We start from the raw sequence: 57,671 nt of genomic DNA, 5'->3' as shown, positions 1-57,671 counted from the left end.
AGCTCTTCCGGTATCAAAAGCGGTACCTCCCAATGATTTTTGCCAAAGTAAATTACCATTGCCATCTATTTGTATCAACCAAAGATCAGCATTTCCATTAGCACTAGAAATATCACCATCTACACTTCTGGAATCTCCTACGATAAGAAATTTCCCATCACCGGTAGCTGCAATTGCGTAACCTACGTCAATCTCTGATCCTCCAAATGATTTTTCCCATAATTTGGTACCTTCTTTATTAATTTTTACGGCCCAAAAATCATAGCTTCCTTTACTACCAGTAACATCAAAATCAATACTTTCTGAAGATCCTATCATTAAAAATCCATCATCTTGAGTTTGTACTACATCATAACTACGATCATTATTGGTACCCCCAAAAAAACGTCGCCACTCTTTTTCTCCAGAAGAGTTGAGTTTAATACCCCAGAATTCTCCCACTCCGTGTTTTGAAAAACCACTTTTGTTGTCATTGCCTTCTCCACCACTAGCAGTTACATCAAGAAAACCTGTAATAAAGTATCCACCATCACGAGTTTGTACAACAGAAAAGGCTCTGTCTATTCCAGGAAATCCAAAACTCTTTTCCCATTGTATACCTCCCGAAGCATCTGTTTTTACGATCCAGTAGTCTTGTAATCCGGCATTTGCACTTACATCTTCATCGGCACTTCTGCTATATCCTACCAACGCAAATCCTCCATCGGTAGTTTGAATGATTTTTTCTCCTCTTTCATCTCCAGAGCCTCCATAAGTTTTACTCCACGAAATTTCTCCTTCTTTAGTTATTTTGAGTAACCAATAATCACTATCTGGAGCAGTTTTATCTGTAATATCTCCATCAATGCTTTGGGTATATCCAGCTATTGCATAACCCCCATCAGTAGTTTCAACTACTGATAGGGCATTATCTTCATTACTTCCTCCAAATGTTTTTACCCAGTCTATTTCACCCAAAAACCCTTCTAAAGGAGGAACGGGTGTCACATTATCTTCATCATCGCTACCACAAGCAATTAAAACTAATGTTGCAATACAGACGAGAAGTACATTGAATAAGAATTTAGAGCGATTCATTTGTTAGTATATTTTAAAGACATTATTTTTTTACAAAACGCTTGGTAATAACACCTTGTTTTTTGGTGGTGATTTGTAAAAAGTAAACTCCTGTTTTCAAATTGGAAACATCTATTGTATTTTTAACGACTCCTTTACCTACTAATTGCCCTACAAAATTTTTGATTTCAAAATTTGAAGGTTCTTTAGAAGCACTTTTGTCACCCATAAATACATTCATGATCGATCCCTGAACCGGATTTGGGAAGACCGAAAAAGATATGTTTTCTGTTGAAACCAAAGAAGAGTTAGCAGCAACACTGGTTGTAAGAGAAATATTATCAATGGCGATATCAGCTTGCCAGGTAGCCCCTGTAACTCTATTAAATCTTAGTTTTAAAGCTTCACCAATATATTGAGAAAGATCAAGATTAATGGTATTCCAGGAATTTCCTTGATTACCGGTTTTACTCCAGATGCTTGTCCATGAAGCACCATCATTTGTTGATGCTTCAACTGCTATGCTCCCCATATCAGATGCGCCAAACATATGATATGTAAATGTGAATGCAGGAGAAGCAGTACCACTTAAGTCAAAACAAGGAGATGTTAGTATTGCACGTTTACTAGGAAACCCTGTTCCATTTCCAGAAGCCTCTACATAGAGATAATATGTTCCCTGACTTGCACTTGATGGTCCTGTATTTCTTGATGGAGTTCCATTAGTATCTACTGTCCAATTGATATCATCTGATGATGATTGTGTCCACAAACCTAAAGTGTTTTCAAAACTTTCATTGTATGGGAATGAGGATACTCCACCGGCACAAACATTACCACTACCTTCGGTAATAGTAACTGTATAATCTTCTACCTCACCATATTGGAACGATTCACAGGATGTTGGGACAGAATTATATTTCATAGAGACACGCATTCTGGTCGATACTGCTGATGCACTAGATGGGATTGAAAATGTTCCACTAACAGGAGTAGTTCTCGTTGCATTCTGTGACCATACTTGTTCTCCAGAATCTACAAAATCACCATCTTGGTTAAAATCGATCCATACACTATATCCTTCACTATATACTGTACCCGACCATGTTGGAGTGATTGTAATTGTATGTGATGTGCCTTTTGCAAGACTAGTAGATATAGAGGTGTTGTCTTCATAACCACCACTGGATGCCCCGGATGTATTATTTATACTCCCAATAGATACATTACTAATATATTCATCAGAAACACTATTTCCATTAGAATTACAATAATTCACTTGAACATCTGTAGTTGTGAAATTAACAGAACCACTGTAATTAGAAGAAGTGCCGTCTTGACATTTACTTCTTACTTGTGCTTCATAAGATGTAGTGGCAGACAAACCAGTTATAGTATTAGAAGTTCCGTTTACTGCGGTTGTTGTCCAGGAAGAAGTACCTGTTTGACGATATCTTAAATCATAAGTAGCGTTGGCAACACTTGTCCAATTAATAGTAGCAGAAGTTGCATTTATATTAGAAGATCCGACACCTGTAGGAACGGTTGCCTGGCATACGGCTGGTGCACTTTTTCGTATTAAGAAAAACCCTCCTTGAATATCACTTATAACAATGTTTCCGCTATTGAAATAGGGGTATACATTCCACACACCATCCATAGTTACACTATTACTAGAGGTATAAGTATCAAAAAACCCTACCTCTGTCATGGTTTTGGTTCCAATGTTAGAAATATCTATAACCCTTATCCCTGCTCTATAATTTGCCAAGTAGAATAAATTACCTTTTACATATCCATTATGATCTGTAGCAGGTGTAGGGCCAAAATAATTAAAATGAAATTTTGGATTATCTAAATCCTGAAAATCAAAAACTATTGTTTTTGTATTAAAACCAACTCCTTGTTCATCGAGTTCATCTCCCAATATAAAATATTTCAAATCTTCTGTAAACCACCCTTGGTGAGTATATTTAACATCAGAATATTTTATGGTTGATATTGTTTTAGGATTTGATTTATTGGTAATATCGGCTATTACGATTTCAATTTCGTTGCTACCGATTAGAATTTCTTTTCCTGTATAGTCACTATCCGGACCATTATAAGTAATAACCTGGGCATCATGAGTATATGCACGTTGACCCCCTGATAAAAGTCCCCCTGCGTTAGTAGGGTTTTTAGGATCTTGAATGTTAATAAAAAGAGGTCCTCCTTTATAAGGACCAGAATTTCTTTGAGCCCCTACAACATAGGCATATCCAGAATCTTCATTGATTACAATGTTATGAGCATTTCCGAATTCTGTATACCTTTTATCTGCGGTAAAATTTTGAGGAGGATTTGCTACGTTACGCAATCTTGTAAGATCAAAAACCTGCATTCCGTGATTTGAAGCTTCACTTACTATAAAAGCATGATTTTTATACACTTTTACATCTCTCCAAGAACTATTAGAGGTAGCTGTTGGCAATTTACCAAGATAAACGGGATTAGTTGGGTTTGAAATGTTTATAAATGCGGTTCCGTTATTTAAACCAATAATTGCATATTCATTACCGTTTTGTGGATCTGTCCATCCCCAGCTATCATTACCGGCTGTGGCACTCATCTGAGATAGAGTGATGTGAGACATTAAATCGTAATCGTTACAAGGATAAGAACCTGCCAGCCCGTTTTGACAAGGGGTCTGACCATAAGAGAATACTGCTGATATTAACAGCAGAAGAGTAGTTAAATTTTTCATTGAGTTTGTGGTTTAAGAGTTTGTTTAGAAATTGAAGTTTATGTCATACGCTAATAGTTTAATTTTTAAATAATTAACTAATTTATCGATTTTATGTTTAGGTATTTGTGAATTCTATGTGTAGTTTGCATTACTTTAACATTTTTTAACATTTTTTCACATAATTATGAGTTAAAAAATGAAGAATTGTATTAAAGTGATATGTATTTTTCAATTTTAAGCAAAATCTATAAAGAGCAATTAAAGTTTTTGACTGCTATTATATTTTGGTCTATACAGAGGATAAGATTATGTTATAAAACATAATTAATTTATATTTTTACGGAGTACTCTTTCGAATCAATAAAAACCCTCCTTGGATATCACTAATCACAATATTTCCACTTTGAAAATAAGGGTATACATTCCATACCCCATTAAAATTTGCACTATCACTTGATGGGAAAGTGTCAAAAAAACCAATTTCTGTCATATTTTTATTCCCGATATCAGAAATGTCAAGTATTCTAATTCCAGCTCTATAATTTGCCAGATAAAATAGATTTCCCTTTACATATCCATTATGATCTACGGCAGCTGTAGGACCCGTATAATTCATATGAAACTTAGGGTTATCAAGATCTTCAAAATCAAAAACTATAGTTCTGGTATTAAATCCAACTCCTTGTTCATCGGTTTCGTCGCCTAATATAAAATATCTCATGTCTTCTGTAAACCATCCTTGATGAGTATACCCTACGTCTGTATATTTAATAGTTGATATCGTAACAGGATTATTTTTATCTGTAATATCTGCGATTACAACTTCTATCTCATTACTACCAATTAATATTTCTTTACCCGTATAATCGGTATCAGGTCCTTGATAGTTAATTGCTTGTGCATCGTGACTATAAGCTCTATCTCCTGTAGAAAGAAAACCTCCTGCAGCAATTGGATTTTTAGGATCTTGTATATTAATAAATACAGGACCTCCTCGATAAGTTCCGAACCTACTTGTTCCTACTGCATATGCAAATCCAGAATCTTCATTAATAACAATATTATGTGCACTTCCAAAATCGGTAAAATGCGTATCAGAAGTAAAGGTCTGAGGCGGGTTTGTTACATTTCGTAGTCTTGTAAGATCGAAAACCTGCATTCCATGATTGGTAGCCTCACTTACAATAAAAGCGTGATCTTGATAGACTTTTACATCCCTCCACGGACTATTTACAGTTGCGGTTGGTAGTTTGCCTAAATATATTGGACTATCAGGTGTAGAAATATCTATGAAAGCCGTACCATTGTCCAGCCCTATTAATGCATATTCTTTACCACTTTGCGAGTCTGTCCACCCCCAGCTATCATTGCCAGCACCCGCAGACATTTCTGTCAACGATATTCTAGTGATCAGATCATATCCGCTACAAGGGTAAAACCCACCCGCAAGACCATTTTCACAGGGGCCAGATTTAACATCATTTGTAGCAACAGGCGGATTATTAAAAACGTCATTACCATTGTCGTCACTACTACAACTTATAAAAGCTGCAAATAATAACAATTCGCATATAAAATACCTTTTCATAATGTTTTCAATTTTAATAAATGTACTAAACTTTTTTGAGTATTGTTTTAATATCCCCAAGCTACAAGACTCCTAGTGTTAAGTTTAGAGGGTTGAAAAATCAGAAGTTTTTTATGAATTGAAATCACTTTGTTACCTACCTTTGCAAAATGATTGAAGATAAGAATACACCAAAGACACAACTATCGGAATTAGGAGAGTTTGGACTGATTAATCATTTGACCAAGAATTTTGAGATCAACCAAAAAACAACTTCTCTTGGGATTGGGGATGATGCAGCAGTTTTGGATTTTAAAAATAAAAAATGCGTATTAACAACAGATTTATTGATAGAAGGAGTACATTTTGATTTGTCATATGTTCCATTAAAGCATTTAGGATATAAAGCAGTGGTGGTTAATCTTTCTGATGTTTATGCAATGAATGCAACAGCATCACAAATTACAGTTTCTATTGCAGTATCAAACAGGTTTCCTTTGGAAGCATTAGAAGAATTATACGCAGGAATTGAAACTGCAGCAAAGATTTATAATGTAGATGTAGTAGGAGGAGATACAACTTCTTCAACAACCGGTTTACTTATTAGTATTACGGCTGTTGGATATGCAAATGAAGAAGATTTGGTATATCGTGGTGGGGCCAAAGAAAATGACCTTCTGGTTGTAACTGGTGATTTGGGAGCAGCATATTTAGGGCTTCAGGTATTAGAGAGAGAGAAGCAAGTTTATGAGGTTAACCCTAATTCGCAACCAGACCTGGATCAATATGCTTACATCATTGAGAGACAACTTAAACCAGAAGCACGTAAAGACATATCAGAACTTCTTAAAGCATTAGATGTAAAACCAACAAGTATGATTGACATAAGTGATGGACTATCATCAGAAATAATACATCTTTGTTCTCAATCTAAAGTTGGAGTAAATTTATATGAGGAAAAAATCCCATTAGACCCTACAGTTATATCTACATGCGAAGAATTTAAAATGAATAGTACAACAGTAGCACTAAATGGAGGAGAAGATTATGAATTACTGTTTACAATGAAACAAGAAGATTATCCTAAAATAAAAGCAAATCCCAGTCTTACAGTTATAGGTCATATAACAGATGAGAAAAGTGGAATAGGACTAGTAACCAGAGCAAATGAAAAGATAGCCATACAGGCTCAGGGTTGGAATCCAATCGAGGAATAATTAATAATTATGAAGCTGCCTGAAATGGAGTATCACGATTAGTTCTTGCCTGTTTCTTAGCATGCACAGAGGCTAAAGCATTATTAATTTCTTTTAATTTAGGTGTCATTGCTTCTAATCGTCCTCTACTATTAGTAGTAGCTTGTTCACCACAGTGCGAACAGGTATATTCTTTAATGTGATGAGTAACATTTTTAGAAAGAAGATAGTCATGGCCAAATAGAGAGCAGTAAATTTTTGAAAAAGAAAATGCGGAGGATGGGGTAGTTTTTTTCATTATTCTTAGGGGGTTAAAAATTCATAGAAAAGGGTTATGGGTTCATTATCAATACAATAATAATCTTTTTTTTATTATTATCTGCATTTTTGTAAGAAAAAATCACCATAAATCATTGATTTTTAGTCGAAATACTCCTTTTGTAGTGTTTTTTGACTACGAAAAAGGTATTTCGTCTAAGAAATGTATAAAACTGTCTGGTTTTTAAAGAAACCAAAAATGGGTTTATTATCTTCTAAGATTTGTATTAAAAAGAGTTCAGAAACTGGTAAAGTTCTGCAACATATTCGTCCTTATTCTCCAAATATGACATATGCCCTCCATCAAAACTAACAAGATTGATATTACATTGTTTAGATTCTTTAATACTTTGATCATATAATAATATAGGATCTTTGGTTCCGGCAAATATGATTTTAGGCTTATTAAAATTGGACAAAAGAGATGTATGATCTTTTCTTACTTTCATTCCTTCTAAACCAGAGATAATTCCTTGCAAAGAAATCATTGAAGCCTGATCTTTGATTATATTTATTTTGTCGGCAAATCGCAATCGGTTTTCTTCGGCAAAAAGATTAGCAATTGCCATGCTGGTATATGCATTAGGACTATTCTTGACAATATCAATAGCTCTACTACGGTTTTGTTTTCTCTCGGCACTATCAGGAAATGAGGTAGAATTTAACAATACTAATCCTGAAACTATATCTGGAAAAAGATCTATGCATGCGAGAGCTACATATCCTCCCATAGAATGACCTACAAAAGAAGCCGTAGAGATATCTAGATGATCTAAAACAACCTTGATTGCTTGTGCCATATCCTCCATAGTATGTATATATCCGATACACTCGGTATGACCATGACCTAAAAGATCTATCGAAATGCAATGATATGTACTTGATATAAGGTCGATGGTTTCTTCCCACATAGTAGAATTTTCTAGAAACCCATGTAGAAAGATTATAGGAGTACCTTTTCCAGAGGTGTTATAATTTACTTTAATCCCTTTATATGTTACTATCATTTTGCTTTTTAATTTAAAGAGCAAAGAAACTAGAAACAATACTCTTTTAAAATGTAAATGAATATTTTTTTATGAATGTACTTAGTTTTTTAGCTATAGTTATATATTAATTTTCAGCTTGTTATTGCTTTTCTATTTACAAATACTATTACGATTATTTTGTATGCTTATTATGGTTTCATTATTATTGCTTTTTAAAGGGACATAAATACCTAACTAAATGAGATTTAATAAAGAAACTTTTGTTGCAGGATTTGCATTATTTTCAATGTTCTTTGGTGCAGGAAACTTGATGCTTCCTCCACTTTTGGGGTATAAAGCGGGTGATGCATGGTTTCTGGTTATTATGGGTTTTGCTATTTCGGCAGTAGTTATTCCTTTGTTAGGAATTTTTGCACATGCTCGCTTACAAGGAACTATGCTTGATTTTGCAAAGAAAGTATCTCCTACATTTAGTCTTATTTATTGTATACTGGTTTATTTGATCTCGATCACATTGCCTTCTCCAAGAACAGCATCTGTTACTCATGAGATGGCAATTCAACCATTTTTTGGCACAAATGCCTGGTTGACCAGTACTATTTATTTTGCGTTAGTATTGCTTTTTGTACTTAATCGATCTAAGATTCTTAGTTTATTAGGCAAATTTCTTTCTCCTATTATATTTATCGTCGTACTTAGTATTATTTGTATTAGTATTTTTTCAATGCAAACTCCTGCGATTAATCCTTCAGAATTTCAAACTCCTTTTATTAAAGGGTTGCTAGAAGGATATCAAACATTTGATGCAATAGGAGCCGTTGTTGTAGGTGGCGTTATTATTGTTTCTCTAAAAATTAAAGGAGAAAATAATTTTGATAGAAATCGAAAACTGATCATTGGATCAGGTATTTTGGCGGGAGTAGGTCTTTTTGTTATTTATGCAGGGATGATTTATAGCGGTGCATTATTTGGTGCTGATTTTGACACTGATATTTCCCGAACAGATTTATTATCAGGGATGAGTTTAAAAACTCTGGGCAATATTGGTAAAGTATTTTTAAGTATTCTAGTTGGATTAGCTTGTTTTACTACAGCTGTAGGTATTGTAACAGGTACGGCAGATTTTATAAAAGGTATTTATAATGGATCTCAAAAAGCATATTTTATTACTGCAATTGTAGCCTGTATTTTGGGTGTTTTAATGGGACAGTTTGATGTACACTATATCATCAATGTGGCTATACCGGCACTTATGTTTATTTACCCTATAACCATCATTTTGATTCTATTAAATGTTTTACCCAATAGATTCACTTCTTCATTAGTATTTAGAACTGTTGTTATTGTAACTATTTTATTTAGTATTCCTGATTTTTTAGGGTCTATTGGAATGCAGGACTATGTTGCTCCGCTTATAAAAGTCCTTCCTTTAGGTGTATATAGCTTAGCTTGGTTATTACCAGCATTGGTAGCACTAGTTGTTATGAATATCTTTTCAAAAACAAAGTGATTTTTATAAACATAAAAATTAAAGGTTTTTAGGGGTAAATTCCCCTTTTGTATTGTATTAGTTTTTGTTACATTCGCGCCAGAAAACAAATTTTAATAATTTTATATAAAGGGAATCTATGGGAAAAATAACTACTCTTATACTTATTACATTACTTTTATTTTCTTGTGCTAATGATGATGACTATGTACCTATAGCATCAGGTTTGGATAAAGACTTAAAAACTCTTTTAACCAATATTTCTGAAGACAAAGGTCTTGCTTATTTTATTTTACCACAAAGTGATGATTATCTTAAAATACCTCAAGATCCTCTAAATCCAATTACTAAGGAAAAAGTTGAATTAGGAAAGTTATTATTGCATGAAACAGCTCTTGGCGGAAACCCAAAAATAGATGAGATGAAAGCGACATATTCTTGTGCCTCTTGTCATCAAGTTGCTGCGGGATTTAGCTCAGGATTAAGACAAGGTATTGGAGAATGTGGTATAGGTTTTGGAACCAATGGTAATGGTAGATTAATAAATACTAATGTTCCTATTGATTCTGTTGACATCCAACCACTTCGTTCACCTACTCTTTTAAACGTGGCGTACCAAGATGTAATGTTATGGAATGGACAATTTGGAGGTACAGGAACTAATGCAGGAACAGAAAGTAATTGGACAAATATTCAAGAGAATTTTTTAGGATTTCAAGGCATAGAAGTTCAAGCAATAAAAGGTCAGGGAGTACATAGACTATTGATTGATGAGGCTTTTGTAAATACACTTGGATATAAGGAAATGTTTGATAAGGCTTTTGGTGATATTATAGAGAGCCAGCGATATACTACTAAGAATGCAGGTTTGGCCATGGCTGCTTATGAAAGAACATTACTTGCCAATAAATCGCCTTGGCAAGAGTGGTTAAAAGGAGACTATGATGCTATGAGTGATGCAGAAAAGAAAGGAGCAATTTCGTTTTTTGGTAACGGAAAATGTTATCAATGTCATACTGGTCCAGCATTAAATGATAAGAGTTTTCATGCTTTTGGGATGGGGGACTTTGATAATTCTAATAAAGCATTGGTGCTAGATAGTGCAGGTTTTGAAAATGTAAAGAAAGGAAGGGGAGGTTTTACTAAAAATCCAAATGATAACTATAAATTTAAAACACCAACTCTTTATAATATAACTGATAATGGTTTTTATGGTCACGGAGGAACATTTACATCGGTAAGAGATGTTGTGGTATATAAAAATAAAGGAATCCCGCAATCAACAGAAGTAACAGATGAAAACCTGGCAACTCAATTTGGTACTATTGATTTGACAGATCAGGAAATAGATAACCTCACGGCTTTTATAGAAACTAGTTTACGGGATACTGATCTTAATCGGTATGTGCCTGAAACGTTGAAATCGGGATTATGCTTTCCGGTTAATGATGTACAATCTCAACAGGATTTAGGATGTAACTAAATATAGAATAATCGTTTTTGATCAGACTTAATTTAATGTAGCAATCCACCAGGTGTTACCAAATGGATCTTGAAAACCGGCTCCTCTGGCTCCATAATCTTCTTCTATAGGTTCCATCAAGGATTTGGCTCCTGCATCTATTGCTTCATAATATGTTTGATCAGTATCTTTTACATAAACATACATGCACCCGGGGTGTGCAGGATTATGTTGTGAAGCTTCTGTAAGAAGAATAGTGGTATCACCGATCCTAATTTCTGAGTGCTGTATTCTGTTATCAACATCCAGGCTTCGTATCATTTCCTGTGCCTGAAAGATTTTTCGAATGAAATCAATAAAATCTTCAGCTTTTTCTACTACTATATATGGCATAGCTTGCTGGTGACCAGCAGTGATTTTCATTCGTTGCATAATATATAAAAGAGAGTTTTTGTATTCAACGAAGGAAGTATAGAAAATATTCTATAGATGAGTAGAAATATCAACGAGAAGACTGATTAGACTTACTATTTTTTTGCTTTTCTAACTTTTTAATAAAATATGAAGGATAAATCCCTGTCTTTTTATAGAATGCTTTAGAAAATGCTTCAGAATTATTAAAACCAATTTCTTGTGCAATGGCTTGCACTGTATATTTTCTAAATATCGAATCATCGTTTAATTTATCGATTACAAAATCGATTCGTAAATCATTGATATAATTACTGAAACTTTTTTCTTTAAAAGTATTAACCACTTTAGAAAGATAACTAGAGTTTGATCCAAAGCTTTTGGCAAGATCTTTTGAGGTTAGAGGTCTTAAAAACTCTTTTTTTTCTTCAAATTGCTGTAGCTTGTTAAGTAGTTTGTCTAGGGTCTTTTTGTTAATTGATGAGGGACTTGGATCATCATTAGATTGATTTTTTTTTTGGTTTTGATCAGAAATTTGATGCAAGAGTTTTAAAAACCTCTTTTTGTAAAGCTGTTGTCGATAGTAATAGTAACCAATACCAATTAGGCTTAATAACAGAAATATTAATATGATAATATTTTGAGAAGATATCCTATTGTTTTCTTTTTCTAATGAAGCTATGATTTTCTGTTTTTGCTCAAGGAGTTCCTGAGTATCAAATTCTCTTAATATTTTATCACTAACAATCCTGTAGTTCTTTGTTAAAATACTATCTGCACTTAATAATTTATTTATGTACAGTAATTGGTTGGTGTGGTCATCAATAGATTTGTAATAATCAACCAGTTCTATATAGGCTGATCTACTTTCGGGTAAAAAATAATTTAAAGTTTTAGATATAGAATCTATTTTTTTGAAGTAATTAATAGACTTTGAGATTTCACCTAAGCTTTTATTAGAATTTCCTAAATATAGATACGCATTAATTAAATCGGTAGTACTTTCATAACCTCTTTCAGGATTAATAATTTTGGGTAATACTGTTTTAATTTTCTTTACCGAAGTACTATATTCTTGGTCGTGATAATCTAAAACACCATCATTTAAGTCGAATAAAAATCCAACGGGTTTACCTTTAGAAAACTTAGCTCCTTCTTTATTTAAAATTTTTGCAGAATCTATTTGATTATTTAATCTATATACAGAGACGAGTTCTGTTAGCGTCAATAGATAAGAAATAGTGTCTCGTTTCGTTTTGTTTTTGATGCTTTTTTCATACGTTATACATTCTATAAATAATCTTTTGGCCTCGTCATATTTTCCTAGTTTCCTTTTTAAATTTGCAATATTATGCTTTAGAAGATATATATATGGTGCATTATTGTTTTTTCTAGAGTGGTCTAATGCTGTTAAGTAGTCCTTAAAACTATTATTAAGGTCACCAAACTCTCCAAAGGAAATTGCTCTTTTATTATAGAAAACCTCTGGATGGTTCTTTTTAACTATATTTTTGCCAAAAAAAACAGCACTATCTAGAGCTTCTATTTTTCTATTTTTCGAATCATTATACAATAGACTTTTATATACATAAGACCACGCTATGCGACTGCTGTCTTTGCTGTTTTTTCCTTTGTTAAAATATGCCTGGGCATATAATCTTGCTTTTGACTTATTACTATCTAAATTTGTATGAAAGTCTTCACTAAGCTGTTTGTATGTTTTTTGCATCAAGGAATCAGGAACCTGAAAAGATTGCCCATAGCTTATAAACGAGATAGAAAAAATGACAATGCTGCTAAGTAGTTTTAAATACATACCATACCATTTAGAATTTTAATTAAGAGTCAAAAGTATTTAAATATTGATATCAAAGTCAATAAAAGAAATACGGTTTTTATCAATTACGAGAAACTCTTAATTAGTTTATATAACAAGATGAGAGATTTTTTACTAGCGATTATAAGATTTTATGCGAATTTTAGATTTAGTTCGGTTGTTTAAAAAAGAAGACTATCAATCAATTTTGGTATATTTTTCTTTGCAAGGCTCCATGCATTGAGTCGGATAATCGATGATCAACTTAGAATCGTTTATTTCAAAATTTATTTTAGATTCTGAAGATGTACAAGCCATGATAAGCTGAGTATGATTCATATCATACGTTCCAGACATTCCAATAGTCTTATCATTGTCTAATGGGCAGTAAGATACGTTTGTTTTTAAGGTGCCATCATTAAAGAATTCGATAACTTTTTCTTGGTTCGTTTTTTGAAAGGCACCTTTTCCATTTCCTGGATCGACCAGTACATGTGTTAGCTTCCATTTACCAACTAATGGCGATTTGTTTTTTTTAGTGCAGGCATTGCAAAGCGTAATGACGAAAAAACATAGAAGAAGCTTTTTCATAGTAGAACTGGTTTTAGAGTTATTCTCAACTAAACTATAAAAAATAAGAGAAACTACCTTACGGCTTTACCGCCATTTTTTTTCGTGTTTTCAGGGGGTAATATAAGCCCCATACAGATAATGTATGTACAGAGCTTATAGATGATTTTGTTGAGGTCTAATTATTCATTAATTCTTCAATTTCTTCAGCTTCGATAGGAATATTAGCCATTAGGTTAGAAGGCTCTCCTTTTTCCTGGATCACTACATCATCCTCAATACGAATTCCAAAACCTTCATCAGGAATATAAATTCCTGGCTCAACAGTAAATACCATATTAGCTTTCATAGGGTCAGTAAGGATACCATAATCATGAGTATCTAATCCTATATGGTGAGAGGTGCCGTGCATAAAGTATTTTTTGTATGCAGGCCATTCTGGATCTTCCTTTTGCACATCGACCTTATCTATAAGACCTAAACCTAATAATTCAGATGTCATAATTTTACCAACTTCAACATGATAATCGGCCCAAACAGTTCCTGGAACCAACATTTTGGTAGCTTCATTTTTAACTCTAAGTACAGCGTCATAAACATCTCGTTGACGTTTAGAATATTTTCCCGATACCGGAATTGTACGTGACAAATCACTAGAGTAATTGGCATATTCTGCAGCAACATCCATAAGGATTAAATCTCCTGCTTTACAGGGTTGGTTATTTTCTATATAATGAAGTACATTGGCATTATTTCCGCTTGCGATTATAGGAGTATAGGCAAAACCTTTGGATCTGTTATTGATAAATTCGTGCAATAATTCGGCTTCAATATTATACTCCCAAACATCTGGTTTTACAAAGCTTAAAAGTCTTCGAAATCCTTTTTCGGTAATATTACAAGCTGTTTGCATAAGATCAATTTCTATAGGATCTTTTATTGCACGCAATCGTTGTAAAATAGGATTGCTTTTTGCTACGGTATGTGCTGGATATTTTGCTTTCCACCATTTGGTAAAACGATCTTCACGAGTTTCTGTTTCTACACTAGATCTGTAATGTTCGTTAGTGTTTACATACACGGTTTCACATTGTGTCATGAGTTCAAAGAAAATTTTCTCTAAATCCTGAAGCCAATATACGGTTCTGACTCCAGAAACATCAAAAGCTCGTTCTTTGGTTAATTTTTCACCTTCCCAAATTGCAATATGTTCATTGGTTTCTTTTAGAAATAAAATCTCACGATGTTTCTCCATAGGAGCATCGGGAAAAAGTAATAATACACTTTCTTCCTGATCAACACCACTTAGGTAAAAAATATCTCTATGCTGCTCAAAAGGCATAGTACTATCGGCACTAATTGGATATATATCATTACTATTAAATATAGCAATGCTATTGGGTTTCATTTGTGCTGTAAAGTTTTTACGATTTTTGATAAAGAGATTTCTATCGATCTGGTTATATTTCATTGTATGATATGTTGTTTAATTACAAACCTCATAAGCCCTCTAGACCAAACGAGGATTAAGAATACTGATTTTCTTCAAAAATATGATTATTATTTGCGTAATAAAAAAAGGAACTCAAAATCTTATGAGTTCCTTTTTAAATATTTAATTTACCTTAACTTTTTTTGCTAATATGAATGTATTTTTATTTGCTTATTGCATTTTTGATTAAACCTATTATAGCCATTAATACACCACCACCAACTCCACCACCAGCAATGCTTCCTAATATTCCGGACAAATCCATTCCGCCAGAAGTACCGATTCCCAGATAACTTAACAAATATCCACCTAAACCTCCTCCGAGTATTCCCAGAATTGAATTTCCTACTTTACCCAAAGATGCATTTTTTAATAATGAGCCTGCGATGTTTCCTCCCACGGCCCCGCTGATTAATTGAATAATTAACGGTAAATACTCTTCCATGATTGTGTGTTTTATTGATTAGTACTTAATAAATTAACTAAAAAATTACGAGAAACGCAAAAAATAGATACTATCCTTTGCGTTTTATAACTATTGTTTTATGGCAAATGATTGTTAAACAATATCTAAAAATTTTGAGTTTGTTATAACAATATCTACTTTCAACGCACTAAACACCCATCAAAATGAAAATATTTACATCATCATTATTTTTCCTATTTCTTTCTTCTTTTATTTTTTCTCAACAACCCGCTACTAATGCAGAATTAGTACAGAAAGGATTGCTGAACAAAAAGCAAATGGAAAAGTCTTCTTTAGTAAAACATGTACCTTTTAAAAATATTGGCCCAACTGTAATGAGTGGTCGTGTAGTTGATGTTGATATAAACCCAGAAAATACTACAGAGTTTTATGTAGGATATGCTTCTGGAGGGTTGTGGCATACAGTAAATAATGGAACTATTTTTGAACCTGTTCTGGATTCGGCAGAGACAATTAATGTAGGTGATATTGCAGTAGACTGGAAAAATAATATTATTTGGGTAGGAACCGGTGAAAATAATTCGTCTAGGTCATCCTATGCAGGAATAGGAATTCTAAAATCTACAGATAATGGTAAGACATGGAAAAATGTAGGACTACTCGATTCACATCATATAGGTAGAATCGTTATTAACCCTAATAATCCAGATGAGGTAGTCGTGGGAGTAACAGGGCACTTATATTCTTCTAATCAAGAACGTGGAGTCTATAAAACAACAGATGGAGGGACTACCTGGAAAAAAACGTTGTTTATTAACGATCGAACGGGTATCATTGATTTGGCATATGCGCCTGGCAACTATAATATTATGTACGCAGCTGCATGGGATAAAGATCGTAAAGCCTGGAATTTTGAAGGTAATGGATTAGGGTCAGGGATTTATAAAAGTATTGATGCTGGAACTACCTGGAATAAAATATCTATAGAAGGAAGTGGTTTTCCTACAGGAGAAGGAGTAGGTCGAATTGGCCTTGCCGTTTTTGATGAAAACACAATATATGCTGTACATGATAGCCAGTATAGAAGAAAGGAAAACGATACCAAAAAAAGCGGTACCGGATTAACCAAAGAGGATTTTAAAACGATGTCATCAGAAGCTTTTTTAAAACTGGAAAATAAAAAGCTAAATGCATTTTTAAAAACTAATGGGTTTCAAGAAAAATATAGAGCAGATAATGTAAAGCAACTTGTGCGTGGAGGTACAGTAAAACCAATAGACCTCTCGAAATACCTCGAAAACGCTAATGCAATGTTATTTGATACTCCGGTTATAGGAGCAGAAGTATACAGAAGCAATGATGGCGGGAAATCTTGGACAAAAACCCATAAAGACTATATAGATGATCTATTTTATAGTTATGGATATTACTTTGCTCAAATACAGGTAAACCCAGCTAATAAGGATCATATATATATTTCTGGAGTCCCTATTTTGAAATCTAAAGATGCCGGAAAAACATTTACCAATATTAATGGACAAAACGTTCATGCCGATCATCATTCATTGTGGATCAATCCTAAAAACCCTATGCACTTGATAAATGGTAATGATGGGGGACTAAATATCTCTTACGATGATGGAGAAAACTGGATAAAAGCAAATCAACCTAGTGTGGGACAGTTTTATGCAATTAATATTGATCATGAGAAACCATATAATGTATATGGCGGATTGCAAGATAATGGAGTTTGGGTAGGAGCGCATAATGCTAAAGAAGATGATTCCTGGCATCAAAATGGTCATTACCCCTGGGAAAGTATTATGGGAGGTGATGGTATGCAGGTGCAGATTGATGATCGGGATGCAAATATTGTATATACTGGATTTCAGTTTGGTAATTATTTTAGAATACATCGTGCAAAAAACAAACAAACCTATATTCAACCTAAGCATGAGCTAGGAGAATCTCCTTATCGATTTAATTGGCAAACACCAATTTTACTGTCGCCACACAATCAAGACATTTTATATTTAGGAGGTAATAAGTTAATGCGCTCTATGAACCAGGGTGATGACTGGACTACTATATCTAACGATTTAACGAATGGTGGTAAAAAAGGAAATGTAGCTTATGGAACATTATCTACTATTGCCGAATCGATATTTCAATTTGGACTGATCTACACAGGTAGTGATGATGGATTAGTATATGTAACTAAAAATTCTGGAGGAAGTTGGAGTAAGATTTCGGAATCTTTTCCTAAAGATCTTTGGGTGTCAAGAGTGATTGCTTCTTCTCATAAAAAGGGAAGAGTATATGTAACATTAAATGGATATCGATGGGATGATTTTAAACCTTATATCTATGTAAGTGAAAACTATGGACAGAGTTGGAAGAATATAGGAAACGGTTTACCTGTATCTGCAATAAATGTGATTAAAGAAGATCCTAAAAATGAAAACGTAGTATATATAGGAACAGATAATGGAGCTTATGTTTCATTAGATAAAGGAGCAAGCTGGCAAGTTTTTTCTAATGGATTGCCTAATGTGGCGGTTCATGATATTGTAATCCAACCAGAGGCTAATGACTTGTTATTAGGAACACATGGTAGAAGTATATACAAAACAAATATAGAAGAAGTGCAGCTTCTTGATGATAATGTAATAAATAAAGGACTTTATGTTTTTGACACACCTGCAATGCAGTGGTCAGATCGATGGGGTGTTTCTTGGAGTAAATGGTCTACACCATATGAACCGACAACTACCATTAAATTTTATTCTGGAAAACCAGGAGGTTTTTCTATTAAAATTACTACCGAAGAAGGAAAAGTACTTCAGGAATTTTCTACAAAAGCTGATAAAGGGCTTAACTATGTAGAATATGATCTTACGATCACAGAAAAAGGGAAAAATATACTTGAAAAAGAATTTCCTGATGAAGAAGTTTCGAAAAGAAAAAATGGAAAATATTACCTTCCTACAGGAAGATATTCAGTAGAAGTTTCTGCTGGAAAGCAAAAAGCAAAAACTATATGGAAAATTAAATAAAAAAAGATTCTTAATAGCTTACACTTTTACTGTATAAACCCCATCAGAATATTTTGATGGGGTTTAAGCAATTCAAACATTTATGATATAAAACAAATCACATTTTCTTTAATATCCTTTATTGGGTACCATATTAGAGTTTGCATTTAACTCGGCTAAAGGAATAGGAAAGGCATAATTATAGCTACCGTATACTGGCCCTTGAGAAACTACATTTAGTTTTGGGATATCTTGCTTTGTACGAGCCAAATCATCAAATCTAAACCCTTCAAAACATAATTCTTTTCTTCTCTCTAAAAGAATATTTTCTTTGGTAGCCTCTGTATATAAGTTAGCATCTCTATTATCAGGAATCATATTTAACCAGATTAAAGCATCGCCCGTGGCTCCTGTTTCTAGTAATGCTTCTGCATAAATTAAAATGATTTCTTCATATCTTATTAAACTAATATTATCATCAAAAGATTGAGAAGGATATTTACCAATATTTCTCAATTTATCTCCGTCAATATCAATCATACTGGTAGTTCTTCTAATATCTCCAGCATCAAAAATAGAAGTAAAATCATCATATGCTACAATATCACCATACCCAAATCGGTAGATATTTGCCAAACCGTTTATGCCTTGATTGTCATCTTTGTCATAAGCTAGTTCAAAGATCGAGTTAGGCTCATTATCCTTAGACCAACTCTCTACATATGAAGCAGAATCTAATATTGTAAATTGCCCCGAGTCAATTACAGCTTTAGCTGCATCTTTGGCTATACCATATTCTTCAAAATATAAGGCTACTCTTGCCTTAACTGCATTAGCAGCATAAGTGGTTATGTAGGTAGATGTACCATTAAGAGTTTCAGACATTAAAGATGATGCTTTGTCAAGATCAGCAAGAATTAAATTTTTTACTTCCCCTACAGTTTTTCTACTTGGAAGAAGATCATCATCGTCTTTAAATTTATCAATATAAGGAACTCCTAAAGCACTTAGCCCTCCGTTATCCACATGTTGTTGACCATATAAACGTAATAAATCAAAATGACCTAAAGCCCTTATGACATAAGCCTGACCTTTAGTATGATTGATTTGATCTTCATCTCCTTCAACCCCTTCGACATTAATAGCGATATTGGCTGTGGATATCGCAGTATAGATTACTGACCAGGTATTTAAAGTGTAGCCGTCTGATTCTAACATGTTCATATCGCTAACACTAATAAAACGACCTGATTTACCAGTAGAATACGCATTATCTGATCTTGCTTCTCCATATACGATGATATCTCTTCCATAATAGGTAGATTGAGTCATCCAACTATAGGTGCCATTTAGAAGATTAGATAAATCTTCTATGGTACTAATATTACCTTCTAAGTTTTGATTTTGAAGTAAAGTAGGCTCTAAATCATCATTACTACAAGAAGATATTGATGCTATAAATAAAGCACTACATACGAGGTATACTATTTTTTTCTTCATGATTTAAAATTTTAGGTTAACACCAAATACAAATGATTTTACAGGAGGTGTAGTTAATCTGGTAAATCCATCAGTTCTTACTTCCGGATCGTGTTTTAATCGATCATCTTTTACCCAGGTAAATAGGTTAGTACCTCTTAGAGTAAATGTGATTCCGTCAATACCTATAGTATCTAGTGTATTGTTAGTAAGATTGTATCCTAGTACCAACTCTCTTAATCGGATGAAATCTCCATCATATAAAAATCTTGTTGATGTAGAAGAAGCTTGGTTTCCTGCTGCTGTATTAGATTGTAATGCAGGGTAATCTGTAATATCACCTGGTTGTTTCCAGCTTTGTAAGAGTTCTTCGGTACCATTAAAATATAGGGTACTGTTTAATCCGTTACTTTTGGTATAATATGACCAGCTTTCGTATACTTTGTTACCACCTGTAAAGTACAAGTTAGCATCCATAAAGAACCCTTTGTAATCAATATGTGTTCCAAAACCACCACTATAGGTTGGTATAGCACTTGCTCCCTGATATGCTACTTCTGCATCACTATACGTATTGGTTGTTTCACCATCTACTCCATTAATAAACCATAAAGGATCACCATTTTCGGGATCTACACCTGCCCATTTTCTCATATACCATTCACCAATCGGATGTCCTACTTCTGTTCTCTTGGTTCCTGAAGTAAGTAGAATATCTTCTCCATTAGCGTCTTTAGCCAATTTTGTTACTTCATTATCTACTGTGGCAAAATTTCCGAAAACACTCCAGTTAAAATCATCAGTACTAATGATATCATAATTTAGTTCTATTTCAATCCCTTTATTTATTACTTCTCCTATGTTTCTGTTAATAGATGAGAACCCTGTAGTACGAGATAGCCCTACACTTTGTAAAATATCAAAGGTCTTTTTATTGTAATAGGCAACAGATCCCGATATTTTATCATTAAAAAGGCCAAAGTCGATTCCTATATCTAGTGTGTTATTTTTTTCCCAGGATAAAGCATCGTTACCATATCCTATGGGATATATTCCTGGATTAGCATTATAATCTGCATTATAGGCTAATAATGACTGATAGCTGTTAATTGCTACACCTGCACTACCACTGGTCCCGTAAGAAGCTCTTAATCTCAGGTTATTAAATATAGCATTATCATATAAGAATTCTTCTGAGGTGATATTCCATGCTGCACCTACAGACCAGAAGTCACCAAATCGTTGCTCTGGTGAAAAACGAGAAGAAGCCTCTTTTCGATATGTAGCATCAAAAATATAAGTATCATCATAATTATAATTTAACATCCCCAAGTAAGAAAGGTTTTTCCAATCGGCAAAAGAAGTGCTTGCTGAAAAATTAGTACTAGCTTCTGCTATATAGGTCAATCCTTCTTTTGCAAATTTTTCTCCCTGAGCACTGATAAGATCATTTTTATTCTTTTGAAATTCTTGTAATACGGTAATATCAAAATTATGTTTGTCTATGCTGGTTTTATAATTTAAAGAATTTTGAGTGACCCAGTTAAAATTACGAGCGGTCGCAGCGGCAGAAACACCTCCTTCTTCGACACCTCCACCATGGACTCTATTGGCAAAACGTTTGTAATTAGCCAGAGTATAATCGATACTAAAATTGGTTTTAAATTTTAAACCATCAAGAATTTTCCATTCTAAAGACGAGCTATTCATTGCACGAGTAACGTCATTATTAATGATATCATTCTCAATTAAATAAAGATAATTGAAGTAGTTGGTAGTGCTTCCAAAATCAGTAAGATTCAGGGTTCCATCAGCATTATATGGTGGTAGTGTTGGCGGCACAAAAAATTGAACAGAAAGTCCACTGGCATAAAACGCTCCTTGCTCAAATAACCCATCTTGATTTAAATTAGAAACACTAATATTATTTGTAAATTTTAGTGTTTTAGTCATGTCCTTGGTAAAATTGAACTTAGCTGTGATTCGTTCGTATTCGGTTCCTTTAACAATACCTTCAGTTTTATTATATCCTAAAGATGTGTAGAATGTGGATGTTTCACTTCCTCCTGTGGCAGAAAAATCATAAGTCATCAAAGTTGGATTTGGAGTTTTGATTTCTTCCTGCCAGTTTGCTTCGGGTCTTCCATTTGCGTTCCAATCGGTATATGAGGTACCCCAGAATCCAGGGAATCGTTCATAAATGTCTTTGGCTTCTGATCTGTCTATACTATACGTTTCTCCATATGTATTAAACACAGCATCATAAAAAAGTTCTTCCCGCTGTGCAGCAGTTAACACTTTAGATCCTTCTACAGCTTGCTTCTGATATCCATAAGTAGAGGTAAAATTAAATGTCGTCTTTCTATTTTTTTTACCATTCTTTGTAGTAATTACGATAACCCCATTGGATCCTCTTGCCCCGTAAGCTGCAGTTGCAGAAGCGTCCTTAAGAACAGTAATACTTTCTACATCTCTACTATTAATACTGGATAGAGAACTCAAAGAACTGGCAGAACTGCTACCAGAAGTATTATAATTAACCATAGGCACACCATCGATTACAAAAAGTGGGGCATTTGATGAAGTAATAGAACCTACTCCCCGAATTCTGATTTGTTGTGTCGATCCGGGTGTTCCCGAAGAAGAAGCTATATTTAAACCAGCTACTTTACCTTGCAATGCTTGATCTACAGTTACTACTGGTACATCATTAATTTCATTGGCAACGACTTGTACAGTACTACCGGTAATTTCATTTTTACCTCTTGTAGTGTACCCAAGTACAACGATTTCTTCAAGCTCCTGAGTATCAGATACCATTTCAATATTGATAGTGTCTGATATGGTATCGATTATTCTCTCCTCTGTTTTCATTCCGATATAAGAAAACATTAATACCTCACCAGCCTTGGCATTAATGATATAGTTTCCATCAAAATCAGTTTGCGCTCCCTGGTTTGATCCTTTGATGATTACTGCTACCCCAGGTAGTGGTATACCACTATCATCTGTTACTTTTCCTTTTATTTCTCTTTCTTGCAGAACATCACCAATTTTATTTATTTTGTGAGTATTTCCATATGCACTAAACAGCCCCACAGATAAACATAACATAAAAATTGTTGTGGTTGTAAATAATTGATTTTTAATAATTTCTGCTGAATTCAAAAAATATGTATTGATTTTTTTATTCATAATTCGTTTTTCTAAAAATTGATTTTTTTGTTCTTTTCCCCTTGTTTGAGAAGATTACTCTAATACTTCGTAGAGTCTGATTTTATTCCATAAAGTGTTGTTTTAAATTTGTATTAATATTAATTACATGCTCTGTTTTTTGGTATAGGTTGAGCTTGACACATCTATTGATATAGATGTATCTACCGTTATATTATATTTTTTAGTAATGCTGTTAAGTACTTGTTTTCCCTATATTCAGTCTAACATCATCAAAAAGAATTAAATGTTGATATTTCAAATTTTGTAGATAAATTTTGATAATTATTTAACAAGACTGTTTTATTTTTCATAAAATGAAAACAATTCGAATGGCATTATGTTTTATCATCAAAAACAGAATATTATTCAGGAAGAAAAGAGCACTAAAAGTGGATAATTCTAAATTTAGTAGGGGTTTTTATGATAAATTAACAAGAAACCTTATCATATTAATATAATTTTATAATAAACCGCAAAAATAACCTAAAATAAAGGGTGGGGTCTGTACGTTATTAGACGTTATAGATATTGTAGTAGGAATACATTTATGTAATCAATGAAAATAAACCCATACAATATTATTTTGCTTATAGGGTGTCTGGGCATTGTAGTTTTTGCAGTCCTTAAATTATGCTGTTGCAAAAAAAAAGAAAAGACATTTAGATTTTTTTATTATTTCTTGATTACTGCCAACTTGGTAATTATTCAAATACTACTAATAGATTTTAGAATTACAAAATTATATCCCTGGATTCTTATACTGTATACTCCATTCGAATTTTTATCTCCCGTTTTTTTTACAGCATTTACGTGCTACTATCTTGAAAAAGAAGAAATATATAATAGATATCGGCACTATCTTTTGATTCCGTTTACGGTATTTTTTGTTGTATATTCATTAATAAAGATTAATATTCTGATAGATTATTCTATTTTTTCAAAAAGTACAGTTTCCTTTCTTCTTAATGAAGTAGATGAAAATTTTACTGTTATTTTTTGTTTTCTACTCTCGATATGGAATTATCGTATAATACAGAAATATGAGAATTCTTTGGGAAGATTATCTTTTGTTTATGTTAGGAAAAAAACAAAATGGATAAAGAATATTTTTGTTGTACTAGTACTCCTATCCGTATTATGGATGCTTACTATTACTTTGTTTTTTATTAAAGAAGAAATAACCGGCCATTCTGCATATTACCCGATTTGGATGTTATACATGATATTTTGTTATGTCTTTCTGTTTTTGGGGATGAAACATTTAAAGAAAGTATCTGGTAGCGTTAATAATTTAGAAGATCCAATACAGAAAAAGATTACTAATTTTCAACTATCAGGACTAGGTCATATTTTCTCAGAAAGAGAACTTCAATTAGTACACTCTAATCCCATATCTATTACGGGGATATTAAGTTATTTTGCTACTTCTTTGTTTGATAAAAATAAGAGAGATGATGTTCTATCAGATATTGTAGAGAATTGTATTTCTCAATTACAACTGCAGGAATGCAGTATCTATATGATATGTAAAGAAAATAAAATATTAATTCCTAAAGCAACATACAGTAACAAGAACAGTTGTGAAATCACAAAAAGAAAAAAACAAACACCTATCCCAATTGGAGAAGGAATCTTAGGTAAAGTAGTGCGGTTGGGGAAATATCAATGTATAGAAAATTTAAGTGGAATTATTGGTGATAAGAAGAAGGATATAGCAAGAAAATCAAAGCTTTCTGTTCCTATATTTGTAAGAGAGAAAGTGGTAGGAGTTTTAGATGCCGAACATGATGGGAAAGCATATTTTAAATCACATCATATCGCATTATTTTTATTGATAGCTAAATTAACAGAAATAAAACTTTCTCAAATCAATACCAGTACCAATACGGTAGTACTTAGCAATATTACAAATGATAATGCCTATTTTAAAGAGCTGGATTTTTTAATGAAAGAAGAAAAAATTTATGTCGATCCTAATTTAGGTTTAGAAAATATTTCAAAAAGATTACAAATAAGCAGTAACTATCTATCCCAATTGATCAATAAACTAGGAGGCTGCAATTTTTCTGACTATATAAATAGCTATAGAGTCGAGGAAGTAAAATCCAAACTAAATGATCCTGATTATGATAACTATACCGTACTTGGTATTGCTATGGAATGTGGATTTAATTCGAAGTCACCTTTTTATTCTGCTTTTAAAAAACACACAGGGGTCTCTCCCAAAGAATATAGACAACAGCAACAAATTGTGTCCTGATTTCTTGAAATTCAAACTTTAAGGACACTTATATTTTTTAATGTTATTAGAATTGCATCTCACTTGTATTTTATACAGTTGAGTTTGTGTATGAGGTGAGTAGGTTTTAAACCCTTAAAATATACTCACCTTTTTCAAATATTTAAAAAACTAACTAACATGAAAAATCTTATCCCTACAAGAATCGGACTAATCGAATACATTTCGCTTTTGGCATTTGCAACATTCTCTTGTGAGAGAGTTAATAATGAAACACTACAGGAAAATAAAAATGAAGAATTAGCGATCTTTACATTCTCTAATGGCAATACGCTACAATTAATTGAAAGTGATGAAGAAGGAGCCCCGGTTATCTTAGCTATCGAATCTGGGTCAAATAAAAATATAGAATTCATAGATTTTGACTCTAATTCTATATTAGATATATATCTCAAGTTAACTCCTGATGATTCTCCTCTCCCTAAAATAATTGCAGACATCTCAAAAGACAAAGACCATTTGCATCATAGAAGTGTTGTTAAGGATTTTGATACGGCACTAAATTTTAGTGTTGAAAAAATACCTGAAACACTTAAAATGAAGAGTAATAATAAAGCAGATTTTTGTGATAATATTCCTGAGAGCTATAATTATTGTTATAACCGAGAAAAAAGTAAAGTGTCTAATATTACATCTAGTAGTCGATGTAAAACAATGGAAAATTATACCTCTGTGTTTAAAGAATCATACAATGAAGGGAAGTATATGGAAGTAAGACATAGATATAGAAAAGCATCTGGAGGATGGGTGACACACACCAAAGGGAAATACAAGGTATATCCCGGAAGGTGGAAAAGATTAGCAATACCGGGAAAAATGAAAAGATACAGAAGAGCAGCACGTAGTGGGGTTAATGAATCAACTGGCCTTGGAACAGAATATTTGTATTGGAAAGGGTATACTGATTTTCGAAACTCGAAATAAAATTGTTAGCACAGGAATTATGATTTTATAATGAGAATTTTATTAGCTAGTAATTCAGCAGTTTGAAATGATGGTTTGGTAGGCAGCAGGTAGAAACTTTTGATTCTCTTGCTGCTTTTTTATCAAAATGGATATGATCCGAACCCTCAAAGCACATTTAATTTTCTAAAACATTCTTGCAAGAGTAGACATAAACCCGGGTGTCTTAAAAAGGTTCGGGTAATTTTTATCACATAAATCTTTTTAAACAAATTTTATGAAACGTATTAAACTCATACAAGCTTTATGCATTATTTGCATCTTACTCTTTACTTCTTCATGTGAAAATGAAGCAGAGTCTACACAAGAGGTTCTACTGGAAACTAACGATGGAGAATTTGCTGTCTTTACCTTTGCCAATGGCAACAAACTACAACTCATCAAAGGTGATGAAGAAGGCGATCCTATCATCATTGCTATGGAATCAGGGCCTGAAAATAATAAAACATTCATTGATTTTGATACGCATTCTATGTTAGATATATATCTAGGACTTACTTCTGAAGAATATCCCATTCCCCAGATATTAATGGATCTGTCTAAATCTGCTAAAAATCAGAAATTATTAGAAAAAAGGAAGGTGGTATATACTTTGAATACTCCTGTTACTATAGAAATGACAAAAATTCCTGAATCATTGTTACAAAAACACCCAGCTAATCGTGGTTTTTGTGATGATGTGAGTGCAGATTTTTGTCACCCAGGTGAATGGATGAGGAGAAATGAAGTGACATCTTCGAGTAGAAAAAGAATAGTGCAAATTTTTTCACAAGTTTTCTCTGATACTAATAGTAAAACAAAAGGGATGAATGTTCAATCTAGATATAAAAATTCGTCCGGGAGTTGGAGGATTATTTTTAAAACAGCTCATACAATAAAAAGAGGATATTGGAAAAGAATAACATATCCTGGAGTATCGAAAAGAATAAGAAAAGTAATCCGTAGACCTCACAATGATGACTATCCTATTCATTGGCGGGGTTGGGTTGACTATAGAAACTGATATGGTTATAGACTGAAGGGCTAAATTAATACACCCTCAAACTATGTTTTCCCATTTTTATAGTTTGAGGGTTTTTATTCTTTATTAGTATTCTACAATGATTATATAACCTTGTTTAACCCCATCCAAAATTAGTTGGGCAAGTAATAATGGTAAATATCGGTTTATAGAATATTGGACATCTTGTATGTACCTGACTTTTTATTGGACCTTCATTTCCACCTTGGATAGATGACAAATTTTCCAATTTTGTAACATTCAATTTTTTGAGATGTAATTTTTTTCCCTTTGCTTTTCTCATAATTTTTAGTTTTTAAAGATTATTATACACATACCTTTTCTACCAGCATCAGAACATTACTGATACAATTTTTTATCAAAAATCACTCAAAGTGACGATAAAAAATGCCTAACAGTATAAAAGGATATGTAAGTTACTTTTTTTGAATTCCAAGAATAAATATAGGGTAAAAAATAGCATAAACCTTATAAATGAGAGAGTTATTAGTCGAAATTCACAGAATTTCGATAAATTACATAGTATCTAAGTCATGTAGCTTCTTAATAAAATAAGAAGTTTTGATACCGGTACTCTTTTTAAAGGCAGATGAAAAAGATTCAGCGGTATTAAACCCCATTTCTTCTGCAATACCCTGTATAGTATAGTGTTTAAGAGTTTTGTTTTCTTTTAACTGGGTTACTGCATGTGCAATCCTAAGATCGTTGATATAATTGGCAAAATTCTTTTGTTTATGATGATTAATGACTTTTGATAAATACTTTGTATTGGTTTTAATGTCTTTGGCCAAAGAGGTAGTGCTAATATTCTTTTTTAGATAATGATGATTTTGTTCAAATAGGACCAGCTTATTAAGAATTTCTTCAACGATATCATCAGCCACCCCAATATCACTATCACTTTGCTGTTTCCTCTGTATAGTTTGGGCTAACTTGTCTTCAGCAATCAATTGTTCAAATTTTTCCTGATAGGTTTTTCTCTTTTGGTATTGACGATATAAAAAAGCAATGGCAACAAGAGTAAGTAATGAGAGAAAAACTACTAAAAGGTTTAGGTTTTTATTATTCCCTTTTAGTTCATTGATTAGGGTTTCTTTTTCTTTTAATAATAAGGGAGTATCAAATTCTTTGAATAAGCGCGAGGATACAAAAGAAGCTTCCTGGTTAACGATGCTATCAAATTGTAGTAGTTTGTTGATATATTCGAGTTGTTTTTCCTTTTTATGATTCGTCTTATAAAAGTTTATCATAAACTCATAGCTTTCCCGAATTTCCAGGGGAGTAATTTTTTCTTTTTGCAGGATAGAATCTACAGTAAGAAAGTGTTTTTTAGCTGCTATGGCGTCTTGTTTTAGAAGCTGTAGTTTTCCCAAATAAAACTCACCCAAAATATATGCTTTTCTGTTTTCAGATCGGGTTTTATCAAGGATAGGTATACCCTTAGCAATGCTATCATAAGCGTTCTTAAATTTCTCTTTATAGAAGAGATTGATACCCTCATTAATGATAACCCTGCCATAAAACCTATTATAATAATGCTCCGGTTTTTGAGATCGTTTAATTGCTTTATAATGATACACTGAAGCAGAATCCAGAAGGTTATTATAGCGATAAGATTCTGCTAGAGGGATTATAGAATTTAAATATCGAACCGTATCAGTAGCATGTTTTGTAATAATATGAGTAAAGTTTTCTTTAAAAAGAGGTAAGGCCTCCTGATGCTTTCCTATTTCGGTTTTAATACAAGCAATATTATGTTCGGTAATAGAAATATATTCGGTACTATTTTCTTTTTCGGCTAATGCTAATGCTTGTAAATAATTATCTAATGCTAAAGTATACTGACCATTATTTAAATAATATCCTCCTTTAAAAGAATATCCTTTAATTGTGATATTACCTTCTAAATTTTTACTTAAAGCTATAGAGCGATCAATTAATCTTATTTTTTCCGATTCTTCTTCAGCATAATAAAACAACCAACTATAGGCTTTAGCCATTTCTAGAGTATTGTTTTCTGAAATGGCTTTCTTTAAATAAGTATATAAATAAGTTTTTGAAATTAGAGTATCTCTATAGGTTTTCATATGGATTTTATAGATACTATCATAATCCAAGGTTTTTAAAGAATCGGGAATTACAAAATCTTCTTCCTGCCCCGTAGTAATTTGTATACAGTACAGTAAAAAAACAATAGTTATCCTTTTATAAAAGAAAGTGAAAAAGAGATATGTCTTTTTTGTGCTCAAGGGGTTTTATCGATTTATTTAGCTATAAAGATACTATTTTCTGGTTTTATAAGGTTTTAAAACAAAATCGGCATAAGTAGTTGATAATAAGCAAATTGCATACGTGAATTAATCTCGAAATTCTCAGAATATCGAGATATTTCGTTTGTTTTCAAAGGTGTTGTCAGTATATATTTGAATTGGACAAAAAAATCAATCATCATGAATATCAAGAAATATATAGGTGATAAAATAGCAATAAAGGTTTCAGCAATTTTAATATGTGGGATTGTATTTCTCTTTATGGCCATGTGTTATAAGATGCTAAGTACAGATGTTTTCTTATTTAATACAAGGCATATGTTTACAATGCTGATTGTATTAAATATAGTATTACTTATCATGGTATTTACTTTTTTCTTTTCGAGTATAGTCCTAAAGAATTTTTCTAATTTCTATTTTAGGATACCTCTTTTTTTTAATCAAGTATTTGCCGTAGCGTATAATGGTGTATTTACTACTACAAAACAGTTAACACCAGAGTTTGATAAAGTAAAGAGTAAAAAAGATTTGATACGAAGTTCAATTTCAAATTTTGGTATACATGGACAGGATCAGATTTTTTCTGAAAAAGAACATATAAAACATCAAAATACATCAAATGAAACAATAGGAATACTAAGCTATTTTGCATCATCACTATTTGAAAAAAATAAGCTCGAAGAAGTATTGTGGGATATCGTAGAGAATTGCATTTCGCAACTAGAACTAGAGGATTGTGTGATCTATATGTTGGATACCCAAAATAAGGTTTTGATACAAAAAGCAGCATTTGGTCATAAAAATAATGGAGAAAGAAAAGTCATAAGCCCTATCCAAATCCCATTAGGAGAAGGTATTGTTGGTAGAGTGGCACAATCAGGAATATTTGAGTATGTGTCCGATGTGACTAATGATCCTGGGTATATCATAGACGATGATCATAGAATGTCTGAATTGTCTATTCCTATTTTTATCGATGATGAGGTAGTAGGAGTTCTGGATTCTGAGCATTCTCAAAAAGATTTTTTTAGCAACAATCATGTGTTTTTGTTTCATTTAATTGCCAGGCTAACTGGAAAAAAACTAAAACAAATTCACATAAAAAACGAATCCCACATTACAAATGATAATGTGTATTTTAAGGAACTTGATTTTTTAATGAAAGAAGCCAAAATATATCGAGATCAAAATCTGGGATTAGATAGTATGGCCAAAAAACTAAACATAAGTGGTAATTACCTGTCACAACTAGTTAATAAATTGAGCGAGCATAATTTTACCGATTATGTAAATAGATATAGAGTAGAGGATGCAAAATCTAAATTAAGAAACCCTAATTTTATAAACTACACCATTATAGCGATCGCTTTGGAATCTGGGTTTAATTCGAAATCTACTTTTTACAGTGCTTTTAAAAAACTAACTGGTATCTCGCCAAAAGAATACAGGAAAATCCCCTAAAAAAAACGTCCGGATTCTTTGAAATTCAAACTTTCTGGACATTCGTACACTTCACCCTAATTAATTTTATCACCCTAAGTATTATACGATTGCAAACATGGTATTTGCTTAAGCTGTTTGCTATTTCATGGCAAGCTAAATAATGATAATATATTTCATAAATAGATCACAAAAAAAGATAAACAGATGAAAAAACAACCGTTTTTGTATAGTTTAATTATCCTTTGCTTATCAATAGTAGGATGTAATAACGACGACGATAAAGTTATACCACCTGCGTCTGTCGAGAATCAGGTACCAGGAGATTTTACAATACAGGTTAGTCAGATAACCGATAATAGTGCATTACTAGAATGGACTGCGGCAGTTGACCCAGATGATGATAAAGTGACATATTCTGTATTTCTGGGAGATAACGAAGTACAGTCAAATCTGGAAACGACAGAGTTCCTTTTAGAAGGTCTTATAGCTGAAACTAATTATAATGGTAAAGTAGTAGCTTCTGATGGTAATGAGAATGAATCAGAAAATACTTTTACTTTTATAACAGAGGGAGGTGAGATCATCAATGAAGAAGTTTCTATAGCATGGCAGAAATCCCTTGGAGGAACATTTGATGATGAAGCATATGAGATAGAACAAACAAGTGATGGCGGATACATAATAGGAGGTTCATCAGAATCTACAGATGGGGATGTTGGAGGAAATAAAGGAGGTAAAGATTGCTGGATTATAAAGTTGGATAGCCTTGGAAATATAGAATGGGAAACAAACTTGGGAGGATCAAATAATGAGACCATCCATGGGATACAACAAACTATGGATGGAGGTTACATCGTTGGAGCATTTTCTACATCAAGTGATGGTGATGTTGGAGGTAATAATGGAATGCGGGATTTTTGGATTGTAAAACTAAATGCCTCAGGAAATCTGGTGTGGGAAACTAACTTGGGAGGTACTAGTGATGATATTTTAGAATCTATTCAACAAACATCAGATGGAGGTTATGTAGCAGTTGGTTTTTCATTGTCAGGTAATGGAAATGTTACAGGAAATAATGGTAAAGCTGATGCCTGGATTGTAAGACTTGATGAAACTGGAAATTTAGTATGGGAGACTAATCTTGGAGGACCTGAGAACGATTTTATGGGTTCTATAGATCAAACGATTGATTTGGGATTCATTGTAGCGGGGTATACAACAACAGAAAATAAAAGAGATTTGTGGATTGCAAAATTAGATGATACAGGGAATTTAGATTGGCAAAAAACGTTAGGAGGATCTGAAAATGAAGAAGCCGTTTCGGTAGAACAAACCATAGATAGCGGTTATATTATTGGAGGATATTCTACATCTGTAGATGGTGATGTAGGAGAAAATAAAGGATCTGCAGATGCCTGGATTATAAAGCTTAATGTTACTGGAGACTTACTTTGGGAGAAAACACTCGGTGGTTCTGGTTCTGATGGAGTAGGTGAAATTAAGGAAGTAGGAGGAGGATACATAGCTGTTGGTAGTACAAATTCATTAGATGGAGACTTGACTTCTAATAATGGGGCGAGAGATTTTTGGATTTTAAGATTAGATACATTTGGTAATATCATTTGGCAAGAGAGTTTAGGAGGACCTGGGGATGATTATGGATTTTCGATACAACAAACTGCGGATAATGGATATATCGTTGCAGGAACATGGTATACAAATATTATGGGGGCTGGCGAAGGTACAACAGGCGATTTCAATTATTGGATTATAAAACTAGAATAAACAGGTATACTCATATAACAATAGTAACGTAATGATTAGGTTTTTTTGTCCAATTGCTTTTCATTACCCTGGATCCTCATTAGCTAACCTAACAACAGTAATGAGGATCCTTTTTTTGAACATGGTATAATTAAAAAACAAGAATACTTATATTTAAGAAATGAAACGCACCAGACTCACAATCATAGTTTTTTTTATAGGTTTTTTTACCGTTTTCCCATGCTTTTGGGATTATGATACTATTGAAATGGAAAGACAACAATTTCCTAGTATAATCGAATTGATTTCAGGAAAATTCCTTCGACACTCATCAGAGTTTCATTATTGGAGAATAAAAGATCGAGAAGAAAAACTTGAAAAATTCCCAGATAGCCTTGGTCTTTTAGATGACCTTGCTGTTTCATATTCAAAAATAGGGGATGATAAAAAGGCAATCAAAGTTATTCTCAAAAAAGAGCGGATCAAGCCTGGAGAATATAAAACATATGCTAATTTAGGTACATTTTATCTACATGATGGCCAATTTAAAAAAGGAATAGAATACATCGATAAAGCTGTAGCAATTAATCCTGAGGCGCATTTTGGTAGAGAAATATATCAACGACATGTTGCAGAGTATGTCTTCGGTAAAATGAAAAACGGCAAGATTCCGTTACCCATATCTTCCAAATTTAGAAGGTGTCTCGATTGTCCTCCCAAACCAGAGCTTGAGCATAATTTTTATACATTTCTTTTAAATAAATATAAAGAGAAAAAGGAAAGCTCAATAAGAAAATTACCTCCAAAAGAATTAGAAAATGCCATTATCGGTATTATGGGCATGATGAAATTTGGAAATTATGATTCCCCTGTTTTATTAGAAGTTTTAGGAGACTTACTAATGGGAACAGGTTGGAAAGAAGGCGCAAGGCAACTCGCAGCACGAGCGTATTTTAAAGCAGCTTATAGTATTGAAGACGATATAGTAAAAGAAGTGTATAAGAAAAAAATCGTATTTACTCTTTTTCATCAGTATACAAAAAGACGAGGAAAAAAATTTACTTTATATGAGTTAGAAGAATTGCTAATAGAAGAAATTAATGAAGGAAATAGATTTTATCAAAAAATACGTGATGATGAAATGACATGGATACGATCAGGAATAAATCCAGAACATGAGTTTACAACAAAATACTACAAAGAACCCAAAATCGGAGTAAGAATTCAACAGGGAAAAGGAAATCAGTTGGATCTTGACAGAAAATATGCCAGAGATACTACAATTGGAAAAATTATAGATTATAGGCCTATTCCAAAACAAAACGTTCTACTAGATAGTACATTCAAAAAACACATCGATAGCCTGTTTAAAAAAGAATTAGTAAAAGAAGAAAGGGTAATTGAGACTGCTAATGATTCACAAAAAAAGGGAAAAAGTGAAGAGACCGATTATTGGATGATTGTATGGTTAATATTAGGTTGTATTGGAGTTGGGATTTGGATATTGAAAAGGAGAACACCAAATAGATAGAAAAACAGATTAGCTAAGGATAAAACCAAAATCGCAATAGAGATTTTGACAAATTTGCTAAGGTGTATCAGGATAAATTTATGAATTTGGAGATGTACCATGATACTTTTGATTTGTTTTGCAAATCTATAAAAAAAGATAATGCAGAAGTTTTAGAACTTGGCTTCGGCCCTGGGAATATTACAAAATACATCCTTCAAAAACGTCCGGATTTCAACATATTTATCAAAAGAAGACGCTTTACAATTTTGGATGAAAGACGAAAAACACATCCCCAATACGAAGGTACTACTACAAAGGATCTGATTATTATTGCAAAAAAAGAGTTGCTTTTTTCAATTTAAAAAGCAAGTATCAGAGTTTCTACTCAAACCTAGACATTTTACTTTCTTCAATTTAGCATGAAGTGTTTTTTGGTAAACCTCTTAAAATATGTCCGAATTCTTTGAAATTCAAATTTCTTGGACACTTAGATGAACACCTCTACCTACTTTTGATTACATAATATTGAAAATAATTGCTATGAAAAATACATTTAGGATGTATGGGGATATAAATAATAACTCTGGAAACTAGTATTGAATAAGAGTTATTATGAAAAGTATGTTGTTTTTGATTCTTGTTTTGTTATGTATTGCGTGCACAGATGATGATGTTTTGTTAGATCCTACTCCACCATCTTTTATGGTTACACCATTAGCAATTGATCAGGTGGATTCATTTATCGCATTTGGTGAGTCACTAACACCCACTCAACAAAACCCTGCAATTGAATATTTTACTAAGCAATCAAATATACAGGTTAGATCGGTTTCAGATGGAATTGTAGAAGATATCAGAATGAATTCAAATATTGATGATTTTGAAATATGGATAAAACCAAATGATAATTCTACATGGCTTATCATACAGGATCATGTAGTAGATGTTAATGTTTCTTTAGGTGACCGAGTGAATGCAGGTCAAATATTGGGAAGAATAGGTTTGGGAAACAGAACTGAACTTCAAATCAACAGAATCAATGATAAGAATAATATAGCCCATTGTCCATTAAACTTTGGCACTCAGAACTTTGTTATACAGCATACTAGTTTTTTTGAGAATTGGTGTGTTGTAGAAACCGTAATTCCCTGATAAAATATTATTGTCAATACCTCTAAAAGCTCGGCTAATAATCATTAGTAATACAATTAATCTAAACGAATTTTTCATGTTTCATAGGGATAGAGGAATAAGGCTGTTAAGTATCGTATTAATATATTTTATAAGCCTACCTCTTTTATTTGGGCAACAAAATTATAATGCCGATCAGATACCTAAAAAATTCAATATTAATCTTGCGTATGGAATAGCTTACGGAATACAAGGTGTATCCATACCTCCTTTTACCTATAAATTGTCTGCTGGTGTAGAGTATGCCATAGGAAAAACATCAGTATATGCTTTACCTGGATTAACAGGAGGAATTGCTCCTGTAGTATTTTTTCATTTTGAAGCGGGAATAAACTATCGGTTTATGACTATTGATTATAGTACAAATTCTTATAAGACACAAGATGATGAAGTGGTAAGAAAGTTTAGTAATGAAAATATTAATTTGGGAATTCGAATCAAGCTAAACAAAAAGAAAAAAGGTGATGTATTATTATGGATAAAAGTGGGTAAAAGTATTTCTGAAAAAGGATATAATGACGAATTCCCGCCAATATGGGATGGATATAATGCAGAGTTAAGAATTGTATATAAGGTTTTCAAATTATTTAAAAAATTAAGAAATGGGAGTAAAATTCGAAGCTTCAAAAAAGTACGATTCAAGCAAGATTGAATTAATTCATAACATCAAAACTGCCATTGACAAATCTAAGTTTGAGATAGAAAATATTGATAAAGAAAATAGAACCATCTATGCAAAGTCATCATTAAATATTTGGTCTTGGTTTGAAAAAATAAGCATAAGAATCGAAGAAAATAGAAATGTAACGATGACAAGTGAATGTTATCTTTCAACCCAAATAGTTGATTGGGGAAAAAATAAAAGAAATGTAAAAACATTTTTTAGACACTTGGGATAATATGATAGGAAAGAACTCCCAGAAAAACGAATGATACTCATATTTTGACAAAACCTATTTAAGATGTCCGAATTCATTGAAATTCAAACTTTTCGGATATTCAAAACTCTTGCTCTCACTAGGTTTGTACTCTAAAATTTTAAAAATAACAAAAAATGAAAGTAATCAAAGATTTAGTGAAATTGAGTTTGGTACTACTATTATCTGTATCTATATTCTCCTGTTCTGATGGAGAAGATGGTGCCATAGGTCCAGCAGGATCAGAGGGACCAGCCGGAACACAAGGAGATCAAGGAACACAGGGTAATCCGGGGGATTCAGGAGATCCAGGAACCGCAAATGTGATGTATTCAGATTGGATAGATACTGAAATTCCTGTTTTGGTAGCTAGCCCGAATACGGTATTTGATATTGAAGCTCCAGAAATTACTACCGAACATTTAGATAGAGCAGTTATTTTAGTTTTTGGACAACGACGAGTAGCTGACGGAGCAACGGGGGCAATTTTATCCACCAACTTTCAATTGCCTGTTACTTTTATTTCCAATGGTATTTACCGTGCACAGATTCTATCTCCGTCGGCTTCAGATAAAGGGGTTGCAGTTGTAAGAATTCGCCTAGATACTAATGATGGTACAAATATAGATACAGGTAACTATCTTCAGCGTTATCGTTACGTAATTATACCTGGTGGACAACTTATCAAATCTGCTTCTGCAAAATCTACGGTGGATTATACTACAATGTCTTACAAAGAAATTACCGAGCTTTTTAATATACAATAATTCCCCTAGAACGTTCATCTTTAAACAAATCTCAAGACAATGTCTTGAGGTTTTGTGAAATTTTGAAATTTGTATTCCCCTTTATAGAAAGATATTATAGTAATCATTTTGTTATAAATTATTAAAAGAAAAAGAGTATGATAATCTATGGAAGTAAAGCAGTTCATATAAAATCTGAACAATCCAAAACATCCATTTGTCCAAGTTGTGGAACTCAAGGTTCTCTGACGTTACAGGTATTCAGAAGACATGCTCATATTTTCTGGATTCCTTTATTTCCAATTGGTAAAAAAGGAATGTCTCAGTGTCAGCATTGTAAAAATGTTCTTGAAACTAAGGAGATGTCAGAATCAATTAGAAGGGAGTACAATAACTTGAAAAATAAAGCTAAAGGGCCTATATGGCAATTTTCAGGATTGGGTATTATTGCAGTTTTGATTGCTTGGAGTAGTTATGCTAGTGGTGAAGATAAAAAGCTAGAGTTGGAGTATATAGCATCTCCTATAAATGGCGACATATATGAATACAAAATTGAAACAAGTAGCTATTCTACATTAAAAGTAATTAGTGTCTCGAAGGATAGTGTATTTGTATCTCCAAATGAATATGAAATAAGTAAAAAGAGTAGAATATATAGAATTAATAAACCCGAAAACTATTCTGAATTGTCCTATGGAATATCAAAGAGCAAGCTAAAAGAGATGTATCATTCCGGAGAAATTTTTGATATAAATAGATAACGATTTACCACTTAGGATATTTTGGAGCAAATTTTAACTATAAAACAGAGCTATAATTTAAAAACGTAACCTGATTTGATAACAAGAATAACATAAAATAAATAGCTCAGGGCATTTTAAGCATGTCAAAAAGGAGAAACAATATTTCTACTTTTTATTTGATGCATTAACTGTTTCAAGTGATTGGCGTATTGTTGGGATCGTATTTCTAAAGAAAAAAGAGTCTGTTCCTAAGAAGTAAAATGTCCGAATATTTTGAATATCAAATATATGGGACATTTAAAAAGCAACCTATATCTACATTTGTCATATAACTTTTAAAATTTAAACAATGAAAGCGATGAAAAAAATAATTAGATAGTTAATGATTGAAAGGTTTTTATTAAAACAGAATAAAACAAATTGAAATGAAAAAACATGTATATATAATATTGGCATTTTTGTCTTTGATAGTGCTATCATGCGACACCGATGACAATCAGATAGAAGAAGTAGAAGCTACATCTACAAAGATGCTATCTCTAACAAAGAAAAAACTGAAATCTACATTAGTTACCAAAAAACCCTCTTTTGGTGGTCGTGCTAATCATACCTCATTAATATTTGATAAAAAGATGTGGGTAATAGCGGGCAATGGACCAGGTATTTATTATAACGATGCATGGTCTAGTAGTGATGGAGTCAACTGGATTGCAGCTACAAAAAATGCAGCTTTTTCAGAGAGAACAAATCATGCTACAACAGTTTCTAATGGCAAAATGTGGATAACAGGCGGTAATTTTGTTAATGAAATGAATGATGTTTGGTATAGTACAGATGGCAAGACTTGGAAAGAAGCTATCAGTAATGCTTCTTTTTCACCACGATCCGGGCATGCTATGGTAGATCTAAATGGAAGAATGTTTGTGATTGGAGGTCATGAAAATGATGTTGAAAAAGGAGATGTTTGGGTGAGCAGTGATGGAGTTAAATGGAATTTAGCGACTAATCTGGCACCTTTTGGAGAACGAAGGGATCATGCGGCCGTAGTGTATGATAATAAGATCTGGGTTATTGGTGGCTATGATATCAATAATAATTTTCTAAATGATGTGTGGTATTCTCCAAATGGTTTTCAATGGTTTCTTGCTACATCAAATGCAGATTTCCTTCCAAGAAGAAGTCACTCATTAACTGTTAACGAAAAAGGAATGTGGTTAACGGCAGGAACCAGAAATAATGATTTTAAATATTTTAATGATGTGTGGTTTAGTAACGATGGTGTAACCTGGGCACAAATAAAAGTATCCAAAAACTTTCCAGAAAGAACAGAACATACATCTGTACACTACGATAAAAAATTATGGGTCATTAATGGATACGGTTTGGATCAAGGAAACTATTATGATTTTTATACCGATATCTGGTCTTTTGAATAAAAAAAGAAGAAAGAATGAGAATACTAAAATATACAAAAATTTTGTGCTTCGATTTAGACGAATGTACGCATCAAATTTATAAAAATGAGAACATGAAGAAATTAATTATAGGATTATTACTATGTACAGCTCCAATTTTTGGACAGCAACAAAATAATACAATAACAGTAAGAGGCGAGGCTTCTAAAAAAGTTGATATCAAGGAGTATATTGTTAATATAGAATTTAAAGATCTTGTAGCTGATGGATATCAAAATATAGAAGCCAAAAGCAGATCTCAAATTATCGAAGAATACAAAAATAAAATAAAAGAGATAGGTATAGATTTTAAAGAGTTTAAGCAAAATAAATTGTACGGAATCACTGCTTTAACGTATCGTACAACTTCGTATTATACTTATACAACTACATCTTTTGGAGAAGTAGAAAAGATGTTTGGACAACAAATGAAAGGTGTAACAATTACTTGGGTAGAAATATTTGCCGAGGAAAATACCAATACAGATCTTGCAGCATTGGATAAAATGGCAATACAAGATGCGATGAATAGAGCCAAGATAACAGCCACTAGTATCAATAAAAAGATTGGAGCCATCCAAAAAATAGAAACTTCCAGTAATAAATCATATTTATATTTTAATACAGCTAAACCTAACGAACTACATAAACATTATGTACAAGTAACTTTTGTTTTGGAGTAGTTCTTTTAAAAAAAATCAGACATGAAAAAATTTGTAGTACTTGTCTTTTTTGGATTTATAACAGGTATAGGACATGGACAACATTGCGCAAATGATATGACAACTCTAATTATTATTGATGTAAGATTCGATAATAAAATAGTAGATGATCTAAAAGTAACATTAGTTGATTCTTTAGGAAACAGATATTCTCGTGGGGTTCCTAATCCGATGTTAATGCAATCTCCATCACCTGATTTTTTTGATGAAATAAACTATCCTGAAGTTGTTTATCCTGTTTCTAATGTAGTCCTGAATTTTTGGAAGAATAATCGTTTTTATATGTTGTATAAATACGGTCTTAAACTTGAAGGGCTTTTTATCAAAATTGAGAAGCCTTTAGATATGAATAATAATTATAATTTTGAAACTACTATACACCGAATTCCAAAAGGGGCAAAGTATAGTTTTTGTACAGAAGGGCCTTTTTCTAAAGGAGTAAAGTATGAATATAAAGATGGTATTATAGAGTATGCTAAAACATTCGAACTATCTCCTCCTCCTCCAATTATACATTTGAACTAAATAAAGCCTAATCACAAAACCGGTTTCTAAGATGATTCAAAAAGACTAAAAATTCATATCATAGGGAGGATTTGTCAACCAATAAAGATTCTATTATTGGGTATTATAAAGATAGGATTTTTAATAACCGTCAAAGGATAACGAATCGTCAAACTTTTACAAAAAAAAAGATAGCACAGCATTGCTAGATGATAATTTGATTAAAACGGTAAAATCAGATGCTAAAAACTTAGATATGACCAGAACTTATCGAAGTATAATTGAAAACCTGTATTAGTTGAATTTAAAAAGATCAAGAAAATGAAAAAATCAATATGTATTTGCTTTGTGTTGTTTTTTGGGCTATTAATTAGTTGTTCAAAAGATGATACTATAGAAAATAATGATAGTGATACCACAGGAAGTGATACTCCTCCTGCTCCGATTGATCCAGTGAGTACTGATGATATAATTCATTATGTAACCCCTACAGGATCTGGTGCCTTAGATGGAACAAGTTGGGAAAACGCTTATCCAGGAACCTCATTACAAGATGCTATAGATGTCTCAGAAACTGGTGATGAGGTTTGGGTAGCAACAGGAGTATATGTTACAACCCCAACTACGGATAGAACAATATCATTTAATATGAAAAATGGTATAGCGATTTATGGAAGCTTTGCAGGCACCGAGACAATGCTTTCTGAGCGAAATTTGACTAATGGGATTACTAGTATATTAAGCGGCGAAATTGGTATTGTAGGAGCGGTCGATAATAGCTATACTGTAATTTATAACGAACAACTGGATGATACAGCAGTTATAGATGGATTTGAAATTAAGGGCGGTAATGACGACCGCCAACCAACATCTGGTGGAAACGGACTAGGTGGTGGTATTTACAATCATGGATATGGCTCAGGCGGATTTTGTAGCCCTATCATACGAAACTGCTTATTTACTCAAAATACAGCATCTTTTGGTGCGGGAGCCTTCAATAATGGTTATAATGGAGGACATACAGAACCCACTTATATAAATTGTATTTTTTATCAAAATCATGCATTAAATGAAGCAGGAGGTATGGATAGCTACGGAGTTCGAGGAAATGCGAGTCCTACAGTTATTAATTCAATTTTTTATGAAAACACTTCTGCCTCAAATGTAGGAGCCATGTATGCCTGGGGAGGTGGTCCGGGAGGAAATTGTAATCCACAATTGATTAATTGTGTATTTGTCAATAACAGAGCTCTTAATGGATATGGAGGAGCTTTTATAGCAGATAATTTAGATGAAAACGGAACCACATCTTCTGGTTCATGCACAGTAACCTTACAGAATTGTATTGTCTGGGGTAACACCGCTACAGAAATAAGTCCACAATTTTATGTGCGAGGGCAAGGAGCACAGGTTTTAGCAACCTATTCTGATATAGATCTAATTGGACAAACTTCTCCGCACATAATTGCGGGTGCAACAACGGGAAATATTAATGCCAATCCATTATTTTCGAATATCGATATTGGTCCGGGAAGTGATGGAATTTGGAGAACTAATGATGATGGGTTGAAGTTACAAAGTCTATCACCATGTATTGACACAGGAAATAATGCCGGAGTGATCTCTACTGATATACTGCTTAATAATAGGATTTTCAATGCTACAGTCGATATTGGAGCTTACGAATTTGAATGAGTAGTCTTTAAATTGACAAAGAATGATCCCATAAAAATAAATGTATAAAAAAGTAAAAAATTATAACACTAAAAAACAATGGGTAAAAAGATGTTTTGGGTCTTTGGCTCTTCCTATGATTGTGGTGTCTATGATGATGGTGTTTCCGCAAAGTGATTTTGAAAAGTTGGTAAGACAAACAAATTATGACTTATCGCAATATCATAAATTACAAGAATATAAAGAGTATTATGCTCTTAATGATGTTGGGCTAACAAACAAAGAGATTCATAAAATTAAGAATTCATATCATAGAGAAGACTTGTCAGCCGATAAAGATTCTATTATAGCATATTCTATCATTAGGTATTATAAAGATCGAATTATCGATAACCTTCAAAAGATAATAAATCACCAAACATTTACAAAGAAAGATATCATGGCATTGCTAGATGATGATTTGATTAAAATGGTAAAATCAGAGGACAATAAATTATTTCATTTTTCATTTGACGCAAAGGTATTTGGGGTATTATTTAGAGAACAAGTTTCTATACTGTACTATGACGATTCTGATTGGAGTGAACATCAAAGTATTCGTGTCGATAAAGAGAAGAAAACCCTGTATGAATTCTATCCAAACAGCTATAATACCATAGATACAATTAATACTGGTACAGGAGTCAAATATGTACTAATTGGGCATGATAAGGTACGAGGGAATAACTTTATGGATCATATTAGTCTTTATGTTTATGATAAGGGCAAACTTGTTAATAAATTCAATCATTCTTTGGCTCATGAAGGGGATGAATATACAATCAAGTATGACAAGATAAATCATGTTATAGATGTCTTATATATACCAAATAGAAAATATGCTGCATCAACAGATTGTTATTGTGATGATGAAGACGCTATTAAATCATATGGAAAAGAAAATAAAGTCCAAAGATGTGCCTATTCCTTTAAATTTAATGGAGATACATTTGAATTCGTTAATTAATCCGCAGACATACTAAAATGAAAATGATTAATTTGGTTAAAGAATTAAACGGAAAAAAGAAAACTAGAACAAGATTTGTTTGATTATAAAAAAACCAGAGTACACAACGAGAAGTTATCATATATTTAGAATGAAATCAATATTCATTGCATTAATACTAATAGGTGTTCTATTTGGTTGTAAATCAAAAGGTGATAAAGAGAAATTAGTTAAACTAGAATTACAGGAATTAAATATTAGAATTTGGGTTCCGAAGGAACACTCTCTATTTAAGGGAGAGAATTATGTTAATGTAATTTTAAATCCGGATAAAAGATATAATAAAGGTTTTACTATCAAAAAAATGAATTTGGATATCCCAAAAAAACAATATTCAAAATATGCAGAATTGGAAAACGGGATCAGTATATTTTATGAAACTTTTGTTGCCGATAATCCAGGAAGCAGTGGAGGCAAAGAATATGATCTGAAAGGTTTTTTTGAGTTTAGAAATGAAATGTTTCTAGTTACATCTTCAGAATTAAAAGAATATGGAGAAGCTAATGCCGAATTTTGTTTGGTATATATATCCTCTATAGAAGAGTTAAAATAACATGTATGAGATCAGTATATAAGATTATAGTTTTATGCTTTGTTCTTGTTTCTTGTGTGAATTCACATAAAAACAATACGCTTACAAGTATAGAAACAGAAAGCGCAGAAGATAGAATAGCAATGCTGAAAAGAGAAATAGTAAGCAAATCAGAGTTTTATGATGCCGAATTTTTATTGTTTAATGTAAATGGGTTTACTAACTCTAGAATAACAAGCATTCCTGGACCATCATCTTGGGATTATCAGTTTGCAATAAAAGTAGAACAGTTAGAAGTTAAGCACTGGATCGCAGATTTTACTAAAATTGACGCTAAAGAATATACTTCTGATTGGACTAATAGTTTAGTTATCCATAGAAAGCAAAACTGGGAAATAAAATCAACACCAGAAGTCTATAAAAGAGAAGAAAGTAATACGTTTATCATAATATATCAAAAAGAGGGAATAGTATTTAAACGTATTCTAGGAGAGTAAAAACGAATTAAATTTAAGAATAAAAATGTACCATATAGTGACAAAAGTGATAGTAGTTTTTGGTTTTCTTTTTTGTAGTACAAGTTATGCACAGAAAAAAGAAATAGATATAAAAAAGGATCAATCGACACCTAAAGTATCCGATACGCTTAAGGTTGGATATACATACTGGTGGCCACAATCAGGACCTTTTATTGGTAATTGTGGTGATAGATATGCATTCGTTTTTTTAGGCACTATTCAACATATTGATAAACCAGTCGAGGATGATGATAGAGCGTATACTTCTCAAAAAGGAATTATAAAAATTGATAAAGTATTAACTTCAAGAGGTCTTAAGAAGAATACGTATAGTAAACAGAAATTCTTTGTTTCAGATTACTTCTATAAGCAAGATGTAAAAAAAGATGATCAGGTATTGGTATTCTGTTATGAGTATGAAGATAATTATAGCATTCCGGGAGGAAAGTCGATGTTAAAAATAGAAGATAGTAATGATCCTATTTTACTATCCGTTAAAAGATATATTCAGTCTGGTCAAAATGCATTAGAGCTAAAAAAGGATGTGACTTTATGGAAAAACTATGGTTTAGAGGCAGAGGTAAAACAGGTTATTGAATGTAGAGAAATGAGAGGTAAAGATTGAAGAACCTAAAGAGTTTTTACTACATCAATTATCATACATCATACATCAACATAAATATCTAAATTATATAGAAAAAGTATAGTATTTAAAGTACTCTAAGTGTTTTTAGAGTAAAAACACAGTCAAACCCCTTAAAAAATGTCCGAATTCTTTGAATTTCAAACTTTTCGGATAGTACATATTCTTACCCATACTAGGTTTGTGCCATTAACTTTTAAAAATTATAAAAATGAAAGCAATAACAAATTTAGTAAAGGGAATGATGATAGTGATGGTATCGCTATTGGTCTTTTCATGTTCTGATGGGGAAGATGGAGCAATTGGACCTGCGGGTCAGGATGGAATTAACGGAGTTGATGGTACTAATGGAACAGACGGTAATGATGGTGGAGATGGCACCGATGGCCAAAATGGTGAAGATGGGCAGCCAGGAACAGCCAATGTCATTTATTCTGATTGGATTCCTGCTGATTTTCCAGGAGGAGGAGCTACTGATAAAAGTATGTTATTATTAAGTAGTCTAACTGCATTCGATAAAGATACTGATGCCATTTTGGTGTATGGTCGTAATCCAGCCAATGCCTTGTTTTTTAATGTATATAAACTTCCTTATTTTAATATAGATAATGAAGAATTTTATAATATGGTATTGGGCGAAGGATTTGGTTTCGAATCTTTGCGGGTTGAGGCCAGAACAACCGATGGACTTTTAAAAGCGTTTGGGTTTTTTGATGATTTTAGATATGTAATTATACCTGGAGGAGTTGCAACAAACCCTACTTCTTCCGCTACAAAATCTGCAAAAGACTATTCATCTATGTCCTATGATGAAATCATAACTTTATTTAATATCCCAGAATAATCTTTATAACCAATCATTAATTTGAATTATGTATAGTGAGCAATGCCCTTGTATTGCTCACTTTTTTATATGAATAAATTCTGAAAATTTGAATGATATAAATAATGCTGAGATATGATTTATCATTTGTGCTCTATTTTTTTAGTCTAAATTAGTAGTCCTAAATTCTTTTTTATGACACTTACTATGAGTATTCCAGCCTTGTTATTTCCTGCAATATCACTAACTATGTTAGCCTATAATGCGAGATATTTGGCTATTGCAGCATTGATACGGCAATTACATAAGGAATATTTGACTTCACGATCAAAAAACATCGTATTACAGATCAAAAATTTAAGAAAACGATTATGGTTGATTAGAAATATGCAAGCCATAGCTATTGCTAGCTTTCTCACCAGTGTAATTACCATGTTTTTATTGTATGTAGAAAAGATATCTTGGGCCAATATAGTATTTGGTATTAGTCTTTTTTTACTTATGATTTCACTTTTTTTATCATTTATAGAAGTTCAAATCTCTACCAAAGCACTTGCTATTAGGCTTAATAGAATCGAAGAGGATACGTAAGAAATCCTTATCTTGTTATGATAAATAGTACCGAATGCTTCAAAATGAACTTTTTAATAATGTAATTCAAGATTTCAATGCTGGATATTGGGAGCTGTATGATGATCCAGAAAGAGAAGTTTGGTCAGAAAAGTTTTATGATAGTTTAGGATATACAAAAGATGAATTTGAGTCAAAAATAGATTATTTTTTAGAACACTTGATACATCAGGAGGATATTGAGTTATTTAGAGATAATTTTTTTAGCTATCGACGTAATGCTGTAAATTTTAAGCAGCATATAAAAATTCTCGATAAAAAAGGAAATTATAAGCTATATAGATGTGCAACTAATGATGAGTTACCAGTAAATATAAAATCTAAGATTAACCTTATCTTTTTTATTGAAATCAAACTAGAACCTGAGCAGGATATTACAAAAGATAATTTCTACTATAAAGAAACTGCCCAAATGACAGCTACGGGGAGTTGGTATGTAGATTTTGAGGAAAGGAAAAGTTTCTGGGATTTTGAAACCAGAAGAATTTTAGAATATGCCGATGACTATATTCCTTCTCTTAAGGATTCTGCCAACTACTACGCAGAGGATTCGAGGCAACAAGCAGCAGATTTGTTTTTTAATTGTGCGATGGTGGGTACACCTTTTAATACCGAAATAAAGATGGTAACCGCTAACAATAGAGTGTTTTGGGTGCGAGCTATAGGAAAACCGGTATATAATGAAAATAAAGAAATAGTTGGGATTAGAGGTGTTTTTCAGGACATAGATGAAATCAAAAGGAAAGAATTAAGTCTGCAAAAGTCAATGGATATTATCGCATCTCAGAATTCTAGACTTTTCAATTTTGCTCATATCGTATCTCACAATCTTAGGTCGCATACCAGTAACCTGTCTTTATTAGTACAATTGATTGAAGATATAGATAACCCCGAGGAAAAGATTGGATTGATCAAAGAAATTAAACAGATATCATATAGTCTAAATACAACTATTGAACACCTTAATGAGATTGTAGCGATACATACAAATAAGGATCAGGAAAAAAAACCCGTCAAATTTCAGGATGCTTTTAATTTGGTTAAAAGTGGAATAGGACAAATGATTTCTATGAGTAAGACTAAAATCAAGACAGATTTTAGTGAATTAAATACGATTAATTATATTTCTGCGTATTTAGAGAGTATCCTATTAAACTTAATAACAAATGCTATAAAATATAAACATAAGGACAGAGACCCGGTAGTAGAAATCAAAAGCTATTCTATAGGTAGTAAAGAGTGCTTAAAAGTCACAGATAATGGTCGCGGAATTGATATGAAACTGTTCAAGGATAAAATATTTGGTATGTATAAAACATTTCATTACAATAAGGATGCGGTAGGAATCGGGTTGTTTTTAACAAAAAATCAGGTAGAATCATTAGATGGAAAAATTACTGTAGAGAGCGAAGTAGATAAAGGAACAACTTTTATAATTGAATTTTAAAAATAAATAACCCCACAGATCATGAGTCATAAAATAGGATTAGCTTGTATTATTGATGACGACAATATGTATGTAAATCTTGTAAAAAGGATTGTAGAAGCAAAAAACCTTTGTAAAAACTTAATGGTATTTCAAAATGGTAAGGATGCTCTTAATTATTTTGAGGCTATTTTGACTAATTTAAATAAAAGAACAATTCCCGAAATAATATTTCTTGATTTAAATATGCCAGTAATGGACGGATGGGAGTTTTTGGACAACTTCACTAAAATCAAAAACAAACTCGGAAAAACAATTACACTATACATTGTAAGTTCCTCAATTAATCCAGTGGATATAGAAAGGGCAAAAAGCATTAATACAGTAAAAGATTATCTTATAAAACCAGTTACAATAGAAGACTTAGAGACTATCTTTTTAAAACAAACTTTATAAAAAAAGCTTCACGTATAGAGAAGCTTTTTTTTAAAATATTCTATTAAAGGAATTTCTTAGATTTGCGAAACCCTAAGCGTATTTACCATTCCTTTTGCGGTGATAGGCATTGCTGCGAGATTAATCAACATATCTCCCTGCTCTACAAACCCACGTTCCAGTGCAATTTTATTAATATCTTCTACAGTTTCGTCGGTACTTACAAATCTATCATAGAAAAAAGCCTTAACTCCCCATAAAAGACTAAATTGAGATAAGATTCTATGATTACTGGTAAAGACCAAAATATGAGCATCTGGTCTCCAAGCAGAGATTTGAAATGCTGTATAGCCACTATTAGTAAGAGTACAGATTGCTTTTGCCTCAATTTCATTAGCCATTGTTGCAGCGTGGTAACAAATAGATTTTGTAATAAATCTATTTGTTCTGATGTGAGGAGGGTTTTGAGGAACCGTTATTAAATCAGAATTTTCTACACTTTTAATGATATTAGACATAGTTTCAATCACCTGTACAGGATATTTCCCTACAGAAGTTTCTCCTGATAGCATAACGGCATCAGCTCCATCCATTACAGAATTGGCTACATCATTTACCTCGGCACGTGTTGGCGTAAGGCTATCGATCATTGTTTCCATCATCTGTGTAGCAATAATGACAGGTATTCTTGCAGTTTTAGCTTTGAGCACTAAATTTTTCTGAATTAACGGTACTTCCTGAGCAGGAATTTCTACTCCAAGATCTCCTCTTGCCACCATCAATCCATCGCAATAAGCTACAATCTTATCAATATTTTCTACTCCTTCGGGCTTCTCTATTTTAGCAATAATTGGAATTTTATGCTCACTATGTTCCTTTATGAGATCTTGTAATTCTATTAAATCCTGGGCATGTCGCACAAAAGATAATGCCATCCAGTCAACTCCTTGTTCGCATGCAAAAATTGCATCTTTTATATCTTTTTCCGTTAGTGCCGGTAAAGAAATGCTAGTATTAGGAAGGTTCACTCCTTTTTTAGATTTTAGAGGACCTCCTTGTATTACTTTGGTCTTAACCGTATCTTTTTTGTTAGAAGAGATAACTTCAAAAATTAATTTACCATCGTCTAATAATATTCTTTCGCCTGCTTTTACATCTTTTGGGAAACTTTCATAATTCATATAGACCTCTTTAGAGGTGCCTTCAAAAGGTTTACCGGTTACAAAACTGATTATATCACCATCATTAGCAATAATATCTCTTTTCATAACACCTACACGCAATTTAGGGCCTTGTAAGTCTCCAAGTATAGATGCATTGTAGCCATGTTCTTTACTTAGTTTTCGTATAATCTTTATGCGCTCTTTCACATCACTATAATCAGCATGAGAGAAATTTATTCTGAAAACATTTACACCTGCTTCCAACATTTTTTTTAATATCTCTTCACTACTGGTCGCGGGTCCAAGAGTAGCGACTATTTTAGTTCTTTTACGTTTTGGCATTATTCGAATATTAGGTTGTTCTTTGATTTAAGTGTAGCATATTCTAAAGGATATGCTGTTATAATTTGTGAAATGGTAAGCATGTCTATAAGTAAAGATTTACTTGAAAAATTTGATGCTTCAGTTTCAATTTTTAGAAAATAATCTACATTTTTTAATTCTGGAATTAAATATTTTGTGGTATATGTATTCTCTATAGTTGTAAATAGCCCTTCAGAAATCTTATTTTCTGATTTTATTTGGGATTGAAATTTATTTCCTATAAGACTATATGTGCTATATTGAAAATGATCATCATACTGGTACAAAGGAAAATTTGCAGTGAGATCATTATACTCAAAATTAATATCTTCTTTTTTTCTATAGAGCTTTAAATTCAGGTTTTTATTCAATAAAAAAGCCAACCGATATGAAGCTAATGAACAATGAATGGCAATGAGTTCATAATCATCATCGGCAAAGGCATCTAATACTAACCGTTGAACAGCCACTTTGATTTTTTTGTTTCCGATTTAACGCGAAATATACAAATAAATTAACCTAACAAGTTTAATTAGAGATAAAGTTATTTTACGAAAACGATTGAGTTAGTATCTTTTAACTATAAAAAAAATAGTTTTTCTAAGATGTGTATATTTTGCCTAATTTGATAAGAAAAATTCTAATGCTATTTAGATGTTTATTTTAGATTGAAATGCAAAATAAGCTCTTTTTGAAGCTTTTTCTTCTGCTTTCTTTTTTGAAGTAGCTCTCGCTTTTGCGACTACTTTGTCATCTATCCATAATTTTACGGCAAAATGTTTCATTTCATCCTTACCGGTATCTTCATATACTTCGTAGCTAAATACTTTTTTCTCTTTTTGACACCATTCTATCAATAAGCTTTTATAACTAATGATTTGTCCTTCGAGGCTTTCGATATCAACATATGGATCGATTACAGCTTCTTTAATAAATCGTTCACAATATACAAAGCCACGATCCAGGTAAATGGCACCTATTAGTGCTTCAAAAAGATTTCCATGTATATTTATTCCAAATTGAGATTTAGGAATATTGGTACGTACCAATTCAATTAGTTTAAGATCTTTACCTAGTTCATTAAGGTGTTTTCTGCTTACTACTTTGGCTCTCATTTTGGTCAAATACCCTTCATTGCCTTCTGGTACTTCTTTAAATAAGTGCGCCGCAATAACACTACTTAACATAGCATCACCTAGAAACTCTAGCCTTTCAAAATTAACAGCATTTCCTTTATTGTCTTTTAAATTTAAAGACCTGTGCGTAAATGCTTTTTCATAAGGCTTAATGTTTTTGGGCTTAAAATTTAGTATTTTTTGAATTTTGGAAAAAAAATTCCCGTTCTTTTCAGAGCGGGAATTTAGTATGTTTCGAATAACATTCATTTATTCGTTCAGTTTTTTAAATAACACACAAGCATTATGACCTCCGAAACCAAAAGTATTACTCATTGCGTATGTGATTTCACGTTTTTGAGCTTTGTTTAATGTCAAATTCAATGAAGAATCTATGTTTTCATCCACAGTAGTGTGATTGATAGTAGGAGGTACTATACTTTTTTGCATAGCCAAAATAGAAGAAATAGCTTCTATAGCTCCAGCTGCACCAAGTAAGTGTCCTGTCATAGATTTCGTTGAATTGATATTGATGTTAGGTGCATGATCTCCAAAAACCTTGGTAATAGCTTTCAATTCTGCAACATCTCCTAATGGAGTGGATGTTCCATGAGTGTTTATAGCGTCTACCTGTTCTGGTGATATACCTGCATCTTTTAAACAATTAAGCATCACGCGTTCTACACCTATTCCATCTGGATGCGGAGCTGTCATGTGATATGCATCACTAGACATTCCACCACCAACGACTTCGGCATAGATTTTAGCACCTCGTGCTTTTGCATGTTCATATTCTTCAAGAATAAGAGCTCCACTACCTTCTCCAAGAACGAAACCATCTCTGGTTGCGTCAAATGGTCTGGAGGCAGTTTCCGGGCTTTCATTTCTTGTAGACAAAGCGTGCATCGCATTAAATCCTCCCATACCAGCTATAGTAACAGCAGCTTCACTTCCTCCTGTAATGATAATGTCACAATGGCCCAAACGAATATAGTTTAGCGCATCGATCATTGCATTTGCAGAAGAAGCACAAGCAGAAACTGTGGTATAGTTAGGTCCCATAAAACCATTTCGGATAGAAATATGACCAGGAGCAATATCGGCGATCATTTTCGGGATAAAGAAAGGATTGAAACGAGGTGTTCCATTTCCATTGGCATAGCCAATTACTTCTTCCTGAAAAGTTTCTATTCCGCCAATTCCTGCACCCCAGATCACACCAACTCTAAATTTATCAACCTTTTCTAGGTCAATAGCGGCATCTTTTATAGCTTCTTCAGAAGATACAATAGCATACTGCGCAAATTTATCAAGTTTTCGTGCTTCTTTTCTATCAAAATAGTCTGTGGGAGAATAATTTTTGACTTCGCAAGCAAATTTAGTCTTGAAATTTTCGGTATCGAAATAAGTAATGGGAGCACAACCGCTTTTTCCATTTACTAATCCATCCCAATATTCATCAATATTGTTACCTATAGGTGTTAATGCACCTAGTCCTGTGACTACAACTCGCTTAAGATTCATATTTTGTCGTGAAGTTATTACTTTGCGTCTTCAATATAAGATATTGCTTGACCTACTGTTGCGATGTTTTCAGCTTGATCGTCTGGAATCTGAATATCGAACTCTTTTTCGAATTCCATAATCAATTCTACAGTGTCTAATGAATCAGCGCCTAAATCGTTTGTGAAACTAGCTTCATTTACAACTTCGTTTTCGTCTACTCCTAATTTGTCAACGATTATCGCTTTTACTCTTGATGCAATGTCTGACATAATGTTTAATTTTAATTTTTTAATTAGGTGGCAAAAATAAAAAACTTTATTTTAAAACCCCACAATCCCATAAAAATGTATTTGTATTTTATCAAATATAGCGAAGTATTGCCTTTTTGCTGCCTAAAATTGAATAATAATTATTTTTTTTGTGCTCTCTAATTAACAACTTTATCATACTATCTATGAAGCGTATTATAATTTTTGCTTCCGGCTCAGGTACCAATGCCGAAAATATAATTAAGTACTTCCACGAGCGAAAAATTGCCGAGGTTACACATGTGTTCTCTAACAACCTGCGTGCCAAAGTATTAAAAAGAGCTCACGCCCTGAAAGTAAAGGCGTTACACTTTGACAAAGAGTCATTTTATGACACAAATGAGGTGCTTAATATCTTAAAAGATGCCAAACCTGACATTATTGTACTAGCTGGGTTCTTATGGATTTTCCCTAAAAAAATCATCGAGACCTTCCCTGATAAAGTGATAAATGTTCATCCTGCATTATTACCAAAATATGGTGGAAAAGGAATGTATGGGCACCATGTACATGAAGCTGTAATTAGAAATAAAGAAAAAGAAAGTGGTATTACAATCCATTATGTAAACGAACATTATGACGAGGGAGCGATAGTTTTTCAGGCTAAAACATCAATTTCTGAAGGAGATTCTGCCGATGATGTAGCACAGGCAATCCATAAATTAGAATATAAATATTTTCCAATCGTTATAGAAGAACTGCTTTTTGATAATAAAAAAAGTAATGAGTAGTGATGCTTATTAGTTAGAAACGAAAGGAATATTGTATATACTATTAATTTAATTGTTTATTATAGCGTTCGAGCGGGCTATACGTTACAATTCCTCTCCCGAGTACTCGGGATGCGGTATTTTCACTACTATCCCTAACGCAAAAAACCGCTTAAAAAGAAAAATTTCTATCAACCAACAACGATCAATTAATAAGAATGGCTAAGAAAGAAAAATTTTATGTGGTTTGGGAAGGACACAAGCCTGGGATTTACACCAAGTGGGATGATTGTAAAGCGGCTGTTAAGGGGTATGCCGGCGCAAAGTATAAATCTTTTGATTCTTTTGATATTGCAAAAAAAGCATATAATGGAGATTATGAGGACTATAAAGGAAAGAGTAAACCTAAAAAAACACTTACTGCAGCACAATTATCAAAAATAGGAGAACCTAATTTATATTCAATAGCGGTAGATGCTGCTTCTAGTGGTAATCCTGGTAAGATGGAATACCGGGGAGTAGATACCCAAACCGAAAAACAGCTTTTTCACCAGGGGCCTTTTAGACAAGGAACAAATAATATAGGAGAGTTTTTGGCACTTGTGCATGGTCTAGCATATCTTAAAAAGAAAAATAGTGATCGTATTATTTATTCTGATTCTAAGATAGCAATAGGATGGGTAAAACAAAAGACATGTAGAACAAAGCTAAAACGAACTGCAAAAAACAAAGAAGTCTTTGATTTGGTAGATCGAGCAACACAATGGCTCAAAGAAAATACATATATGACTACAATTGTAAAATGGGAAACCAAAGCATGGGGAGAAATACCTGCAGATTTTGGTAGAAAATAGTTTTAAAAAGATTTTTAGGATAATAATGTATATGCAAAATGCTCCGGTATTCTTCCGGAGCATTTTTATATAAATAAGATTTTTTAATCTAATGTATCGAACAAACTAGGTTTGTGGTTACCTTTTCTTTTAGTTACCACATGCACCAAGATTATTCCATGATGTTGCAGTTCTTTGGTATAAAGTTCCTTGATATGTTACTTTATCTCCAACAGAATAAGAAGCATTACTATTATATGCTGCTACACCAGCACAAATATCAGTACTAGGAGCGCTATCACAAGCTCCAAGGTTATTCCATGAAGTAGCAGTTTTTTGGTATAAATCTCCATTATATGTTACTTTATCTCCAGTAGAATAAGAAGTATTACTATTATATGCTGCTACACCATCACAGTTACCACCACCAGTATTAGAACCAGGATATATAGTAGCTATAAAAGATTTATCTGTTGCAGATAATTGAGAATTACTTCCTACGGAAACACCATCTGTAGTATGTGCTGCAGGAATAGGGTAATGCATTATTGATAATGGATCGTATGCACTGTAGTTAGAAATATTTGCTTCATAACGTCTGAATAGGTTGTTATCTACCTGTGCTCTACTCCAGTTGTTTGGTGGTCCAGCATAGTATGCATAAACTGCCTCTTTATCCCAGTTAATTCCAGCTACAGGATTTTGATGTTCGTGAATTAAACCAAGAGCATGTCCAAATTCGTGAATTGTAGTTCTTCTAAACTCTGTATCAGAAGTGTTGTTGTTAAACCATCCAAAATGCATACTATGTGCATGGTCATTAGAATCAGTTCCTAAATAAGACCAAGATCCACCATCGTTTGCAAATTGACCTTCTTTAAAACCAATTTTGATGTTAGCACTGCTGTTTGAAGAAACCCATTCAAATTTAATATTCGCATGACTTTCCCACGCTACAGCATATTGCTTAACTTTGGATTGTACAAAATTATTACCATTTAAGAATTTCACTCGAATAGTTTGACCGGCTTGCCATTCTTTTGCTTTAACACTGGCAGCTTTTGAATCATTCTCGTTAGTATTCCATTTTTCGACACATACATGAGCAGCTTTTGCATCTGCATGTTGATTTGTTTCGATAATGTCTTCAGAATCTTTTTCGCAATTGAAGAATAAAACCGAAAGCGATGTAACTAAAACGAGTTTAGCTAAATTTAATTTTTTCATAATTAATTATAAGTTTGAGTTTGTATTGGGTAAATAACGTTATTTTTTTAAGATTATTTTAGCATTTTTTAATTTTTTTTTTGGATATTATAGTTTTTTCTAAATTTTAGCGCCAAAAAATTATCATTTTCATAAATTAATAAGCATAAATCGAAATTATTTTCAATAGAATAGAATGTAGAGGTTAAATTCTGATTTAAAGCATGTTGTGGTTGAAATTGAAAAGACCAAAATCATATAGCAATTTGTAAAAGGAGTATTACGTGCTTACCATTTCTGTAATGAGTAATAAAATTTAGATTTCTTGATTTAAATTTATCAAACAGCAAGTAAAATTATAAAGAAAAATACTTGTAGATTCTGATAGAAAATAACCTTTGTATTAATCTTCTTGGTACTTAAAAGTAAAACGTATATTTGCAAAAAATTATTACGCTAGTTGTATGAGTAAATTACTTATTGTAGGTTCTATTGCCTTTGATGCTATTGAAACGCCTTTTGGTAAAACAGATAAGATATTAGGAGGAGCAGCGCCTTATATTGCGCTTTCTGCCTCAAATTTCAATGTTTCTTCAGCAGTTGTCTCTGTAGTTGGAGAAGATTTCCCTTTGGATTATCTTTCTCTCCTTCAGGAAAAAAATATTGACACGTCTGCTGTAGAAATCGTAAAAGGAGGAAAGACTTTTTTCTGGAGTGGTCGATATCATAATGATTTAAATTCAAGAGATACATTAGATACACAACTTAATGTACTTGCTGATTTTAATCCTGTGGTTCCTGATGATTACAAAGGTGCTGACATTGTGATGCTAGGAAATCTAAACCCGTTAGTACAACTTGGTGTTTTAGAACAACTTACTACTACCCCAAAACTTACGATATTAGATACTATGAATTTTTGGATGGAAGATGCTTTTTTAGGAGATCTTCTAAAAGTGATTTCAAAAGTAGATGTAATTACTATCAATGATGAAGAGGCTAGACAATTAAGCGGAGAATATTCTTTGGTAAAAGCAGCCAGAGCAATCGAAAAGATGGGTCCAAAGTATGTTGTGATTAAAAAAGGAGAACATGGAGCTTTATTATTTCATAAAGAACAGATTTTCTTTGCTCCTGCACTACCATTAGAAGAAGTTTTTGATCCTACCGGTGCTGGAGATACATTTGCAGGAGGTTTCTCGGGATATCTAACCAAGACAGATGATATTTCATTTGAGAATATGAAAAAAGCAATTATTCATGCTTCAAACCTCGCATCTTTTTGTGTAGAGAAATTTGGTACAGAGCGAATGGAAAATTTAAATCGCGATGAGGTCCAGAAGCGACTTCAGCAGTTTAGAGAGTTAACACAATTCGAGATAGAATTGTCTTGATATAAAGTATAGCCCTAAAGCAATTGTTTGGGGCTTTTTTAATTATGATTAACACAACAACATTTAGAATTTTGGAATACAATGAGTGATGCGTTAAAACACGAATGCGGTATAGCATTTATCAGACTACTAAAACCATTAGAGTATTATAAAGAAAAATACGGTAGTGCATTTTATGGAGTAAATAAAATGTATCTAATGATGGAAAAACAACATAATCGCGGTCAAGATGGTGCTGGATTTGCAAGTATTAAATTAGACACGGCTCCTGGTGAACGATACATAAGCAGGGTTCGATCTAGTGAATCACAGCCAATACAAGATATTTTTTCTCAGATTAATGATAGAATTAATAAAGAATTGGTGGATCATCCAGAATATGCTGATGATGTCGAACTACAGAAAAAGAATATTCCTTATATAGGAGAAGTACTTCTGGGACATGTGCGTTACGGGACATTTGGCAAGAATAGTGTAGAGAGTGTTCATCCTTTTTTAAGACAGAACAATTGGATGCATCGTAATCTTATTGTAGCAGGTAACTTC

52 protein-coding genes (2 of these 52 only partly in view) are annotated in these 57,671 nt (G+C 32.7%); 32 read left to right on the top strand and 20 right to left on the bottom strand.

The genetic code is table 11. The features are described 5' to 3' along the window. The 3 genes from Z054_RS0102660 to Z054_RS0102650 form a co-directional block, all read right to left on the bottom strand. A protein-coding gene (locus Z054_RS0102660) for a hypothetical protein (RefSeq protein ID WP_024768555.1) crosses the window boundary here: on the bottom strand, positions 1-1,077 show its 5' portion. The gene continues 288 nt to the left of window position 1, outside the view; 1,077 of the gene's 1,365 nt are visible here — the first part of the coding sequence; the start codon lies at positions 1,075-1,077; its stop codon lies beyond the left edge, outside the window. A 22-nt stretch (positions 1,078-1,099) separates the two neighbouring features. Further along, complete coding sequence (locus tag Z054_RS32610; RefSeq protein WP_024768554.1) at positions 1,100-3,802, bottom strand: choice-of-anchor B family protein; 2,703 nt, start codon at positions 3,800-3,802, stop codon at positions 1,100-1,102. Between the two features lie 319 nt (positions 3,803-4,121). Continuing rightward, positions 4,122-5,372, bottom strand: coding sequence for a choice-of-anchor B family protein (locus tag Z054_RS0102650; protein ID WP_024768553.1), 1,251 nt, complete (start codon positions 5,370-5,372; stop codon positions 4,122-4,124). Positions 5,373-5,521: 149 nt separating this feature from the next. Between Z054_RS0102650 and thiL the strand changes: the two genes are divergently transcribed. Next, positions 5,522-6,568, top strand: a complete 1,047-nt coding sequence (gene thiL / locus Z054_RS0102645) for a thiamine-phosphate kinase (RefSeq protein WP_024768552.1) — start codon at positions 5,522-5,524, stop codon at positions 6,566-6,568. 7 nt (positions 6,569-6,575) lie between these two features. Here thiL and Z054_RS0102640 read toward each other — a convergent pair whose 3' ends face one another. Both Z054_RS0102640 and Z054_RS0102635 read right to left on the bottom strand, forming a co-directional pair. Then, on the bottom strand, positions 6,576-6,845 hold the full coding sequence (locus Z054_RS0102640; protein WP_024768551.1) for a hypothetical protein: 270 nt from the start codon (positions 6,843-6,845) through the stop codon (positions 6,576-6,578). Positions 6,846-7,092: 247 nt separating this feature from the next. Continuing rightward, positions 7,093-7,872: an alpha/beta fold hydrolase gene (locus Z054_RS0102635; protein WP_024768550.1), complete on the bottom strand. Its 780-nt coding sequence runs from the start codon at positions 7,870-7,872 to the stop codon at positions 7,093-7,095. A 220-nt stretch (positions 7,873-8,092) separates the two neighbouring features. Between Z054_RS0102635 and brnQ the strand changes: the two genes are divergently transcribed. Next, positions 8,093-9,364, top strand: a complete 1,272-nt coding sequence (gene brnQ, locus Z054_RS0102630; protein ID WP_024768549.1) for a branched-chain amino acid transport system II carrier protein — start codon at positions 8,093-8,095, stop codon at positions 9,362-9,364. A gap of 118 nt (positions 9,365-9,482) precedes the next feature. Beyond that, on the top strand, positions 9,483-10,826 hold the full coding sequence (locus tag Z054_RS0102625; protein ID WP_024768548.1) for a cytochrome-c peroxidase: 1,344 nt from the start codon (positions 9,483-9,485) through the stop codon (positions 10,824-10,826). 27 nt (positions 10,827-10,853) lie between these two features. Here Z054_RS0102625 and Z054_RS0102620 read toward each other — a convergent pair whose 3' ends face one another. From Z054_RS0102620 to Z054_RS0102600, 5 genes are all read right to left on the bottom strand, one after another. Further along, positions 10,854-11,237, bottom strand: a complete 384-nt coding sequence (locus Z054_RS0102620; protein ID WP_024768547.1) for a VOC family protein — start codon at positions 11,235-11,237, stop codon at positions 10,854-10,856. A gap of 70 nt (positions 11,238-11,307) precedes the next feature. Further along, positions 11,308-13,032, bottom strand: a complete 1,725-nt coding sequence (locus Z054_RS0102615) for an AraC family transcriptional regulator (RefSeq protein ID WP_024768546.1) — start codon at positions 13,030-13,032, stop codon at positions 11,308-11,310. A gap of 198 nt (positions 13,033-13,230) precedes the next feature. Beyond that, entirely contained in the window at positions 13,231-13,623 is a 393-nt protein-coding gene (locus Z054_RS0102610) for a lipocalin family protein (protein ID WP_024768545.1), read from the bottom strand. Positions 13,624-13,780: 157 nt separating this feature from the next. Further along, positions 13,781-15,073: an aminopeptidase P family protein gene (locus Z054_RS0102605; RefSeq protein WP_024768544.1), complete on the bottom strand. Its 1,293-nt coding sequence runs from the start codon at positions 15,071-15,073 to the stop codon at positions 13,781-13,783. A gap of 184 nt (positions 15,074-15,257) precedes the next feature. After that, entirely contained in the window at positions 15,258-15,539 is a 282-nt protein-coding gene (locus tag Z054_RS0102600; RefSeq protein ID WP_024768543.1) for a hypothetical protein, read from the bottom strand. 185 nt (positions 15,540-15,724) lie between these two features. Between Z054_RS0102600 and Z054_RS0102595 the strand changes: the two genes are divergently transcribed. After that, the gene (locus Z054_RS0102595) at positions 15,725-18,577 is read left to right on the top strand and encodes a VPS10 domain-containing protein (protein WP_051473648.1); all 2,853 of its coding nucleotides are present in this window, start codon (positions 15,725-15,727) and stop codon (positions 18,575-18,577) included. A gap of 108 nt (positions 18,578-18,685) precedes the next feature. Here the strand turns inward: Z054_RS0102595 and Z054_RS0102590 are convergent, their stop codons facing one another. Together Z054_RS0102590 and Z054_RS0102585 are read right to left on the bottom strand one after the other, a co-directional pair. Further along, positions 18,686-20,056 carry a RagB/SusD family nutrient uptake outer membrane protein gene (locus Z054_RS0102590; protein WP_024768541.1) on the bottom strand — a complete coding sequence of 457 codons (1,371 nt, stop codon included), beginning with the start codon at positions 20,054-20,056 and terminating at the stop codon, positions 18,686-18,688. Positions 20,057-20,059: 3 nt separating this feature from the next. Then, the gene (locus Z054_RS0102585) at positions 20,060-23,230 is read right to left on the bottom strand and encodes a SusC/RagA family TonB-linked outer membrane protein (RefSeq protein WP_024768540.1); all 3,171 of its coding nucleotides are present in this window, start codon (positions 23,228-23,230) and stop codon (positions 20,060-20,062) included. A gap of 577 nt (positions 23,231-23,807) precedes the next feature. Between Z054_RS0102585 and Z054_RS29840 the strand changes: the two genes are divergently transcribed. The 3 genes from Z054_RS29840 (at position 23,808) to Z054_RS0102570 (ending at position 27,516) form a co-directional block, all read left to right on the top strand. Next, positions 23,808-25,511 carry a helix-turn-helix domain-containing protein gene (locus Z054_RS29840; protein ID WP_024768539.1) on the top strand — a complete coding sequence of 568 codons (1,704 nt, stop codon included), beginning with the start codon at positions 23,808-23,810 and terminating at the stop codon, positions 25,509-25,511. A gap of 159 nt (positions 25,512-25,670) precedes the next feature. Beyond that, entirely contained in the window at positions 25,671-26,474 is an 804-nt protein-coding gene (locus tag Z054_RS0102575) for a hypothetical protein (protein ID WP_024768538.1), read from the top strand. A gap of 256 nt (positions 26,475-26,730) precedes the next feature. Then, entirely contained in the window at positions 26,731-27,516 is a 786-nt protein-coding gene (locus Z054_RS0102570; protein ID WP_024768537.1) for a hypothetical protein, read from the top strand. Between the two features lie 115 nt (positions 27,517-27,631). On the opposite strand, the gene Z054_RS0102565 is transcribed toward Z054_RS0102570, so the two are convergent. Both Z054_RS0102565 and Z054_RS0102560 read right to left on the bottom strand, forming a co-directional pair. Further along, complete coding sequence (locus tag Z054_RS0102565; protein WP_024768536.1) at positions 27,632-27,817, bottom strand: hypothetical protein; 186 nt, start codon at positions 27,815-27,817, stop codon at positions 27,632-27,634. Positions 27,818-28,049: 232 nt separating this feature from the next. Further along, a complete protein-coding gene (locus Z054_RS0102560; protein WP_024768535.1) occupies positions 28,050-29,783 on the bottom strand; it encodes an AraC family transcriptional regulator in 1,734 nt (577 codons plus the stop codon). A gap of 201 nt (positions 29,784-29,984) precedes the next feature. On the opposite strand from Z054_RS0102560, the gene Z054_RS29835 reads away from it, so the two are divergent. The 21 genes from Z054_RS29835 to Z054_RS0102455 all read left to right on the top strand — a co-directional run bounded on the left by Z054_RS29835 (position 29,985) and on the right by Z054_RS0102455 (position 48,548). Then, positions 29,985-31,265: a helix-turn-helix domain-containing protein gene (locus tag Z054_RS29835; protein WP_024768534.1), complete on the top strand. Its 1,281-nt coding sequence runs from the start codon at positions 29,985-29,987 to the stop codon at positions 31,263-31,265. Between the two features lie 186 nt (positions 31,266-31,451). Further along, a complete protein-coding gene (locus tag Z054_RS27770) occupies positions 31,452-33,032 on the top strand; it encodes a fibronectin type III domain-containing protein (protein ID WP_024768533.1) in 1,581 nt (526 codons plus the stop codon). A gap of 160 nt (positions 33,033-33,192) precedes the next feature. Continuing rightward, positions 33,193-34,542 carry a tetratricopeptide repeat protein gene (locus Z054_RS27765; RefSeq protein WP_024768532.1) on the top strand — a complete coding sequence of 450 codons (1,350 nt, stop codon included), beginning with the start codon at positions 33,193-33,195 and terminating at the stop codon, positions 34,540-34,542. An 80-nt stretch (positions 34,543-34,622) separates the two neighbouring features. Beyond that, complete coding sequence (locus Z054_RS0102540) at positions 34,623-34,886, top strand: hypothetical protein (protein WP_024768531.1); 264 nt, start codon at positions 34,623-34,625, stop codon at positions 34,884-34,886. A 250-nt stretch (positions 34,887-35,136) separates the two neighbouring features. Then, positions 35,137-35,676: a peptidoglycan DD-metalloendopeptidase family protein gene (locus Z054_RS0102535; protein ID WP_024768530.1), complete on the top strand. Its 540-nt coding sequence runs from the start codon at positions 35,137-35,139 to the stop codon at positions 35,674-35,676. Between the two features lie 76 nt (positions 35,677-35,752). Continuing rightward, positions 35,753-36,367: a hypothetical protein gene (locus Z054_RS0102530; protein WP_024768529.1), complete on the top strand. Its 615-nt coding sequence runs from the start codon at positions 35,753-35,755 to the stop codon at positions 36,365-36,367. Continuing rightward, positions 36,318-36,614, top strand: coding sequence for a DUF1499 domain-containing protein (locus Z054_RS0102525; RefSeq protein WP_024768528.1), 297 nt, complete (start codon positions 36,318-36,320; stop codon positions 36,612-36,614). Before Z054_RS0102530 ends, Z054_RS0102525 begins: the two co-directional genes overlap by 50 nt. Before the next feature lie 155 nt (positions 36,615-36,769). Next, positions 36,770-37,399 (top strand): collagen-like triple helix repeat-containing protein, encoded by a 630-nt coding sequence (locus tag Z054_RS29830; RefSeq protein WP_024768527.1) that lies wholly within the window; start codon positions 36,770-36,772, stop codon positions 37,397-37,399. Positions 37,400-37,536: 137 nt separating this feature from the next. Further along, positions 37,537-38,139 (top strand): zinc ribbon domain-containing protein, encoded by a 603-nt coding sequence (locus Z054_RS0102515; RefSeq protein WP_024768526.1) that lies wholly within the window; start codon positions 37,537-37,539, stop codon positions 38,137-38,139. 407 nt (positions 38,140-38,546) lie between these two features. After that, a complete protein-coding gene (locus Z054_RS0102510; protein WP_024768525.1) occupies positions 38,547-39,557 on the top strand; it encodes a Kelch repeat-containing protein in 1,011 nt (336 codons plus the stop codon). A gap of 92 nt (positions 39,558-39,649) precedes the next feature. Next, the gene (locus tag Z054_RS0102505; protein ID WP_161635234.1) at positions 39,650-40,258 is read left to right on the top strand and encodes an SIMPL domain-containing protein; all 609 of its coding nucleotides are present in this window, start codon (positions 39,650-39,652) and stop codon (positions 40,256-40,258) included. Positions 40,259-40,279: 21 nt separating this feature from the next. Continuing rightward, the gene (locus Z054_RS0102500) at positions 40,280-40,822 is read left to right on the top strand and encodes a hypothetical protein (protein WP_024768523.1); all 543 of its coding nucleotides are present in this window, start codon (positions 40,280-40,282) and stop codon (positions 40,820-40,822) included. Positions 40,823-41,122: 300 nt separating this feature from the next. Beyond that, on the top strand, positions 41,123-42,496 hold the full coding sequence (locus Z054_RS32210; RefSeq protein WP_174412243.1) for a choice-of-anchor Q domain-containing protein: 1,374 nt from the start codon (positions 41,123-41,125) through the stop codon (positions 42,494-42,496). Positions 42,497-42,536: 40 nt separating this feature from the next. Next, positions 42,537-43,481: a hypothetical protein gene (locus Z054_RS0102490; protein WP_024768521.1), complete on the top strand. Its 945-nt coding sequence runs from the start codon at positions 42,537-42,539 to the stop codon at positions 43,479-43,481. Positions 43,482-43,611: 130 nt separating this feature from the next. After that, complete coding sequence (locus Z054_RS0102485; protein WP_024768520.1) at positions 43,612-44,073, top strand: hypothetical protein; 462 nt, start codon at positions 43,612-43,614, stop codon at positions 44,071-44,073. A 5-nt stretch (positions 44,074-44,078) separates the two neighbouring features. Continuing rightward, a complete protein-coding gene (locus Z054_RS0102480) occupies positions 44,079-44,549 on the top strand; it encodes a hypothetical protein (RefSeq protein ID WP_152538439.1) in 471 nt (156 codons plus the stop codon). Positions 44,550-44,586: 37 nt separating this feature from the next. Further along, positions 44,587-45,195: a hypothetical protein gene (locus Z054_RS0102475; RefSeq protein ID WP_152538438.1), complete on the top strand. Its 609-nt coding sequence runs from the start codon at positions 44,587-44,589 to the stop codon at positions 45,193-45,195. Positions 45,196-45,424: 229 nt separating this feature from the next. Next, positions 45,425-46,057 (top strand): hypothetical protein, encoded by a 633-nt coding sequence (locus Z054_RS0102470; protein WP_024768517.1) that lies wholly within the window; start codon positions 45,425-45,427, stop codon positions 46,055-46,057. A gap of 174 nt (positions 46,058-46,231) precedes the next feature. Next, complete coding sequence (locus Z054_RS0102465; protein WP_024768516.1) at positions 46,232-46,627, top strand: DUF2721 domain-containing protein; 396 nt, start codon at positions 46,232-46,234, stop codon at positions 46,625-46,627. Between the two features lie 34 nt (positions 46,628-46,661). Beyond that, positions 46,662-48,113 carry an ATP-binding protein gene (locus tag Z054_RS0102460; RefSeq protein ID WP_024768515.1) on the top strand — a complete coding sequence of 484 codons (1,452 nt, stop codon included), beginning with the start codon at positions 46,662-46,664 and terminating at the stop codon, positions 48,111-48,113. 21 nt (positions 48,114-48,134) lie between these two features. Further along, on the top strand, positions 48,135-48,548 hold the full coding sequence (locus tag Z054_RS0102455) for a response regulator (RefSeq protein WP_024768514.1): 414 nt from the start codon (positions 48,135-48,137) through the stop codon (positions 48,546-48,548). Between the two features lie 56 nt (positions 48,549-48,604). Here Z054_RS0102455 and pyk read toward each other — a convergent pair whose 3' ends face one another. From pyk to Z054_RS0102430, 5 genes are all read right to left on the bottom strand, one after another. Further along, positions 48,605-50,032 (bottom strand): pyruvate kinase, encoded by a 1,428-nt coding sequence (pyk, locus tag Z054_RS0102450; protein WP_024768513.1) that lies wholly within the window; start codon positions 50,030-50,032, stop codon positions 48,605-48,607. Next, on the bottom strand, positions 50,032-50,523 hold the full coding sequence (locus Z054_RS0102445) for an IPExxxVDY family protein (protein ID WP_024768512.1): 492 nt from the start codon (positions 50,521-50,523) through the stop codon (positions 50,032-50,034). The genes pyk and Z054_RS0102445 overlap by 1 nt, the downstream gene beginning before the upstream one ends. A 180-nt stretch (positions 50,524-50,703) precedes the next feature. Then, on the bottom strand, positions 50,704-51,438 hold the full coding sequence (gene rnc, locus Z054_RS0102440) for a ribonuclease III (RefSeq protein WP_024768511.1): 735 nt from the start codon (positions 51,436-51,438) through the stop codon (positions 50,704-50,706). Continuing rightward, positions 51,439-52,692 (bottom strand): beta-ketoacyl-ACP synthase II, encoded by a 1,254-nt coding sequence (fabF, locus tag Z054_RS0102435; RefSeq protein ID WP_024768510.1) that lies wholly within the window; start codon positions 52,690-52,692, stop codon positions 51,439-51,441. Positions 52,693-52,709: 17 nt separating this feature from the next. Continuing rightward, entirely contained in the window at positions 52,710-52,943 is a 234-nt protein-coding gene (locus Z054_RS0102430; protein WP_024768509.1) for an acyl carrier protein, read from the bottom strand. Between the two features lie 185 nt (positions 52,944-53,128). On the opposite strand from Z054_RS0102430, the gene purN reads away from it, so the two are divergent. Together purN and Z054_RS0102420 are read left to right on the top strand one after the other, a co-directional pair. Further along, on the top strand, positions 53,129-53,713 hold the full coding sequence (gene purN / locus Z054_RS0102425) for a phosphoribosylglycinamide formyltransferase (RefSeq protein ID WP_024768508.1): 585 nt from the start codon (positions 53,129-53,131) through the stop codon (positions 53,711-53,713). Between the two features lie 197 nt (positions 53,714-53,910). Continuing rightward, positions 53,911-54,546 (top strand): ribonuclease H1 domain-containing protein, encoded by a 636-nt coding sequence (locus Z054_RS0102420; protein WP_024768507.1) that lies wholly within the window; start codon positions 53,911-53,913, stop codon positions 54,544-54,546. 129 nt (positions 54,547-54,675) lie between these two features. Here Z054_RS0102420 and Z054_RS27755 read toward each other — a convergent pair whose 3' ends face one another. Beyond that, on the bottom strand, positions 54,676-55,752 hold the full coding sequence (locus tag Z054_RS27755) for a carbohydrate-binding protein (protein WP_024768506.1): 1,077 nt from the start codon (positions 55,750-55,752) through the stop codon (positions 54,676-54,678). A 443-nt stretch (positions 55,753-56,195) separates the two neighbouring features. Here Z054_RS27755 and Z054_RS0102410 point away from each other — a divergent pair, with 443 nt between their 5' ends. Together Z054_RS0102410 and Z054_RS0102405 are read left to right on the top strand one after the other, a co-directional pair. Next, complete coding sequence (locus Z054_RS0102410) at positions 56,196-57,125, top strand: PfkB family carbohydrate kinase (protein WP_024768505.1); 930 nt, start codon at positions 56,196-56,198, stop codon at positions 57,123-57,125. Between the two features lie 81 nt (positions 57,126-57,206). After that, on the top strand, positions 57,207-57,671 hold the 5' end (the start) of the coding sequence (locus tag Z054_RS0102405) for an amidophosphoribosyltransferase (protein WP_024768504.1). It continues 1,434 nt past the right edge of the window; only the first 465 of its 1,899 coding nucleotides appear in the window; it begins with the start codon at positions 57,207-57,209; its stop codon lies off the right edge, out of view.

Source organism: Aquimarina macrocephali JAMB N27, from assembly GCF_000520995.1.
GTDB lineage: Bacteria > Bacteroidota > Bacteroidia > Flavobacteriales > Flavobacteriaceae > Aquimarina > Aquimarina macrocephali.
The sequence above is the reverse complement of the archived record's forward strand: the minus strand, read 5'-3'. Positions and strand labels throughout refer to the sequence as shown.

Excerpts from the sequence above, each read along its gene's own strand:
- Z054_RS32610 (WP_024768554.1), bottom strand. The coding sequence starts at position 3,802 with ATGAAAAATTTAACTACTCTTCTGCTGTTAATATCAGCAGTATTCTCT.
- Z054_RS0102650 (WP_024768553.1), bottom strand. The coding sequence starts at position 5,372 with ATGAAAAGGTATTTTATATGCGAATTGTTATTATTTGCAGCTTTTATA.
- thiL (WP_024768552.1), top strand. The coding sequence starts at position 5,522 with ATGATTGAAGATAAGAATACACCAAAGACACAACTATCGGAATTAGGA.
- Z054_RS0102640 (WP_024768551.1), bottom strand. The coding sequence starts at position 6,845 with ATGAAAAAAACTACCCCATCCTCCGCATTTTCTTTTTCAAAAATTTAC.
- Z054_RS0102635 (WP_024768550.1), bottom strand. The coding sequence starts at position 7,872 with ATGATAGTAACATATAAAGGGATTAAAGTAAATTATAACACCTCTGGA.
- brnQ (WP_024768549.1), top strand. The coding sequence starts at position 8,093 with ATGAGATTTAATAAAGAAACTTTTGTTGCAGGATTTGCATTATTTTCA.
- Z054_RS0102625 (WP_024768548.1), top strand. The coding sequence starts at position 9,483 with ATGGGAAAAATAACTACTCTTATACTTATTACATTACTTTTATTTTCT.
- Z054_RS0102620 (WP_024768547.1), bottom strand. The coding sequence starts at position 11,237 with ATGCAACGAATGAAAATCACTGCTGGTCACCAGCAAGCTATGCCATAT.
- Z054_RS0102615 (WP_024768546.1), bottom strand. The coding sequence starts at position 13,032 with ATGTATTTAAAACTACTTAGCAGCATTGTCATTTTTTCTATCTCGTTT.
- Z054_RS0102610 (WP_024768545.1), bottom strand. The coding sequence starts at position 13,623 with ATGAAAAAGCTTCTTCTATGTTTTTTCGTCATTACGCTTTGCAATGCC.
- Z054_RS0102605 (WP_024768544.1), bottom strand. The coding sequence starts at position 15,073 with ATGAAATATAACCAGATCGATAGAAATCTCTTTATCAAAAATCGTAAA.
- Z054_RS0102600 (WP_024768543.1), bottom strand. The coding sequence starts at position 15,539 with ATGGAAGAGTATTTACCGTTAATTATTCAATTAATCAGCGGGGCCGTG.
- Z054_RS0102595 (WP_051473648.1), top strand. The coding sequence starts at position 15,725 with ATGAAAATATTTACATCATCATTATTTTTCCTATTTCTTTCTTCTTTT.
- Z054_RS0102590 (WP_024768541.1), bottom strand. The coding sequence starts at position 20,056 with ATGAAGAAAAAAATAGTATACCTCGTATGTAGTGCTTTATTTATAGCA.
- Z054_RS0102585 (WP_024768540.1), bottom strand. The coding sequence starts at position 23,230 with ATGAATAAAAAAATCAATACATATTTTTTGAATTCAGCAGAAATTATT.
- Z054_RS29840 (WP_024768539.1), top strand. The coding sequence starts at position 23,808 with ATGAAAATAAACCCATACAATATTATTTTGCTTATAGGGTGTCTGGGC.
- Z054_RS0102575 (WP_024768538.1), top strand. The coding sequence starts at position 25,671 with ATGAAAAATCTTATCCCTACAAGAATCGGACTAATCGAATACATTTCG.
- Z054_RS0102570 (WP_024768537.1), top strand. The coding sequence starts at position 26,731 with ATGAAACGTATTAAACTCATACAAGCTTTATGCATTATTTGCATCTTA.
- Z054_RS0102565 (WP_024768536.1), bottom strand. The coding sequence starts at position 27,817 with ATGAGAAAAGCAAAGGGAAAAAAATTACATCTCAAAAAATTGAATGTT.
- Z054_RS29835 (WP_024768534.1), top strand. The coding sequence starts at position 29,985 with ATGAATATCAAGAAATATATAGGTGATAAAATAGCAATAAAGGTTTCA.
- Z054_RS27770 (WP_024768533.1), top strand. The coding sequence starts at position 31,452 with ATGAAAAAACAACCGTTTTTGTATAGTTTAATTATCCTTTGCTTATCA.
- Z054_RS27765 (WP_024768532.1), top strand. The coding sequence starts at position 33,193 with ATGAAACGCACCAGACTCACAATCATAGTTTTTTTTATAGGTTTTTTT.
- Z054_RS0102540 (WP_024768531.1), top strand. The coding sequence starts at position 34,623 with ATGAATTTGGAGATGTACCATGATACTTTTGATTTGTTTTGCAAATCT.
- Z054_RS0102535 (WP_024768530.1), top strand. The coding sequence starts at position 35,137 with ATGAAAAGTATGTTGTTTTTGATTCTTGTTTTGTTATGTATTGCGTGC.
- Z054_RS0102530 (WP_024768529.1), top strand. The coding sequence starts at position 35,753 with ATGTTTCATAGGGATAGAGGAATAAGGCTGTTAAGTATCGTATTAATA.
- Z054_RS0102525 (WP_024768528.1), top strand. The coding sequence starts at position 36,318 with ATGGGAGTAAAATTCGAAGCTTCAAAAAAGTACGATTCAAGCAAGATT.
- Z054_RS29830 (WP_024768527.1), top strand. The coding sequence starts at position 36,770 with ATGAAAGTAATCAAAGATTTAGTGAAATTGAGTTTGGTACTACTATTA.
- Z054_RS0102515 (WP_024768526.1), top strand. The coding sequence starts at position 37,537 with ATGATAATCTATGGAAGTAAAGCAGTTCATATAAAATCTGAACAATCC.
- Z054_RS0102510 (WP_024768525.1), top strand. The coding sequence starts at position 38,547 with ATGAAAAAACATGTATATATAATATTGGCATTTTTGTCTTTGATAGTG.
- Z054_RS0102505 (WP_161635234.1), top strand. The coding sequence starts at position 39,650 with ATGAAGAAATTAATTATAGGATTATTACTATGTACAGCTCCAATTTTT.
- Z054_RS0102500 (WP_024768523.1), top strand. The coding sequence starts at position 40,280 with ATGAAAAAATTTGTAGTACTTGTCTTTTTTGGATTTATAACAGGTATA.
- Z054_RS32210 (WP_174412243.1), top strand. The coding sequence starts at position 41,123 with ATGAAAAAATCAATATGTATTTGCTTTGTGTTGTTTTTTGGGCTATTA.
- Z054_RS0102490 (WP_024768521.1), top strand. The coding sequence starts at position 42,537 with ATGTATAAAAAAGTAAAAAATTATAACACTAAAAAACAATGGGTAAAA.
- Z054_RS0102485 (WP_024768520.1), top strand. The coding sequence starts at position 43,612 with ATGAAATCAATATTCATTGCATTAATACTAATAGGTGTTCTATTTGGT.
- Z054_RS0102480 (WP_152538439.1), top strand. The coding sequence starts at position 44,079 with ATGAGATCAGTATATAAGATTATAGTTTTATGCTTTGTTCTTGTTTCT.
- Z054_RS0102470 (WP_024768517.1), top strand. The coding sequence starts at position 45,425 with ATGAAAGCAATAACAAATTTAGTAAAGGGAATGATGATAGTGATGGTA.
- Z054_RS0102465 (WP_024768516.1), top strand. The coding sequence starts at position 46,232 with ATGACACTTACTATGAGTATTCCAGCCTTGTTATTTCCTGCAATATCA.
- Z054_RS0102460 (WP_024768515.1), top strand. The coding sequence starts at position 46,662 with ATGCTTCAAAATGAACTTTTTAATAATGTAATTCAAGATTTCAATGCT.
- Z054_RS0102455 (WP_024768514.1), top strand. The coding sequence starts at position 48,135 with ATGAGTCATAAAATAGGATTAGCTTGTATTATTGATGACGACAATATG.
- pyk (WP_024768513.1), bottom strand. The coding sequence starts at position 50,032 with ATGCCAAAACGTAAAAGAACTAAAATAGTCGCTACTCTTGGACCCGCG.
- rnc (WP_024768511.1), bottom strand. The coding sequence starts at position 51,438 with ATGAATGTTATTCGAAACATACTAAATTCCCGCTCTGAAAAGAACGGG.
- fabF (WP_024768510.1), bottom strand. The coding sequence starts at position 52,692 with ATGAATCTTAAGCGAGTTGTAGTCACAGGACTAGGTGCATTAACACCT.
- Z054_RS0102430 (WP_024768509.1), bottom strand. The coding sequence starts at position 52,943 with ATGTCAGACATTGCATCAAGAGTAAAAGCGATAATCGTTGACAAATTA.
- purN (WP_024768508.1), top strand. The coding sequence starts at position 53,129 with ATGAAGCGTATTATAATTTTTGCTTCCGGCTCAGGTACCAATGCCGAA.
- Z054_RS0102420 (WP_024768507.1), top strand. The coding sequence starts at position 53,911 with ATGGCTAAGAAAGAAAAATTTTATGTGGTTTGGGAAGGACACAAGCCT.
- Z054_RS27755 (WP_024768506.1), bottom strand. The coding sequence starts at position 55,752 with ATGAAAAAATTAAATTTAGCTAAACTCGTTTTAGTTACATCGCTTTCG.
- Z054_RS0102410 (WP_024768505.1), top strand. The coding sequence starts at position 56,196 with ATGAGTAAATTACTTATTGTAGGTTCTATTGCCTTTGATGCTATTGAA.